This is a genomic window from Porphyromonas catoniae ATCC 51270 (assembly GCF_000565015.1).
Lineage (GTDB): Bacteria > Bacteroidota > Bacteroidia > Bacteroidales > Porphyromonadaceae > Porphyromonas > Porphyromonas catoniae.
Window position 1 is genome coordinate 1 of sequence record NZ_JDFF01000004.1, and the last position, 57,671, is coordinate 57,671.

At 52.9% G+C, this 57,671-nt stretch carries 44 protein-coding genes and 2 tRNA genes (1 of these 46 running past the window's edge); 32 read left to right on the top strand and 14 right to left on the bottom strand.

Annotated features, from left to right (window positions below; all coding sequences use genetic code 11):
* Together HMPREF0636_RS00495 and HMPREF0636_RS00500 are read right to left on the bottom strand one after the other, a co-directional pair.
* On the bottom strand, positions 1-389 hold a 389-nt coding region (locus tag HMPREF0636_RS00495), incomplete at its 3' end, for an Arm DNA-binding domain-containing protein (RefSeq protein ID WP_044167542.1).
* Between the two features lie 311 nt (positions 390-700).
* A tRNA-Ser gene (locus HMPREF0636_RS00500) sits at positions 701-788 on the bottom strand.
* Between the two features lie 480 nt (positions 789-1,268).
* Here HMPREF0636_RS00500 and nspC point away from each other — a divergent pair.
* The 22 genes from nspC to HMPREF0636_RS00610 all read left to right on the top strand — a co-directional run bounded on the left by nspC (position 1,269) and on the right by HMPREF0636_RS00610 (position 27,502).
* The gene (nspC, locus tag HMPREF0636_RS00505; RefSeq protein ID WP_081748360.1) at positions 1,269-2,414 is read left to right on the top strand and encodes a carboxynorspermidine decarboxylase; all 1,146 of its coding nucleotides are present in this window, start codon (positions 1,269-1,271) and stop codon (positions 2,412-2,414) included.
* A gap of 36 nt (positions 2,415-2,450) precedes the next feature.
* Complete coding sequence (locus HMPREF0636_RS00510; RefSeq protein WP_044167702.1) at positions 2,451-3,401, top strand: ribonucleotide-diphosphate reductase subunit beta; 951 nt, start codon at positions 2,451-2,453, stop codon at positions 3,399-3,401.
* A complete protein-coding gene (locus HMPREF0636_RS00515) occupies positions 3,388-5,070 on the top strand; it encodes a ribonucleoside-diphosphate reductase subunit alpha (protein WP_005469495.1) in 1,683 nt (560 codons plus the stop codon). Before HMPREF0636_RS00510 ends, HMPREF0636_RS00515 begins: the two co-directional genes overlap by 14 nt.
* An 85-nt stretch (positions 5,071-5,155) precedes the next feature.
* A complete protein-coding gene (gene ftsY, locus HMPREF0636_RS00520) occupies positions 5,156-6,109 on the top strand; it encodes a signal recognition particle-docking protein FtsY (RefSeq protein WP_044167704.1) in 954 nt (317 codons plus the stop codon).
* Positions 6,106-7,410 (top strand): 30S ribosomal protein S12 methylthiotransferase RimO, encoded by a 1,305-nt coding sequence (rimO, locus tag HMPREF0636_RS00525; RefSeq protein ID WP_044167705.1) that lies wholly within the window; start codon positions 6,106-6,108, stop codon positions 7,408-7,410. The genes ftsY and rimO overlap by 4 nt, the downstream gene beginning before the upstream one ends.
* A gap of 11 nt (positions 7,411-7,421) precedes the next feature.
* Positions 7,422-8,957, top strand: coding sequence for a LysM peptidoglycan-binding domain-containing protein (locus HMPREF0636_RS00530; RefSeq protein ID WP_044167707.1), 1,536 nt, complete (start codon positions 7,422-7,424; stop codon positions 8,955-8,957).
* Between the two features lie 54 nt (positions 8,958-9,011).
* Positions 9,012-10,007, top strand: a complete 996-nt coding sequence (locus HMPREF0636_RS00535; protein WP_044167709.1) for an AAA family ATPase — start codon at positions 9,012-9,014, stop codon at positions 10,005-10,007.
* Between the two features lie 25 nt (positions 10,008-10,032).
* Positions 10,033-10,917, top strand: coding sequence for a DUF58 domain-containing protein (locus tag HMPREF0636_RS00540; protein ID WP_005469505.1), 885 nt, complete (start codon positions 10,033-10,035; stop codon positions 10,915-10,917).
* A 393-nt stretch (positions 10,918-11,310) separates the two neighbouring features.
* Positions 11,311-12,291 carry a hypothetical protein gene (locus HMPREF0636_RS00545; protein WP_044167710.1) on the top strand — a complete coding sequence of 327 codons (981 nt, stop codon included), beginning with the start codon at positions 11,311-11,313 and terminating at the stop codon, positions 12,289-12,291.
* Complete coding sequence (locus HMPREF0636_RS00550; protein WP_044167711.1) at positions 12,288-13,274, top strand: vWA domain-containing protein; 987 nt, start codon at positions 12,288-12,290, stop codon at positions 13,272-13,274. The genes HMPREF0636_RS00545 and HMPREF0636_RS00550 overlap by 4 nt, the downstream gene beginning before the upstream one ends.
* Positions 13,275-13,278: 4 nt before the next feature.
* Positions 13,279-14,313, top strand: coding sequence for a VWA domain-containing protein (locus HMPREF0636_RS00555; RefSeq protein WP_044167712.1), 1,035 nt, complete (start codon positions 13,279-13,281; stop codon positions 14,311-14,313).
* Positions 14,303-15,046 carry a tetratricopeptide repeat protein gene (locus HMPREF0636_RS00560; protein ID WP_044167714.1) on the top strand — a complete coding sequence of 248 codons (744 nt, stop codon included), beginning with the start codon at positions 14,303-14,305 and terminating at the stop codon, positions 15,044-15,046. The genes HMPREF0636_RS00555 and HMPREF0636_RS00560 overlap by 11 nt, the downstream gene beginning before the upstream one ends.
* On the top strand, positions 15,040-16,821 hold the full coding sequence (locus tag HMPREF0636_RS00565; protein WP_044167716.1) for a BatD family protein: 1,782 nt from the start codon (positions 15,040-15,042) through the stop codon (positions 16,819-16,821). Before HMPREF0636_RS00560 ends, HMPREF0636_RS00565 begins: the two co-directional genes overlap by 7 nt.
* Positions 16,822-16,834: 13 nt before the next feature.
* Entirely contained in the window at positions 16,835-17,662 is an 828-nt protein-coding gene (locus HMPREF0636_RS00570) for a tetratricopeptide repeat protein (protein WP_044167718.1), read from the top strand.
* 24 nt (positions 17,663-17,686) lie between these two features.
* Positions 17,687-18,382 (top strand): phosphatase PAP2 family protein, encoded by a 696-nt coding sequence (locus HMPREF0636_RS00575; RefSeq protein WP_044167719.1) that lies wholly within the window; start codon positions 17,687-17,689, stop codon positions 18,380-18,382.
* 411 nt (positions 18,383-18,793) lie between these two features.
* Entirely contained in the window at positions 18,794-19,789 is a 996-nt protein-coding gene (locus HMPREF0636_RS00580) for a class II fructose-bisphosphate aldolase (protein ID WP_044167721.1), read from the top strand.
* 132 nt (positions 19,790-19,921) lie between these two features.
* Positions 19,922-21,964, top strand: a complete 2,043-nt coding sequence (locus tag HMPREF0636_RS00585) for a M3 family metallopeptidase (protein ID WP_044167722.1) — start codon at positions 19,922-19,924, stop codon at positions 21,962-21,964.
* Between the two features lie 252 nt (positions 21,965-22,216).
* Positions 22,217-22,290, top strand: a tRNA-Thr gene (locus HMPREF0636_RS00590).
* A 530-nt stretch (positions 22,291-22,820) separates the two neighbouring features.
* The gene (locus HMPREF0636_RS00595) at positions 22,821-23,312 is read left to right on the top strand and encodes an HU family DNA-binding protein (RefSeq protein ID WP_044167723.1); all 492 of its coding nucleotides are present in this window, start codon (positions 22,821-22,823) and stop codon (positions 23,310-23,312) included.
* 235 nt (positions 23,313-23,547) lie between these two features.
* Positions 23,548-24,576 (top strand): cation diffusion facilitator family transporter, encoded by a 1,029-nt coding sequence (locus HMPREF0636_RS00600; protein ID WP_081748362.1) that lies wholly within the window; start codon positions 23,548-23,550, stop codon positions 24,574-24,576.
* Between the two features lie 37 nt (positions 24,577-24,613).
* Positions 24,614-26,695, top strand: coding sequence for a putative porin (locus tag HMPREF0636_RS00605; protein ID WP_044167724.1), 2,082 nt, complete (start codon positions 24,614-24,616; stop codon positions 26,693-26,695).
* 12 nt (positions 26,696-26,707) lie between these two features.
* Positions 26,708-27,502 carry a transporter substrate-binding domain-containing protein gene (locus tag HMPREF0636_RS00610; RefSeq protein WP_044167726.1) on the top strand — a complete coding sequence of 265 codons (795 nt, stop codon included), beginning with the start codon at positions 26,708-26,710 and terminating at the stop codon, positions 27,500-27,502.
* A gap of 70 nt (positions 27,503-27,572) precedes the next feature.
* Here HMPREF0636_RS00610 and HMPREF0636_RS00615 read toward each other — a convergent pair whose 3' ends face one another.
* The 6 genes from HMPREF0636_RS00615 to HMPREF0636_RS08140 form a co-directional block, all read right to left on the bottom strand.
* Positions 27,573-28,478: a hypothetical protein gene (locus tag HMPREF0636_RS00615; RefSeq protein WP_044167728.1), complete on the bottom strand. Its 906-nt coding sequence runs from the start codon at positions 28,476-28,478 to the stop codon at positions 27,573-27,575.
* Positions 28,479-28,965: 487 nt separating this feature from the next.
* Positions 28,966-29,256, bottom strand: coding sequence for a DciA family protein (locus tag HMPREF0636_RS00620; RefSeq protein WP_044167730.1), 291 nt, complete (start codon positions 29,254-29,256; stop codon positions 28,966-28,968).
* A 2-nt stretch (positions 29,257-29,258) separates the two neighbouring features.
* Positions 29,259-30,365, bottom strand: a complete 1,107-nt coding sequence (recF, locus tag HMPREF0636_RS00625; RefSeq protein WP_044167732.1) for a DNA replication/repair protein RecF — start codon at positions 30,363-30,365, stop codon at positions 29,259-29,261.
* A 13-nt stretch (positions 30,366-30,378) separates the two neighbouring features.
* On the bottom strand, positions 30,379-31,437 hold the full coding sequence (gene rlmN / locus HMPREF0636_RS00630) for a dual-specificity RNA methyltransferase RlmN (protein WP_044167733.1): 1,059 nt from the start codon (positions 31,435-31,437) through the stop codon (positions 30,379-30,381).
* 125 nt (positions 31,438-31,562) lie between these two features.
* A complete protein-coding gene (locus HMPREF0636_RS00635) occupies positions 31,563-33,722 on the bottom strand; it encodes a peptidylprolyl isomerase (RefSeq protein WP_044167736.1) in 2,160 nt (719 codons plus the stop codon).
* A gap of 490 nt (positions 33,723-34,212) precedes the next feature.
* Complete coding sequence (locus HMPREF0636_RS08140; protein ID WP_052328669.1) at positions 34,213-35,145, bottom strand: hypothetical protein; 933 nt, start codon at positions 35,143-35,145, stop codon at positions 34,213-34,215.
* A gap of 600 nt (positions 35,146-35,745) precedes the next feature.
* On the opposite strand from HMPREF0636_RS08140, the gene HMPREF0636_RS00645 reads away from it, so the two are divergent.
* Together HMPREF0636_RS00645 and HMPREF0636_RS08145 are read left to right on the top strand one after the other, a co-directional pair.
* A complete protein-coding gene (locus tag HMPREF0636_RS00645; protein WP_248616843.1) occupies positions 35,746-38,184 on the top strand; it encodes a putative outer membrane beta-barrel protein in 2,439 nt (812 codons plus the stop codon).
* 29 nt (positions 38,185-38,213) lie between these two features.
* Positions 38,214-39,401 (top strand): OmpA family protein, encoded by a 1,188-nt coding sequence (locus HMPREF0636_RS08145; protein ID WP_162147882.1) that lies wholly within the window; start codon positions 38,214-38,216, stop codon positions 39,399-39,401.
* Between the two features lie 329 nt (positions 39,402-39,730).
* Here HMPREF0636_RS08145 and rpoN read toward each other — a convergent pair whose 3' ends face one another.
* Genes rpoN through HMPREF0636_RS00670 form a run of 4 tightly spaced genes read right to left on the bottom strand, consistent with a single transcriptional unit; the run spans position 39,731 to position 43,739 of the window.
* Positions 39,731-41,194: an RNA polymerase factor sigma-54 gene (gene rpoN, locus HMPREF0636_RS00655; protein ID WP_044167740.1), complete on the bottom strand. Its 1,464-nt coding sequence runs from the start codon at positions 41,192-41,194 to the stop codon at positions 39,731-39,733.
* Positions 41,195-41,209: 15 nt separating this feature from the next.
* Positions 41,210-41,785, bottom strand: a complete 576-nt coding sequence (locus HMPREF0636_RS00660) for a cob(I)yrinic acid a,c-diamide adenosyltransferase (RefSeq protein ID WP_044167742.1) — start codon at positions 41,783-41,785, stop codon at positions 41,210-41,212.
* Between the two features lie 30 nt (positions 41,786-41,815).
* Positions 41,816-42,613 (bottom strand): MBL fold metallo-hydrolase, encoded by a 798-nt coding sequence (locus HMPREF0636_RS00665; RefSeq protein ID WP_044167744.1) that lies wholly within the window; start codon positions 42,611-42,613, stop codon positions 41,816-41,818.
* Between the two features lie 40 nt (positions 42,614-42,653).
* On the bottom strand, positions 42,654-43,739 hold the full coding sequence (locus tag HMPREF0636_RS00670) for an asparaginase (protein WP_044167839.1): 1,086 nt from the start codon (positions 43,737-43,739) through the stop codon (positions 42,654-42,656).
* 653 nt (positions 43,740-44,392) lie between these two features.
* Here HMPREF0636_RS00670 and HMPREF0636_RS00680 point away from each other — a divergent pair.
* Together HMPREF0636_RS00680 and HMPREF0636_RS00685 are read left to right on the top strand one after the other, a co-directional pair.
* Complete coding sequence (locus HMPREF0636_RS00680; RefSeq protein WP_044167747.1) at positions 44,393-46,192, top strand: DNA polymerase III subunit gamma/tau; 1,800 nt, start codon at positions 44,393-44,395, stop codon at positions 46,190-46,192.
* A gap of 35 nt (positions 46,193-46,227) precedes the next feature.
* Positions 46,228-48,270: a dipeptidyl-peptidase Dpp5 gene (locus HMPREF0636_RS00685; RefSeq protein ID WP_211235755.1), complete on the top strand. Its 2,043-nt coding sequence runs from the start codon at positions 46,228-46,230 to the stop codon at positions 48,268-48,270.
* Between the two features lie 75 nt (positions 48,271-48,345).
* Here HMPREF0636_RS00685 and HMPREF0636_RS00690 read toward each other — a convergent pair whose 3' ends face one another.
* Positions 48,346-49,272, bottom strand: coding sequence for a hydrogen peroxide-inducible genes activator (locus HMPREF0636_RS00690; RefSeq protein ID WP_044167752.1), 927 nt, complete (start codon positions 49,270-49,272; stop codon positions 48,346-48,348).
* Between the two features lie 233 nt (positions 49,273-49,505).
* Between HMPREF0636_RS00690 and HMPREF0636_RS00695 the strand changes: the two genes are divergently transcribed.
* The 6 genes from HMPREF0636_RS00695 (at position 49,506) to HMPREF0636_RS00720 (ending at position 57,278) form a co-directional block, all read left to right on the top strand.
* Positions 49,506-49,874, top strand: a complete 369-nt coding sequence (locus HMPREF0636_RS00695; protein ID WP_248616844.1) for a DUF3276 family protein — start codon at positions 49,506-49,508, stop codon at positions 49,872-49,874.
* Positions 49,875-50,026: 152 nt separating this feature from the next.
* Complete coding sequence (gene mtaB, locus HMPREF0636_RS00700) at positions 50,027-51,334, top strand: tRNA (N(6)-L-threonylcarbamoyladenosine(37)-C(2))-methylthiotransferase MtaB (RefSeq protein WP_044167756.1); 1,308 nt, start codon at positions 50,027-50,029, stop codon at positions 51,332-51,334.
* 10 nt (positions 51,335-51,344) lie between these two features.
* Positions 51,345-52,277, top strand: a complete 933-nt coding sequence (locus HMPREF0636_RS00705) for a lysophospholipid acyltransferase family protein (RefSeq protein ID WP_044167757.1) — start codon at positions 51,345-51,347, stop codon at positions 52,275-52,277.
* A gap of 23 nt (positions 52,278-52,300) precedes the next feature.
* Positions 52,301-53,338: a glycosyltransferase family 2 protein gene (locus tag HMPREF0636_RS00710; RefSeq protein ID WP_044167759.1), complete on the top strand. Its 1,038-nt coding sequence runs from the start codon at positions 52,301-52,303 to the stop codon at positions 53,336-53,338.
* 314 nt (positions 53,339-53,652) lie between these two features.
* On the top strand, positions 53,653-54,948 hold the full coding sequence (locus tag HMPREF0636_RS00715) for a replication-associated recombination protein A (protein ID WP_044167761.1): 1,296 nt from the start codon (positions 53,653-53,655) through the stop codon (positions 54,946-54,948).
* A 122-nt stretch (positions 54,949-55,070) separates the two neighbouring features.
* The gene (locus tag HMPREF0636_RS00720) at positions 55,071-57,278 is read left to right on the top strand and encodes a heavy metal translocating P-type ATPase (protein WP_044167763.1); all 2,208 of its coding nucleotides are present in this window, start codon (positions 55,071-55,073) and stop codon (positions 57,276-57,278) included.
* 225 nt (positions 57,279-57,503) lie between these two features.
* Here the strand turns inward: HMPREF0636_RS00720 and HMPREF0636_RS00725 are convergent, their stop codons facing one another.
* A protein-coding gene (locus HMPREF0636_RS00725; RefSeq protein WP_044167767.1) for a glycoside hydrolase family 20 protein crosses the window boundary here: on the bottom strand, positions 57,504-57,671 show its 3' portion. Its footprint extends 2,082 nt past the window's final position; 168 of the gene's 2,250 nt are visible here — the last part of the coding sequence; its start codon lies off the right edge, out of view — the gene reads right to left on this strand; its stop codon occupies positions 57,504-57,506.

The following is a 57,671-nucleotide window of genomic DNA, read 5'->3' on the forward strand; positions in this document are numbered from 1 at the left end:
TTGCTGATGGTGTGCCCCACGCGCTGACGGATGCCATCGATGAACTTGTCAAAGACAGGGAGAAAGGTGCTGAACTCCTGGATTTGCCCGAGGTAGGCGGAGCGGAGCTTGTCCAGCGAGATCGTTTGGTCGTCTTGGTACTTGTGGTAGAGGGAGTGGAGGCTGGTGGAGATGGCATCTAGGCTAGCATTGACAGCGAGGGCTTCTGAGGAGCGTCCCTTCTGTCGGCTGGTTCTGCTATTCCACTGTGCCTTGTCTACGAAGATCTTCGTGGAGCCAAGATTGCTCATAGCTCCTCCGAGGAAGATCCGTAGCATGACGGGCGACTTGCCTTCTTTGTTCTCGTAGTTGGAGCGTAGGTAGAAGGACACCTTGAACGATTGTCTCATAATGCATCATTCCTTAGTGTAGCAGGTGCTACAAAGTTACTTACTTATACATTGAATGAGAGTATGTTGCGGCCTTCAATTAGCCCTTCATTTAGCCGTCACTGCTACACTAATTGCTACGCCTTGATTTGTGTAGCAGTTTCTGTAGCAGAATTTGACCGGTTGATGACGATTAGACCCTAGGGGTAAGCCGTCAGGTCTATGGACTGCATACAAAGAAAAATCGTTGTAAGACCATGTCCTACAACGATTTCCTCTTGTTTTGAAGGCTTCTGTGACGACCATTTCGCAGTCACTTTGAAGCCTTTTTGCGGAGAGGGCGGGATTCGAACCCGCGAAACGCTTTTGGCGTTTACACACTTTCCAGGCGTGCCTCTTCAACCACTCGAGCACCTCTCCTCTCCGTTTTTCCTTTGGGGCTACCCCGAAAAGACCCCGCAAAGATAGAAATATATATCCATTTAGCCAAAAGCCCTCGCTCTATCACCTATTGCTCCTCCGCTCCCCAATGGCATTAGAGTTATCGGTGCGAAACACCTGCTCAAAGAGGGCTGGATGCACTGCCTACGGAGGGCATTTCCCCGTCCAAACAAAACCCTTGCAAGGGTTCCCCCGAGAGTCCTTGCAAGGGTTTGCGAGGAAAGGCTTGCAAGGGTTTCAAGCCAAGCCCTTGCAAGGATTATGGGAGAGCTCCAAAATAGGAAAAGCAGGGAGGGCAAAGGACAACTAAGAGGAGAGCCATAGTCAATCACCTGGCTAGATGATGGGACATTACGAGGAGAATGAGAGCATCCCCAGGTTGGAAAACTACGTAAAGAAAAGAGGGGCAGATTTACTATCTTTGTAACTTAAACGAGCGTAGAGTATAGACGATAAGCTTTGGCAACAACAATACAAGCAGTACCCTCCCCCTGTTACATCCTCGAGGAAGACCTCCTGAGGAGGAACCTTACCCTCATACAGAGCGTGGCTAAGCGGGCAGGCGTGGAGATCATCCTAGCCTTCAAGGCCTATGCCTTGTGGAAGACCTTCCCCATTATCCGGGAGTACATCACCCATAGCACAGCTAGCTCCATCTGGGAGGCACAGCTTGCCTTCGAGGAGATGGGCGCACGTGCCCATACCTTCTCCCCAGCCTATACCCTGGAGGAATTCCCTAGCTTCCTACGCTACAGCTCGCATATTACCTTCAACTCCCTAAGCCAAATAGAGCGTCTTCGCCCACTCATGCCACGGGATGGGAGCGTATCCTTCGGGCTTCGGATTAACCCCGAGTATTCGGCTGTCGAGACCGACCTCTATAACCCTTGCGCTCCAGGCTCTCGCTTCGGTGTGCCAGCAAGTGAGCTACGGACTCTGCCCGAGGGCATTGAAGGGCTGCACTTCCACTCCTTGTGCGAGGGGACAGCCGAAGACCTAGAGCAAACGCTCGCTATCATTGAGCAGAGTTTCGCCCATATCCTTCCTAAGATCAAGTGGCTAAACATGGGTGGGGGGCACCTGATGACCAGGAAGGACTACGACGTCGAGCGACTTATCCGAGTACTTCGGGACTTTAAGGCTCGTCATCCACACCTCTCACTCATCCTCGAGCCAGGCAGTGCCTTCGCATGGCAGACGGGCTACCTTACCTCCTCCGTAGTAGACATCGTTGAGCATCATGGCATACGCACGGCCATCGTGGACGTATCATTCACATGCCACATGCCCGATTGTCTTGAGATGCCCTACCAGCCAGCCATCCGAGGAGCGAAAAGCACTACGGAATACAACCGTGAGGCACATAGCTATCGCATCGGGGGAAATAGTTGTCTCAGTGGAGACTTCATCGGCTACTGGGAGTTTGATCGCCCCCTACAGATCGGCGACGAAGTAATCTTTGAGGACATGCTCCACTATACCACGGTGAAGACAACAATGTTCAATGGTATCACACACCCATCGATTGCCCTCAAGCACAGCGATGGTAGTATTGAATGCCTTCGCTCCTTTAGCTACGAAGACTACAAAGGACGCATGGACTAAAACCAAACCGACTATCAGTAATAACCAAATACAAATATGATCTTCGATAAACGGACGGAATACAAGCCCTTTGAATATCCAGAGGTACAGCGGTTCATCGACAACATGAATCGTACCTTCTGGGTACACTCTGAGGTGGACTTCAGTGACGACATCCAGGACTTCAAGACCCTACTCACCGATGAGGAGCGTGAAGTCATCAAGCGTAGCCTACTAGCGATAGCACAGGTAGAGGTAACGGTGAAGACCTTCTGGGGGAAGCTCTACGAGTTCTTACCCAAGCCAGAGTTCAACGACCTAGGGGCAACCTTTAGTGAGTCTGAATGCCGTCACTCATCAGCCTATGCTAGGTTACTCGAGGTAGTGGGCCTAGAGGAGGAGTTCAAGAAGCTCTTGGATATCCCCGTCTTCCGTCGCAAGCTCGAGCTGACAGAGGAGCATTTGAGTTCGCAGCAGGACTTTATACACAAGCTCTTCTTCTTCACTATCGTCATCGAGAACTCCTCACTCTTCTCTCAGTTCGCCAACATGGTAGCCTTCTCGCACTTCAAGGGCATACTGAAGAATACAGCCAATATGGTCTCATGGAGCAGTGTGGATGAGCAGTGTCACGCCGATGCCGGTGTATATATCATCAACAAGATCTTCACAGAGTACCCAGAGATGCGACTTAGCACCGAGGAGGTAGAGCGTATGGTACGCCACTACCTGGCCTACGAAGAGGAGCTCTTGACATGGATCTATGAGCCTGGAGAGCTAGAGTTTTACTCTGCGAAGGACATGCTCTCATTCATGAAGTACCGTGTAGATAATGCTCTGACGCAAATGGGCTACGACAAGGTATATAACATCTCTACCGAGGAGTACCTGCCCATGCAGTGGTTCGATGAATACGTCTATGCTAATGACCTAGACGACTTCTTTGCCAAGCGACCCACCGCCTATACTAAGCACGATAGACCCATTACCGCAAATGACTTATTCTAGACAAGAGCCTTGGTGGTACAACGAGGAGTCCAAGGCCGTCCTCGATAGAGGCTATCTCCTCAACGGAGAGACCATACACGATGCCATAGATCGTATCACCTCATCTGTCTGCTCGTACCTTGGGCAGAGCGTAGGCACAGATAGCCTCAAGGAGGAGTTTAAGGATGCCATCTACAAGGGCTGGCTCTCCCTCTCCTCTCCTATCTGGACCAATGCTGGCACCTCCCGTGGGCTCCCTATCTCCTGTCAGGGATGTTACATCGGGGATAGCATCGCCGACATCACTACGAAGCTAGGTGAGGTGATGATGCACACCAAGCTAGGTGCTGGTACATCTGCCTACTTCGGTAACCTCAGAGGTCGCGGGGCATCCATCGCAAACAACGGGAAGTCCTCTGGTGCAGTCTCCTTCATGAAGCTCTTTGACACGGTGATGACCGTCGTCACACAGGGCTCCCGCAGAGGGTCATTCGCTGCCTACCTAGACATCGACCATCCCGACATCGAGGAGTTCCTACGCATTAAGGATATAGGTAGTGATCTGCAGAACATCTTCTACGCTGTCTGCGTACCCGACTACTGGATGGTCGAGATGATTGAGGGTGATGAGGAGAAGCGCAGGATCTGGGCGAAGGTCTTGGAGTCTCGTGTGCAGAAGGGACTACCTTATATATGGTTTAGTGACACCAATAATATTAATAAGCCTGAGATCTATCAGTATCTAGGTTGCAACATCACCCATAGTAACCTCTGTAGCGAGATCGCTCTACCAGATGCGGACAAAGAGACCTTCATCTGCTGTCTCTGCTCTCTGAACCTCGCCCTCTACGATGAGTGGAAGGACACCAACCTACCCGAGCTAGCAGTGATGTTCCTCGATGGTATCCTCTCGGAGTACATCGCCAAGACGGATGGGAAGAAATTCCTAAAGTATGCTGCCAACTTCGCTAAGCGACATCGGGCAATAGGTATCGGTGTACTCGGGTGGCACTCCTACCTACAGAGCAAGATGATCCCCTTTGGCTCATTGAAGGCTAATGCCCTCACCACGGAGATCTTCGGCCTTATAGAGCGAAAGACCACTGCTGAGAGCCTTCGCCTAGCAGAGCTCCTAGGCCCTGCGCCCATCTTCGAGGAGAATGGCTACCCTGGCGTCAAGTATCGTAACACGACACGCCTTGCTATTGCTCCGACGACATCCTCTTCTTCTATCCTCGGACAGGTAAGCCCAGGTATCGAGCCTTACTCCAGTAACTATTATAAGGTAGGTCTTGCAAAGGGGAACTTTATCCGCAAGAATGTCTACCTACGCCAGCTCCTCGAGGCTAAGGGCAAAGACACCTATGAGGTATGGCGTGAGATCATGATGAACGCTGGCTCGGTACAGCACTTGGACTTCCTCTCGAATGAAGAGAAGGAGGTCTTCAAGACCTTCCGTGAGATCTCGCAGAAGGACATCATCATCCAGGCATCAATTCGTCAGAAGTTCATCGACCAATCTCAGAGCCTCAATCTCAACATCCCACCAGAGATGCCAATCAAGGAGGTGAACCGTCTCATCATCGAGGCTTGGAAGCTCGGCATCAAGGGTCTGTACTACCAGCGCAGTAACAGTGTCTCAAAGGACATGATCACAAACCTTGTCACCTGTACCAGCTGCGAGGCTTAGCATTTCCCCTAGGTCTCTGCTTCCCTCTCCCAAGAGGAGCAGAGACCTCCTCCCTACCCCAATGATAAGGAACGAGTTTTAAAATATGGGACTATTCGGACTTTTCTCTAAAAAGAAAAAGGAGACGCTTGACGAAGGACTCGCCAAGAGCAAGGAGAATGTCTTCACTAAGATCGCACGTGCCGTAGCGGGTCGTACGACAATAGATGACTCAGTGCTTGATGAGCTAGAGGATGTACTAGTCACTAGTGACGTCGGCGTGGAGACTACCCTAAAGATCATCCGCCGCATCGAGGAGCGTGTCCAGCGAGACAAGTATGTCTCTACCTCGGAGCTGACAGGCATCCTACGAGGCGAGATCGCTGAGCTCCTCACCGAGAACGGAGCTACGGATGGTGAGGACTTCTCTCTACCTGCCGATAAGAAGCCCTACGTAATCATGGTCGTAGGGGTAAATGGTGTCGGGAAGACCACAACCATAGGCAAGCTCGCACATCAGTTTAAGCAGAACGGATACAAGGTGATGCTTGGTGCTGGAGACACCTTTAGGGCTGCAGCAATCGAGCAATTAGATATTTGGGCAAAGCGTGTGGACGTCCCACTCATCAAGCAGCATCAGTCTGCCGACCCAGCCTCCGTAGCCTTCGACACGCTAAGTGCCGCGATGAAGGCGGGCTCCGATGTCGTAATCATCGACACAGCGGGTAGACTACATAACAAGGTAGGCTTGATGAACGAGCTAACGAAGATCCGCAGGGTCATGCAGAAGGTCGTCCCTGATGCTCCCCATGAAGTCCTCTTAGTCTTAGACGGAAGCACAGGGCAGAATGCCTTCGAGCAGGCCAAGCAGTTCACTGCAGCTACCGAGGTCAATGCTCTGGCCATCACTAAGCTCGATGGTACGGCCAAGGGTGGTGTAGTCATCGGTATATCAGATCAGTTTAAGATCCCAGTCAAGTATATAGGATTAGGTGAAGGCATTGAAGACCTTCAGCTTTTCAGAAAGAAAGAGTTTGTGGACTCCCTATTCGGAGAATGAGAAAGAATCAAGTAGACGTCATCACACTCGGGTGCTCTAAGAACCTAGTAGATTCCGAGCAGCTCATCCGCCAGTTCCTAGCTAATGGATACAAGGTAAGCCATAATTCATCAGCGGTGAATGGTGAGATCGTTGTCCTCAACACCTGTGGCTTCATTGGCGACGCACAGGAGGAGTCGATCAACATGATACTCAAGATGGTCGAGGCCAAGAAGTCTGGGCGCATCGGGCAGGTCTATGTCATGGGCTGTCTGACGGAGCGTTTCATGGATGAGCTGAAGAAAGAGATACCCGAGGTTGACGGATACTATGGGAAGTTTAACTGGAAGAACCTCCTCACCGACCTAGGCAAAGCCTACCATCATGACCCGCTAGGTGGCAATAGGAGCATCACGACCCCTACCCACTACGCCTACATGAAGATCTCGGAGGGCTGTAACCGCAGCTGCTCCTACTGTGCCATCCCTATCATCACAGGCAAGCACAAGTCTCGTCCTATGGAGAGCCTCCTCGAGGAAGCTAAGGCCCTAGTTGCCTCTGGAGTCAAGGAGATCCAGCTCATCGCTCAGGACCTCACCTTCTATGGTCTAGACATTTACAAGAAGAACTGTCTCGCCGAACTGATGCAGCGTCTCTCTGACGTCCAAGGCCTCGAGTGGCTACGTCTACACTATGCCTATCCAGCAGATTTCCCCAGAGAGATCCTCGATGTGATGAGGGAGCGTGATAACATCTGTAACTACCTCGATATAGCCCTACAACATATAAGTGACCGAATGCTTCGGGCTATGCGTCGGCGAGTGACCAAGGCTGAGACCTATGACCTCCTATGCTATATGCGCCAGAGCGTCCCAGGCATCCATCTAAGGACCACCCTGATGACTGGGCATCCTCATGAGACGGATCAAGACTTCGAGGAGCTGTTACAGTTCGTTCGGGATATTCGCTTTGATCGCATGGGGGCCTTCGTCTACTCACATGAGAGTGGTACCTATGCCTACGAGCAATATGAGGACCACATCCCCCTCTCTGTCAAGCAGGAGCGTATGGATCGTCTGATGCAGACTCAGGAGCAGATTGCAGGAGAGCTGAATGCTGCCAAGGTCGGTCAGACCCTACGCACTCTGATTGATCGTGCCGAGGAGGAATACTTCATCGGTCGCACAGAGTACGACTCTCCTGAGGTCGATGGGGAAGTGCTTCTTGCCCGAGGCGAGCATCCAGATCTTCAGGTAGGTCACTTCTATCCCGTAGAGATTATTTCGGCGGATACCTTTGACCTTTACGGACGCATCCACTAGCACATCGCCCCATGCTACAAGAGGAACTATGGACAGTGCGCCTTGCCAAGGCCTCCTCACTACACCCCAGTAGCTCTCAGCAGCTCTGGCAGGCACTCGCAGCACAGATCGAGCAGCGTTTGCTCCTCGGGGCAGAGATTGCCTTCCCCTGCATTGGCGTTTTCACACTGAGGCAAGAGGGCGAATTCCTTGCCCAGCTCCCTGATGGCACTCGCTACCTCGTCCCTCCTAGGCTTTCTCTAGATCTGCGCTGGGAGAGGGCAGGAAGAGAGGAATCTGCTATTCCCCTCACCTTCCTCATCGAAGCCCTGGTAAACTCCACGAAGCTACGGGCTGAAGTCATTCAGGTTTGGCTTAAAGCTATCCCCATCCTTTGGGAAGAGCTGATGCGAGAAGCAGGCTCAGTAGCTTGGCCCCGCCTCGGCCTCTTCCATACAGTTTCAGGGGATGCTTCCTCTACCTCTTCGGGCTATACCTTCACACCTCTATCAGTCTTTGCCGAGGCACTCAACAAGCCCTTCAGCATGTTTGTCCCCGTAGAGGTTGCACACGGGGAGCAGAGCAATGACCTCGAGATACGTGAGGTTACAAGTCTCGAGGTCTTAGGAGAAATCCACCCCATTACACTCCTCATGCCTACGCCATTCCCTGAAACAGAGGGTGAAACAGCGGTGGAGGATACGAAAGGAGTGGAACAAGAGAAGATGGAAGCCGTTGTTGTGCAATCCTCGTCTGACCCTGTCTCGCAGATAGAACCAGAGGAAGAGGAAAAGGTAGAAGCCCCCACTATACAGGCCTCATCTGACCCTACACCACAGGCAGAACTAGAGGAGGAGAAGGAGGTAGAAGCCCCTGCCGTGCAGACCTCACCTGACCCTATCTCGCTGACAGAATCAGAGGAAGAGGAGAAGGTAGAAGCTCCTGCCGAGGCGACAACACCCGTCATACCCCCAGTACCCTCGGTATCCGTCACGACGCCCACAGCCACCTCTTCACCCCGTAAGTCTCGCTCTGGCTGCTACATCTGGCTCATTGTGGCCATGCTCCTACTCATCGGAGCTATACTCGTTATCTTCTTGCTCAACAACCAGCAGAAGAACAAGAACGAAGCTAAGCCTCTCCCTCCGAAGCCCGCTCAGCAGACAACCCCAACCACAGTCATTCCGACCGCCGAGCCTAGAGAGAAAGATAGCCTCATGATCCAGGCGGACAGCTCCAGCGGGACAGCTAGCGACGCCCTCGCCTCTACACCTGCCCCTGCCCCTCCCTCTGCCTCTAAAGCCCAGCCTGCCTCCAGCGAAGAGACCGAAGTTGTGCGCATACAGGCTGGAGACCGCCTCACACGCTTCTCTTTGAGGAAGTATGGGCATAAGGCCTTCTGGGTGTACATCTATGAGGAGAATCGAAGTCGAATCAAAGACCCCGACAATATCCCCATTGGCACCACCATCACACTACCACAAGCCTCGAAGTATAAGATAGATGCACGTGATACGAATTCCGTTAATAAGGCGTTGATACTACAGCGCTCTATTAAGAATAAGTAGCACAGCGAAATAGATAGTAAGAATACTCCAAACTAAGATAAGGATAGACTAACAATGGAATCAACAGACATCCGTATCCTCACTGAGGAGATTGAGCGTAAAGGGCACCTCGTAGAGCAGCTACGTACAGGGATGCACCAGTCAATCGTCGGCCAAGCGCACCTCGTAGACTCCTTGCTCATCGGGTTACTTTCAGGTGGACACATCCTCTTGGAGGGGCTCCCGGGGCTAGCGAAGACCCTAGCCATCAAGACCCTGGCGCAGCTCATACAAGCCGACTACAAGCGCATTCAGTTTACCCCTGACCTCCTACCTGCTGACGTGGTAGGGACACTGATGTATAGCCAGCGAGAGGAGGACTTCCAAGTGAAGAAAGGTCCTATCTTCTCTAACTTCATCCTTGCCGATGAAATCAACCGTGCCCCAGCGAAGGTACAGAGTGCCCTGCTAGAGGCCATGCAGGAGCATCAGGTGACCATCGGCGAAGAGACCTTCCGTCTGCCGAACCCATTCCTTGTCATGGCTACACAGAACCCCATCGAGCAAGAGGGTACCTATCCTCTGCCCGAGGCTCAGGTAGACCGCTTCATGCTGAAGGTCCTCATCTCCTACCCCAAGAAGGAGGAAGAGACACTCATCATCCGCCAGCAGATCCGCCCAGGACACGAGGATAAGGTCAGCCCCATCCTCTCCATCTCTGACATCCTAGAGCTACGTAATCTAGCTGCACGAGTCTACGTGGATGAGAAGATCGAACGCTACATCGTCGATATTGTCTTTGCCACACGACGTCCAGAGGAGTACGGGCTAGAGTCACTACGCCCCTTCATCGCCTTCGGTGCGTCACCTCGTGCTTCTATTAACTTGGCTTTGGCAGCACGCTCCTACGCCCTCATCAAGCGACGTGGCTACGTCATCCCAGAGGATATCCGAGCTGTGTGCTATGACGTCCTACGTCATCGTATCGGGCTCTCCTACGAGGCAGAGGCGAATGACCTCACTGCTGACGAAGTCATCAAGGAGATCCTCAACAAGGTAGAGGTACCCTAGCCTCTACCTCAGACCCTCTGTATAGATGAAGTCAAGACTGCAAACCTCTGACCTCCTCAAGAAGGTACGGCGTATCGAGATCAAGGCACGGGGACTCTCCGAGCAGGTCTTCGCTGGGCAGTATCACTCGGCCTTCCGTGGTCGAGGGATGGCCTTCAGTGAGGTACGAGGCTATCAGGTAGGGGATGACGTACGAGACATTGACTGGAATGTTACCGCACGCTACGCCAACCCCTTTATTAAGGTCTTCGAGGAGGAGCGAGAACTCACCGTCATGCTCCTAGTAGATATGACGGGTAGCACAGCCTTCGGAACTCGTAGCGAGAGCAAGCGGGAGCTGAATGCCGAGATCGCTGCTACCCTCGCCTTCTCCGCCATTCAGAATAATGATAAGGTAGGGGCCATCCTCTTCACGGATGAAGTCGAACTCTTCATCCCAGCACGCAGTGGGAAGAAGCACATCCTCTACCTCATCCGTGAGCTACTGAGCTTCGAGCCTCGGAGCAGGGAGACCAATCTAAATGTCCCCCTTTCCTACCTCAACCGCTTGATCAAGAGGCGGTGTACTGCCTTCCTTATCTCGGACTTCTTCCAGTGGGGTGAGCCGTATAGCCAGACGCTGATGCTCGCAGCACGTAAGCATGACCTCGTGGCTATCCGCACCTACGACGAAGGGGCAGTCGAGCTCCCACAGATGGGGATCGTCCGCCTCTTGGATGCCGAGAGTGGAGAGGAGCGTTACATCGACACCTCTTCCCCACGCCTAAGGAAGGCCTACCGCAAGAGCATCGAGGAGCAACTCGAGACCTTCCGCTCTAACTGCCTCAGAGGGGGCGTAGATCACATTGAGGTCTCTACGGGTAAGGACTACGTACCCGAGCTCATCAAACTGTTTGGGGTACGACGCTAGCCAGCTTGACCCTCTTCCAGCCCTCTATCTACAGGCTGTCTCTGGAGGCCTAAACGGGTATCGGGGAAACCTCTCTGGAGGTACTGAGGGAAACGCTCCCGAGGTATCGGGGGTACCTCAAGAGGGGTATCCTCAGTACCTCTAGAATGGAGCTGGAGGAAACAGCCCTCCTCTTAGTAATACGAGGGTGAGGAAGCTGGACCTTCTGAGAAGTAAGGACTAGCTCTACTAGAGGCGCAGAGCTATCAGACCTATCCCTACACTGCAGTCCCCGCTGTTTAGTAACAGCTTGACAAACAAAACGAAGCCCACCCCCACAGCTCCACAATGAAGTTAGCTGTAGGATTAGCCCACCGAAAGCCCTATATTTGTTTAGGTATAGGCATTGATTAGATGAAGTATTTAGCATATTGTCTCCTCCTTAGCCTTGCTTGGTGCCTTCCGTCCGTTGGGCAGAATGTCTCCATTCAGGCTCGCTTGGATCGACCAGAAATCAAGATTGGGGAACGTGCGGCCATTGACCTCACGATCCGCACGGACGATCTATCGCGTACACGCTTCTACCTACTCCAGGACTCCACAGGCGCTCCTGAGCGGTATCGTGTCCTCTCCTTTGGGGCAACCGATACCATTGACATCGGCAAGGGTGTACAGGAGATTAAGGCACAGATGATCGTCACCTCCTTCGACTCCACGCTCATCACACTCCCTCCCATTGTTGTGGAGACCCCCTCAGGACAGGCGATGACCAAGCCTCTTGCCCTGAATGTGATTTCCCCAGAGGTAGACCTCTCCCAGCCCGAGAACATTCGCCCCATTGTCTCGCCTTGGGACGAGCCCTATACCTTGATGGATATACTCATCTTGATCTTTACGTCTTGGATCTTCTACGCCGTAGCTGGGCTACTGCTCATCGCTCTACTCATCTATGAGTATCGGAATAGAGCTCGGTATCTCCAGGTCGTTAAGCCCGAGATCCTTCGCCCCGTGTCTGCATTGGAGCAGCTCAAGAGGAAGCTGGAGGCGCTAGGGGATGCTCGACTGGAGACACAGGAGGACTTCAAGCGTTATTACTCAACGGTAACGGATGGGCTAAGGGCTTACCTCGGAGCACGCTATGGGTTCGAGGCCATGGAGCGCACGACAGATGAAGTCATAGAGAAGCTCCATAGCCTCGGGCTGGGAAGTGAGCAGACGAGGCACGTAGAGCAAGTTTTGATGGAGGCTAGTTTGGTAAAGTTCGCCAAGAGTCTCCCCGAGCGTGGTGATGCACTCCTGCTCCGCACACAGACACTGGCTCTAGCCGAAGGCATAGAGAGACTCTTCATACCTAGCGAGGGAGAGTCACTAGCAGGAAAGGAGGTGACCCAATGACCTTCCTTCATCCACATCTACTCTGGGGCTTACTGCTTATTCCCCTCTTAATCGCCATCTATATCTTCTGGCGAAGGAAACAGGAGGCAACGGTACTGCTCCCCTCCCTCCGTGGGCTAAGTGGCAAGGGTGGAGGCTTGCGTGTCTACCTCAGGCACTCCGTCTTTGTCCTCCGACTTTTAGCCCTGAGTGCCGTCATTGTTGCGCTGGCACGTCCACAGAGTACCTCCAGCTGGCGTGAGAACCAAGTAGAGGGGATCGACATCATGCTCACGATGGATATCTCTACCAGCATGCTGGCGATGGACTTCCAGCCCAACCGTGTAGAGGCTGCCAAGGAAGTGGCAATGCGTTTCATCGCAAGTCGCCCAAACGACAACATCGGTCTCGTCGTCTTCGCAGGGGAGAGCTTCACTGCATGTCCGCTGACACAAGACCATGCGACGCTCATCAATCGCCTCCGAGACATGACCCCAGGGATCATCGAGGACCAAACGGCCATTGGCTCAGGGATTGCTACGGCGATTAACCGCCTCAAGGACAGCAAGACCAAGAGCAAAGTCCTCATCCTGCTGACGGATGGTGTGAACAACACGGGGAATATCTCCCCAAAGATGGCAGCGGATCTTGCTAAGACGTTTGGCATATCCATCTACACGATTGGCGTCGGATCCTCCTCGGGGGAAGCCCCATATCCTTTCCAGACTGAATTCGGCACCATCGTGCGCAACGTACCTGTAGACCTCGATGAGCCTACGATGAAACAAATAGCCGAGATCTCTGGGGGAGCTTACTTCCGTGCTACGGATAACAACTCGCTCTCTACAATCTATCAGAAGATCGATCAGCTCGAGAAGACCAAACTCTCGACGAAGAATCATCGTACGATTTACGAGGAGTACTCGTTGTTTGCCTTCATCGCTGTTATCTTCCTCTTGCTGGAGTTCCTCCTGCGCTCGACCCTCTTGAAAACCAACCCGTAAGGCGATGAATATCCTATTCTATTCTCCAGAGTACCTTTATTTACTCTTCGGGCTCATCCCCCTTACCCTACTCTCTCTCTTCGTCTACTACAGACGAAGGAAGCTCATCGCACGCTTCACCAGCAGGGAAATGAAGGACGAACTGATGCCTCTTGCCTCGGGCAAGCGTCAGCTCGTGCGAGATGCCCTCGTACTCTCAGCCTTGGCACTGCTCATCGTGGCTCTGGCACGTCCACAGGTACCTGGACGTACCTCCTCGGGTAAAGAGGACGACAGCAAGGGTATAGAGGCGATGATCTGTCTGGATATATCGAACTCCATGCTCTGCCAGGACGTCGCCCCTAGTCGCCTCGACTTCGCCAAGCGCACAATAACGAAGCTCCTAGAGGAGATGCGCTCGGACAAGGTGGGACTTATCGTCTTCGCTGGTAGCTCGTTTGTGCAGCTCCCCATCACCACCGACCTCTCTACCGCACAGGAGTTTCTCTCGGATGTATCACCGAGCATGCTCTCTGACCAAGGTACAGCCATTGGGAGTGCCATCACCCTAGCGCGCCAGTCATTCTCGGATAGGAAGGACTTAGGCAAGGCGATTGTTATCCTGACAGATGGAGAGGACTTCGAGGACAACGCCCTCGAGGCTGCTACCGATGCCTCCAAGGCAGGTGTGCACATCAATGTAGTAGGTATTGGGACAAGCGAAGGTGGCCCGATCCCAACACCTCAGGGACAGCTCACCGATGAGTCCGGGAACATGGTCGTCACAAAGCTCAACCTGGATATGTGCAAACAGCTTGCAGATACTGGGAAAGGCATCTTCGTGTCTTCGCAGACACAAGCCACCATCATCAAGGCTCTCAAGAAGCAACTTGACGAGCTACCCCGAGCCTCTGTCTCCTCTATGGCTGACAATGGCAACATCGAGAACTTCGAGCCATGGCTTCGTGTAGCTCTACTCCTTCTCATCGTAGAATTCTTCATCATGGGACGTAAAAACAAGTTCCTCATTCGCCATAACATCTTTGGACATGAGCAGTAAGATCATTGCCCTCTTGCTCCTCTTATCTTCCTCAAGCCTTGCCTATAGCCAAGGGATAAAGACGAAGATACGTCAGGGCAACAGGCTCTATAAAGAGAGGAACTTCTCCGAGGCTGAGACAGCCTACCGTAAGGCTCTTCTGCTAGATAGTCTCTCGGGCAAGGCAAACTTTGGTGTCTCCGCTGCCGCCTATGAGCTTGGTCGGTATAAGGAGGCTGCGAGCTACCTAGAGCGTGCCCTCAGAGACCCTCGCATCTCCACCAAAGAAGCTGCTGCCACCCTGCATAACTTGGGCAATGTAGCTATGAAGGACAAGAAGTACGAAGAGGCCATACGTCTCTACGAAGAGTCCCTCATCACGCACCCAGAGAGTGACGATACACGCTATAACCTTGCCTTGGCACAACGCCTCCTAAAGCAACAGCAACAAAACCAGCAAGGAGGCGGAGGCAACAATCAGAATCAAGACAAGGACAAGCAGGATAAGCAGAAACAGAACCCCAAGCAGGATCAACAGCAGAACAAGGATAAAGACAAGCAAGATCCTAAGCAAAACAACAATCAGGAAGGCACGCCCAAGGAGCAACAGAACGGGCAAATGTCTCAGGAACAAGCCAAGCAAATCCTCGATGCCTTCCGCTCCGATGATGAGCAGACTCGCCGACGTGTCGAGCAGCGACAGCGTGAGCAAAAGCAACAACAGAATAGCACTAAGAATAAAAAGCGATGGTAGCCCAACTTGCCCTACGTCATAGGGCGCTCTGGTATTGCCTCCTCTCCCTCACCTGCGTCCTCTCGCTACACAGCCAGAGCGTACAGATCGAGGTACCCGCCACCGTAATCCAGGGCAAGCCTTTCCAGCTCTCCTACTCCATCCAGGGTGAGGCTGAGCTCACACGCTTCGACAACCCTCGCCTGCAGGGTCTAGCCCTACTCTACGGGCCAGCCCAGGAGCACTCCAGTCGCTTCCAGAGCATCAATGGTCGCACGACCTCCTCGGTCTCTACGAGTGTGACCTACACGCTCCTAGCCGAGAACGTCGGGACGGCTACCATCGGAGCAACAACAGCGGTCATCGGGGGGCGTCAAGTGCAGGTTCGAGGAGCCAGCATCCGAGTCCTCCCCAGCAAGGGTGGATCGGCAGAGGCATCAACCTCCAGCACTGGGCGTTACCTCTATCGAGCCATCCCTGGGACAACTACCGTCTACGAGCAACAAGCCATACCCATACACTACAAGCTCTACTCCTCCACAGAGTTTGAGCTATCCAGCATCAAGGCTCCCGAGTACGACGGCTTCATCTCGGAGAGTGAACCTCCAGGGGATGGGCGGAAGCAACTCGTCCTCGAGAACTACCAAGGGACCAACTACCGTACCGTGGTACTCCGTGAGGACGTCCTCTTCCCTCAGCGCTCAGGCACCCTCACCATCCCCTCCAGCGAAGTGGGTATCCGCATCCCCGTTGCAATCGACACAGATGATCCCTTCTTCGGCTCAACGACCATCGTAGACCGTCTGCTCCGCTCCACCCCCATCACCGTGCAGGTTCGTCCCCTTCCCACAGAGGGTCGCCCGAGTGACTTCTCTGGAGCAGTCGGGGCTTTCCGCATGAAGGCCGAGCTCCTAACGAAAGCACCGAAGACCAACGAGTCCGTGACCCTCCGCCTCACACTCGAGGGGACGGGGAATCTGAAGCTAGCAAAAGCTCCTTTGATTAAGTTCCCAGAGAGCTTCGAGATTTACGACCCCAAAGAGACCTATGAGCAGAAGGTACTCCCAAGCAATGTCGAGGGAAAGAAGGTCATTGAATACTTCGCCATCCCTAGACGGATAGGCAAGGTAACGATCCCCTCGGTTTCCTTCTCGTTCTTTAACCCTCAGACCCACCGCTACGAGACACTCCACTCGCCTAACTTCACGCTAGATGTAGCACAAGGGAAGGCAAGCTCTGACCTCACCTCTGGTGAAGGGGGCGAAGGCATCGTCCACCAGCAAGGCCTCCGCCCTCAGCACAGCGAAGAGGGGCAAACAGCCATCCCTCTACTTGGCTTTGTTTCGGGGCTGGGCTATGGACTTATCTACTTCCTCCTCATCATCCTCAGTTTCGTCATCTACACTTATCTTGACCGCTCACGCCGTCTACGTGCCGACAGCCTCACCTACAACGCTACACGAGCCAGTAGTGTCGCCACGAAACGCCTACGCCTATCAGCTCAATACCTAAGAGAGGGGAAGCGTGAAGCCTTCTACGAGGAAGTCATGCGTGCCCTCTGGGGCTATCTTGGCGATAAGCTCCGCCTGCCTGTCTCCGAGCTAAGCCGTGCCTCTGTGAGCGAGATACTCACACAGCGTGGTCTGGAGGGAAACCTCATCCATGAGCTAACCTCTGTCATTGACGAGGCCGAGTTTGCCCGCTTCGCCCCTGTCAGAGAGGGGGATATGCAGCAGCTCTATGACAGGGCAGCCCAGATCATAGGGCAGATAGATAGCCACAAGCTCCGTAAGTAAATCCGACCACACGATGCGCTCATTCCTTATATTCCTCTTCACCGCCTGCTCCTTTGCCCTCTATGGAGAGGCTAGAGCAGCAGAGAGCTTGGTAGCTTTCGACGAGACCCAAGTCACCCCCCAAACAGTTTCCCCGGATACCTCCGAAAGGGTTACGGGGAAACCTCAATCGAGTTATGCCCGTAACCCCTCGGGAGTTTCCCCCGATACCTCCAAAGCCGATACGGAGACACCCCACTCCGAGTACTACTACAACCTCGGGAATATCTCCTACAACTCGGGGGATCTGGGGCGTGCTATACTCTGCTATGAGCGTAGCTTACACCTTGACCCTCGCAACAGAGATGCTCGGCACAATAGAGACCTAGCTATTCGTAAGACGGTAGATAAGATCTCCGATGGCAAGAGCTGGTTCGCCTCCGCTGGGGAAACTCTAGCCTATGCTCTACCGCTCACAGCGCTTGCCCCTCTTGCCCTTATACTCTTCGTTGGAGCATTAGCCTCAGGGATATTCTTTTTCCTCACCGAGAGCCGAGGCAGACGTAGGCTGTACTTCTACCTTGGCCTATCGCTCTTCGGTCTCTGTATTTTCACCAATGCCCTCATCCTGCATTGGGTGTATACAGACCGAGCCTATCGGAGCATCGCAGTCGTACTTAGCCCCGAGGTGAATGTACACATCTCTCCAGAGGCAACCTCTGGGGTAGCCTTCACCCTACACGAGGGCGCACGAGTGCAGCTCACAGACGAGCCACTGGATGGATGGCAAACGATCACCCTCCCCGATGGGCGAAAGGGTTGGATCACCTCCTCTTCGATTGAAGCCGTACTCCCTCATTGATACACGCTTAAAGCAAGGATATTCATGATAGCTATTTCACCCCCTTTTATTTCGGGAGAGCTAGACCTCCTTCGAGCTATCAATGGTTGCCATAGCCCCTACTGGGACGCAGCGATGTGGGCAATCTCGCACTTCGCTGCTTGGGTCTTCCCAGCTATTGCTTTGCTTTTCTTCCTCTTCTGGAGACGCCCAAAGAGTGAGGCGGTCTTGCTCCTGCTGTGCATCGGGCTATGTGTGGCGATTGGGGATGTGCTGAGCTCGCATATAGCCAAGCCCTTCTTCGAGCGTCTACGCCCAACTCATACGCCAGAGCTACAGGACTCATTGCACTATGTCTATGGCTATCACGGGAAGCTCTATGGCTTCTTCTCGGGGCATACGGCAAACTACACAGCCGTAGCAACACTGCTCTGTCTGACCTTCCGCAACAGAGCTTTCACCGGTGCCGTCTCCCTCCTTGTAGGCTGGGTCATTTACAGCAGGATATATATCGGGGCACACTTCCCCTCCGACTGTCTCATGGGACTTGCCGTAGGGCTCACCATCGGATGGCTGGTCTATAAGCTCTACAGCTCCCTCAGGCAACAGTTCCTCGCCACACGCTACAAAACCACGCCAGAGCTATACCGCGAGGGCATTGGCTACTTAGCCCTAGCCCTCATCCTCTCCATCCCCATCACGCTGGCTTTCGCACTAGAAATTACCCGCCTGATGCGGTAAGTCTTCTCCGGTCTACACAACGAAGTACAATCCTCCAATAAGCCCGTAGATCGCTAGTCGCTCCATACGCAGCACCGCCCCTATTTCTAGGCTTCTACCTCACCTTGTACACAGGCACAAAGCCTCCCCCTCATACGCTCAAACACAAACTCTCCCTCCTCGACCTCTCTTGTTGATGAGGGCAATAAGAGCTGAAAAGGATACGCATCACTCACGGAAGAGGAAATGGAGGTGCAGACACGTAATGAGGCCTAACATTTTCGCAATCGAGAAAAGCTATTCTCCTTGCGGTTTGTACCATCACCTTTGCTTCTTGAAGAATTTTAATAAGAAGCAAACCATTCGGTTAATTTATTCTATCTTTGCGGTAGAGAACTAAGTACAAAAACGTTTTTAATAAGTCAATAACAAATGGTTAGTTACAAGGAACTAGGCTTGGTCAATACTCGCGAGATGTTTGCCAAGGCCATCAAGGGTGGCTATGCTATCCCTGCGTTCAACTTCAATAACATGGAGCAGCTCCAAGCCATCATCGGTGCTGTAGTTGAAACGAAGTCTCCCGTCATCCTCCAAGTCTCTAGTGGCGCACGTAAGTACGCTAACCAAACCCTCCTCCGCTACATGGCTCAGGGTGCAGTTGAGTATGCAAAGGAACTCGGTTGTCCCAATCCTCAGATTGCCCTTCACCTAGACCACGGTGATAGCCTCGAGCTCTGCAAGAGCTGTATCGAGATGGGCTTCTCCTCTGTCATGATTGACGGCTCACACCTTCCCTATGACGAGAATGTCGCACTCACACGCTCTGTCGTAGAGTATGCCCACCAGTACGACGTAACCGTAGAGGGTGAACTCGGTGTACTCGCTGGTATCGAAGACGATGTCGTAGCTGAACACCACACTTATACTGAGCCTGCTGAAGTCATCGACTTCGTGAGCAAGACCGGGGTAGACTCACTGGCTATCTCCATCGGTACGTCACATGGGGCGAACAAGTTCACACCCGAGCAGTGCAAGCGTGATGCTAACGGCATCCTCGTTCCTCCCCCACTGCGCTTTGACATCCTTGCTGAGATTGAGAAGCAGATCCCAGGCTTCCCTATCGTACTGCACGGCTCATCCTCTGTCCCTCAGGACGAGGTAGCTACAATCAACCAGTATGGTGGTGCACTCAAGGACGCTGTCGGTATCCCCGAAGAACAGCTTCGTCAGGCCGCTAAGAGCGCCGTATGTAAGATCAACATCGACTCCGATGGACGTCTTGCGATGACGGCTGCTATCCGTAAGGTCTTCGCAACGAACCCTGCAGAGTTCGACCCACGTAAGTACCTCGGTCCAGCTCGTGAGTCGCTCAAGAAGCTCTACATGCACAAGATCATCAACGTCCTTGGCTCTAACGATCGCCTCTAGTTCGCTAGTAGCGTCACATACCAAACTTTAGGAGGGCTTGTCCTCCTCTCTAAGCTACCTGCCTTTCGCTTGCCCCTGAGGCAAGGGGTAAAGGCAGGTAGCTTATTTTCTCTCATATCCTAGTACAGCCCGATGAACAGCCTATTACAACCCACAACGACAGCGCATGGTGCTTATCCCTTCGATAAGATACAAGTGGAAGACTTCCGTGAAGCCTTCAGTCTCGCCATTGAAGAGAAGGAGCAAGAGATCAAAGCCCTAATTGCCTCTGAGGAGCAGCCTACCTTCACCAATACCATCGTTGCCCTAGAGCGTAGCGGTGCCAAGCTCGAGTGGGTATCAGGCATCTTCTTTAACCTCCTACACGCAGCAGCTACGGATGAGCTGATGGCGATTAGTCAGGAGATTACCCCTCGTCTCTCTGCTCTCTCCTCGTTCATCACCCTTTCTGATCCCCTCTTTGAGCGTATTCGCTCTGTCTGGGAGAAGCGTGAGATGCTTGGGCTAGATGCTGAGGACCTTCGTCTGCTGGAGCGTACTTATGAAGGCTTCACAGAGCGAGGAGCTCTGCTCCCAGCTGACAAGAAGGAGCGACTCAAGGCTATCCAAGCTCGCATGAGTGAGCTAAGCCTGACCTTCAGCCAAAACAACCTCAAGGATCAGCAACGCTTCCGCCTACACATCACCGATCAGCACTACCTCACAGGGATGCCCGAGACATCTTTACGCTCGGCAGAGGCTCTTGCACGTGAGGAGGGTAAGAGTGGCTGGGTCTTCACGCTTGCAGCACCAAGTTTCTTCCCCTTCATGCAGCACTGCCCCGAGGGGAAGCTCCGTGAGGAAATGTACCGTGCTAAGATGATGGTCGGCGCAGCTAGTGATGAGTACGACAACCGAGAGCTCATCCGAGAGCTCGTGAACCTACGCTTGGAATATGCTCAGCTCCTCGGTGCCAAGACCTATGCCGAGAAGGCTCTACGCCTTCGTATGGCACGCACACCAGAGGCTGTCTACCAGCTCCTGGATGAGCTACTCACAGCCTATCGTCCTATCGCCGAGGAGGAACTAAGGCGGGTAGAGACCTTCGCTAAAGAGCATGGCCATACCAAGCCTTTACAGCCATGGGACTGGAGCTACTGGGCACAGCAGTACCAGAAGGCTTACTACGAGCTGGACGAAGAGATGCTCCGCCCCTACTTCGAGCTAACGAAGGTATCGGAGGCTGTGCTTGGGCTAGCGACGACCCTCTATGGCATACACTTCACCCCTCGTCCAGAGCTTCCCGTCTACCATCCCGATGTACGAGCCTACGAGGTGACCGATGCAGATGGTAGCTACCTAGGGCTACTCTATACGGACTTCTTTCCTCGGGAGGGGAAGCAGAGTGGGGCTTGGATGAATAACCTCCAGGAGCAGTATCACACTGCGAGTGGAGAGGATCATCGCCCACACATCGTACTCGTCATGAACTTCACCCCTCCGACCGAAGGACACCCTGCCTTGCTGGCTCCGGGGGAGGTACGGACGTTCCTACATGAGTTCGGGCATGCCTTGCATGGTATGTTTGCCTCAGCACGCTATAGCTCACTCAGTGGCACGAATGTCGTGCGTGACTTCGTCGAGCTACCTAGCCAGCTGATGGAGAACTGGCTAGATGAACGGTCGTGGCTCCTGACCTTCGCCCGCCACTATGAGACAGGGGAAACGCTCCCAGAAGACCTCATACAGCGGATGGAGCGAGCTAAGCACTTCCTCGTCGGCTATGCCGCATGTCGTCAGCTCAGCTTTGGCTACCTTGACATGGCGTGGCATACGATCACCGAGCCACTCAGCGAAGGGCTGGACACGAAGGCCTTCGAGGAGCATGCCTGGCAGAGGGCTACACTCCTTGCGCCAAGCCCTGCACCCTGTCAGATGAGTACATCCTTTGGTCATATCTTCTCGGGTGGCTATGCTGCGGGCTATTATGGCTATAAGTGGGCGGAGGTACTGGATGCAGATGCCTTTGCAGCCTTCCAGGAGGAAGGGATCTTCAGCCGTGCTACTGCCGAACGTTTCCGCAGGGAAGTTCTTTCCCAAGGAGATAAACGGGATGCCGAGCAGCTCTACGAAGCCTTCCGAGGCAAGGCACCTACGGTCGATGCCCTACTCCGTAGAGACGGAGTGAAGGCCTAAGCCTTCGCCTCTTATGCTCCCCAGCAAGCCTCGATAGCATCGAAGAGTAAGGTGGTTTAGCTCCCTTCCCTGCGATGCAAAACCACAGCTACGCATGTAGAGTTATAGTAACTCGCTTGCATATTCGCAGAATTATACTACTTTTGCACTCGGGTAAGTCCTATACGACCAGCTCCCTTTGACTCCCCCAGGGCTTGATCGCAGCAAGGGTATTAGGTTGTAGCGGTGCGATATAGATCGCTTACCCACCTTGCCTCTTTAGCTCAGTTGGCCAGAGCACGTGATTTGTAATCTCGGGGTCGTTGGTTCGAATCCGACAAGAGGCTCAAGACGAGTGCTATCCATCTATGATGGGTGGCACTCGTCATTTATAAAGCCCCTAAGGACAAACAAACCTAACCCAACCAGCTCTAGCCATGGAGCAGACCCACCGAAACCCTAGCAAGGGTCCCCCGTTCAACCCATCCTAGCCTTTGACTCCAAACCCATGCAAGCCTCCTCGTGCAATCCTTGCATGGGTTCCCTCCTGCTCTCTAGACTCCACTAACTGCCCAGGGATTAACCAATCGCACCCTCCTCCTTTCTCGCCACAAGAGGCAAGAAATATACCCCTCCTCGGTCATGTATTTTATCTCCAAGGGGAAGGAGCGGAGCTGAGTGAGGACAAAAATAGAAGGGCTGGAGCGTTAAACGATGTAAAACTTTTGGGGTAAAAGGTGAGGGTTACTGAGGGTACCTACTTGAGGTGGATAACTTTTTCTCCCAGAGGGTTTGCTTGGGTAGATTTTCTTCCTACCTTTGCAATGACAAGGGGGTAGCGACCTCCATTATGTATCATTTTTTATTTATCTACATTATGTCTTTGAAATTCAAAGTTGCCAAGCGGAAGCAACCCGTTGGCAAGCGCAAGGGACAGACTGTCTACTACGCCATCCAGGACGAACACCCACACACCACATGGGCAGAAGTCGAAGAACGCATCTCACAGGCCACCACGATCAGCCGTGCTGATCTCAGAGCCGTGACCATCGCACTACATGACATCATCACTCAGGAGATCCGCGCAGGTCGCTCGGTCGATCTAGCAGACCTCGGGAGCTTTAAGGCGGTTGCCTCGGGGAAGATGATGGACACCTTCCAAGCCGTCACCGTAGATACGCTTCGCCGTGTCGGGGTACGCTTCTATCCCAAGCACTCCATCCGTGACGCCTCGAAAAAGATTGAGCTAGAGCTCATCCGAGAGGCCTACACCCCTCGCCCGAAGAAGGCAAAGACCCCAGGAGGGAAAAAGCCTGAAGGTAGCGAAGGTGACACCCACCAGCCTGGGGGCGGAGGAGTAGGCATCTAACCTCCCACTATACTCTAGAGAGGAGACCTCATCCCAAGGTGACTTTGGGTGGGGTCTCCTCTCCCTTTTTAGCCCTAATCCATCCAGCGTCACACCATGAGGGGGAAGACCACCCCAGCAGAGCTAGGATAACGATGGTCTCAAGAGCCTACACACTCGCAGCCTAGAAGGGTGACACACTGAAATAGTTGTACTTTTGTAATACATTATTTGGACAGACTTTACCACTACAGCTATGGTACATCAGGACGAACACGAAGGGCATTGTCTCTGCGAGGGGCATGAGCATCACCACGAGGCTCATGAGGCGCAACATGAGCATCAGCACGATCATGAGCACAGTCACCACGGACACGGACACCACCATAGCCATGGGGGACATCACCACCATCATCACCATCATGCCGAGGGGAACATCCTCATTGCCTTCCTGCTCAACCTCTTCTTCGCTATTGTAGAGCTGGTCGGGGGGCTATACACAGGGAGTGTGGCGATCCTATCCGACTCACTCCATGACCTGGGGGACTCCTGCTCACTCGGGGTAGCGTGGTATCTCGAGCGACTCTCTAAGAAGGGAAGAGATCGGTACTTTAGCTACGGCTATAAACGCTTTTCACTACTTGGTTCGTTACTTATATCGGTTATCCTACTCGTAGGCTCAGTGTTTGTCATCAAGGAGTCCATAGAGCGGATTATTACCCCAAGTACGCCAAGAGCTGAAGGGATGTTCCTACTGGCTATCTTTGGCCTCATCATCAACGGCTATGCGGCATGGAGGATGAGTGGCGGACATTCACTCAATGAGCGGGCCATGCGCCTGCACCTCATGGAGGACGTACTGGGGTGGATCGCTGTGCTGATCGTCAGTGTGGTTATGTACTTTGTCGATCTACCCATCCTTGACCCACTCCTCTCGCTGGGGATCACCGCTTGGATACTGTATAACGTCTACTTCAATCTAAGGGATAACTTCCGCATCCTCCTACAGGGTGTCCCCGAGGAGGTAGACCAAGAGGGCTTCGTGCAGGCCATAGAGCATCTCGACGGAGTATTATCGGTACACGACGTACATATCTGGACGCTGAATGGCGAGCAGCATATAGCCTCTCTCCACCTCGTCTTCAATGCACAGCAGTACCCCACCCCCGAGGCTTGGGCTGGACTCAAGCAACAGGTACGCGAGATTGCCCTAGGCTACGAGCTACAGCACATCACCATCGAGCTAGATCCTCGGGGATGTAGCTGTGGGATGGAGAACTGCTAGCACCCTGCTCCCCACGTGAGACGTATAAAGACATTAGATGACTATAAGACCCTTCCTTCTCTCCGTGCTGCTACTCGTGAGTGCCGCAGCATGGGCACAACGCCCAGAGCGTAACAACTACAACCCCTACGAGGTACGTGACATCGAGGAGATCCCTGATGAGATCAAGATGGTACGTGGTGATAAGCTACGTGCCTACCGCATCACACCCAGCGTTGCCCGAGCTACACGAGTAGAGATGCCCGATACGCTCACACACTATACCTTCGAGTACATCTCCCCAGAGTTTCGCTCCCTAGGGGTATCGTACCAAGGGAACATGAATCACGCTTGGCAGTCTAAGCTCTTCTTCGATCGAGCCCGCCGTGTAGGAGACTTCTTCTACACAGACGGGTATTACCGCATGCTTTATACCCCCGATGAGGTACGCTTCTACGACACGAAGACCCCTTTCACCTTCGTTCGCTACCAACGTAACTTTAAGACCAATGAGAGTGAAGACGTAGTGGCAGGCGACTTCGGTGTGAACATGGGGAAGGCTCTTAACCTAGGGGCAAACTTCGATTACCGAAATGCCCAAGGCTTCTACACCAATAGTCGAAGCAAGGACGCACGCTATCGGCTCTTCGGCAGCTACCGTGCCGATCGCTACGAACTCTATGCCTATATCGCCAACGACTACTACAAGCAGGAGGAGAATGGTGGTATCACCAATGCTGACTATATCCTCAACCCCGACCGATACACTAATGGGCGCACTAAAGTCAGTGCCAAGGATGTACCCGTCCAGATCACCGAGAGGCTAACGAACCGTATCCGCTCAGGTCATGCCTATCTAGCACAGACCTTCCGCCTCGGGCACTATACTACCGTACAGCGTAAACCCACAGGAAAAGAACATCAAGATACTGAGCTATTAGGTGACACACTAAGCCTAGACTCCACCTACTTCGTCCCCGTGGGAGGGCTTTCACTGACTACATACTACAACGTCCAGAGCCGCCGCCTACAGACTCAAGGAGAGAATGACCTCTGGAAGAACGTCTTTGGTGAGCCTGTCGTGACACAGACCCGAGTACCCGATGGTGGAGGTACACCTGTGGCGTATGCCTTCCCTAATGACACAGCACAGCTTACCACCCTGCATAATACGTTGGCCCTCTCACTGATGGAGGGCTTCCGTCCTTGGGTAAAGTTCGGTCTCTCTGCCTACCTTCGCCAAGAGCAGAACTGGGCCAAGCTCCCGAATGCTACTACACATCTCTATGGAGCGACAGAGCGTTTCTCGTCAACCTTTATAGGCGGACTCATCGAGCGTCGTGAAGGTACGGGGCTGAACTTCTCGGGACGTGGAGAGCTAGGCATACTAGGCTCTGATCTGGGAGCCTTCAAGATCGAGGGCAACCTACTCACAACCTTCCGACTCTTCAACCGCCAGTTCGCACTCGAGGCTGATACCTACATCGACAACGCACGACCTTCATACTTCGCAGCCCATCACCATGGCACCTATGGTTGGTGGGATAAGGACTTAAAGTTCACACGCCGTATAGAGCTCGGGGGGAAGGTACACCTCACCTCATGGGGCACACAGCTAGAGGCTCGCACAGCCAGCCTACAGAACTATATCTACTATGGAGCCAAAGGGGAGCCAAGCCAACTAACCGACCTCATGCAAGTCCTCTCGCTAAGGGCAAAGCAAGTAGGCTCTGTAGGAGTGCTGAACTGGGAGCTAGAGGCTGCTTACCAGACCTCCACCAATGAGTCCGTCCTCCCGCTACCACGCCTCGCTGTCGCTGCTGACATCTACGTACGCTTCCTCGTTGCCAAGGTCATGCGTATCGACCTTGGGGTCAAGGGCTACTGGCACAGTGCGTACTATGCCCCTTACTACCTACCCACGACTCAGCAGTTCATCCTGCAAAGCGAAGGTAAGGTTGGTGGCGAAGCCCCACTACTGAATGCATACGCTAACTTCCGTCTCAAGCGTGCTCGCTTCTTCCTTCAGATGTACAACGTTACCGAGGCCTTCACCACAGGTAGTCGCCTCTCCATGCACAAGTACCCCTACAATCCCATGTACCTAGCTGGTGGCGTTGTCGTGGACCTCAATAACTAACCCTCCTAGACTATGCGCTCACGACTCTTCACTCTTCGCTCTCTTACCTATCTGGCTGGGCTGGTGGCCATCATTGCACTGATGCTCTACCTGCATCACCAGGCACGCAAGCGAGCTGATAGCACGGACTCCACCCCTATCATCCGGGACTATCCCGAAATCCGACGTGAAGGGACACTCCGCCTCTGTACCTCATACAACGAAGGCGGAATTAAAGCACAAGGAGGTGAGCTCTCTGGTCTTGTCTATGATCTAGCCAAGGTGCTGCAGCAGCGAAGTGGACTACGCGTCGAAGTCGTGCTAGAGAACAACTGGGAGAAAGCACTTACCTACCTGAGCTCTGGACAAGTAGACCTCGTCACTCGTCCCACAGCCTCAACGTCCGACATCGACACCACACGCTTCCGCCTCTTCGGTCAAGAGCACTCTGGCCCCATCTTCCTTATTCAGCGGCGCGCAGACAGCACGACCTTCGTCACTAGTCAGATACAGCTCTCTGGACGAACGATCACGCTCCCTCTTGCTTCACCCTACCGCCTCTTCCTAGAGCACCTCAGCGAAGAGATTGGTGAAGCTATCCACCTTGAGGAAGATTCGCTCTACCAAGCCGAGCAACTAGCTATGCAGGTAGCATCAGGGAAGATTGACTACACGATCTGCACCGACAAAGAGGCACAACGGTTTAAGACACTCTTCCCAGAGCTGGACTGCACACTCCCGCTGAGCTATTCGTTCCGTACTGCCTGGCTTTTACGTCGTGCCGCACCAGCACTCAGTGATAGCCTCTCACTCTGGCTGAAGAAATAAACCCACACAATGCAGAAAGGGGATACACGTTAGACGTGTATCCCCTTTCTATATGTATCAAGCTCTTTTCTTACTTGAAGAACTTATACTCGATGGTAAACTTATTTTGCTCTTCTCTACCACTCTCTATACCCTCGATTGGCAAACCTTGGGCATTATACTTGGTATAAGTAATCTGATTTAGTTCACTTCTCGTGACAGCACCCTTTTCATCATAGCTCTTATTAAGCTCAAAAAGCGACTCTCCGAAGATACCATACTTTTTCTCCGAATACTCGTGGTACTTACGAGAGCCTCCATACCCGAATATCTCTGTTCCTTGAGCCTCTCGCTGTACGACACGCCCAAGGTCATCATAGATAGTCTCAACCATCCCAATCTTTTGTGTTCGAGCCTTGTCTGAGAATATCGTCTCAATCTCTTTTCCTTCTTTATACGTAAATAAAGAATATGTTTCCGTTTTCTCGGTTGATCCCTCTATTTGCTCTGTTGTAGAAGAAGAGACTCTTTTTCCCTTATCATTGGTGTATAAAACGGTCTTCGTATTACGCCCTGCTTTCTCTGAATATTCTTCGTAGCTCACAAGGAGACCATCACTGTAGGTGTATCTTTCCTCAAGTCCTGGGAAACCGACCTCACCATATTTATAAAGGACGAGACGTCCCTCTAAGTCATAGGTGTAGTAGCCATCTACAGATGGGACAAACTTACCATTCTTAAAGGTTGAATAAATATCTGTCAGTGGGCGAAATTGTCTATCATAGGTGGCAGAACTTGAGGAAACCACCTGTCCTTTTTCATTGTATCTATAGACAGTGATTTGCTCTAGCTTCCCGACGATGTCTTTCCTTTCAGCATGCTTGACATTGGGGACATCAGGGTTGGGGCTAGGGGTGTCATTCTTCCCCTTACATGAAGTGAATACTACTGTAGCTGTGAGAGCTAGCAGGGTAAAACGTAAAGTCTTTGTTATCATTCGTCTATTGGTTTATAAATACTTTGTTGGCCGTAGTTAGGTCATAAAGCCTATATGGCGCGATATCCAGCCTTGTAGCAAGCCGAGAGACCAAATCATACACGGCGCACAAAGATACTAATTAATCCTCATGTTCCACAGATTGAAATCCCATACACAGCTACACATTCTCCAAAGAGATAGCCTCTTTCAAACGTCCTAAATTGGGCGTTTATACAGGCATTGCAACGAGTTACCATAAGTCGTTACAACGAGTTACCATAACTCTCCGTAGCGACTTACCACAACTCATTTAAACGAGTTACCACAACTCTATGGAAAGAGTTGTGGTAACTCGTAGACATACCTTCTTAAAACACCGTAAACAGGCTATTTCTAAGAGATAAAATAGGAATGTAGAAGAATACAGATTGTGACTGAGGGTATTTTCTCCCCTTATATGACCTTTTCATCCAGCTCCTGCTAGACACTGCTCTTCACTCGGCTCTTAGTACACCTGCACGAGGCGTATAAGTTCGGCGTGGAGATAGGTGTTGAGTTGCTGGCGGAGGGTATTGAGTTGAAGGTTAAGCTCCTGACGTGCGATGGGCGAAGAGGTACGAATACGTAGTACGCCCTCGTCAATGCGTGCCTCCCGCACCCATTGGTGAAGCTTACCTAGTAGCACAGGCAAGTGCTCTAGCGCACGATGCACGAGGAGCTGCTCGTACATATCAGGATCTTCATCCCAGAGGTTGGAGAGGGCTTGGCGGAAGTCCAGCGTTTCACTACGCTTCATGCTCACTGAGGTATTTGTCGGATCTCCCCATCAGAGACTTCAAAGAGCTGGTAGTCTGTACCCCAGCCATGCACGAGTTCATCGAGGTGCTCTCTATTGGTATCCGTGATGAAGATCTGTCCAAAATCACGCCCCCCGACAAGCCGAATGATACGCCCGACACGCTCGGCATCAAGCTTGTCAAAAATATCATCCAGTAGCAGAATCGGACGCTCAGGGTTGGTCTCGGAGAGTAGGGTGTACTGGGCGAACTTCAATGAGATGAGGAAGGTCTTGTTTTGCCCTTCAGAGCCAACGCGACGGATTAATTCATCGTCCAGCAGCATCTGCAAGTCATCCTTATGTAACCCTACACTCGTATGTCCAAGTATGCGGTCACGCTCACGTACCTCCCTAAGAAGCTCTGCAATATGTCCCTCGGTAGCCTCAAGCGTAGAGGCATAGGCAAGGCTGACAGACTCCCTACCACCGCTGATCTCGGTGTAGTACTGCTGAAAAAGGGGAATGAAAAGCTCAACGAACTGGCAACGCTTCTCGTACAAGATTGGCGAGACTTGCTCGAGTTGAAGGTCGAGAATATCGAGGACGCTGGATGAGGCTTGTTGGTTTTTCAGCAAGGTATTTCGTTGCTCCAGCACCTTATGATACTGAGTAAGGGCAGCCATGTACACGCTGTCCTGCTGAGAGAGTTGTCTGTCGAGGAAGCGACGACGCTCATCGCTTCCACCGAGGATGAGCTGATAGTCTTGTGGCGAAACAATCACAAGGGGGAAAGCCCCGATATGCTCACTCAGCTTGCCATACTCCTTGCGATTACGCTTCAAGATCTTGCGTGCTCCAGGTCGTATCTGCAGCAGTAGATGCCGCTCATCACCATGGTCACTGAGGTATGAAGCATCCAGCACAGCGGATTCTTCTCCCCTACGTACAGCCAGTGTATCAGTGATCGAGAGGTGACTCTTCGTGAATGAGAGGTAGTGCAGCGCATCCAGCATATTCGTCTTGCCCATCCCATTGAGACCAATGAAGCAATTTACCTTGGGCGAGAACGTGCATGTTGCCGTGGCAATGCTCTTGAAGTTAATGAGGTGCAGGCGATTCAGTACCACGGGAGACGTTGGATTAGCGTGAAAGGGAGGTAGAGGCTCCTGCCATCTGCTCCTTGGTCGAGAGCATACCACATGCAGCCGAGATGTCTTCACCTCGAGAGGTACGGATTGTGGTCACGTAGCCTCGAGACTCTAAGTAGGACTTAAAGAGCTCCATCCCTTGGGCAGAAAGTGGACGTAGGGGGACATCTGGGATTTGGTGAAAAGGAATTAGGTTAATACGGCACGGAATGCCTCGCAACAGACGTGCAAGCTCCTCTGCATGCTCTCTACTATCATTAACGCCATCGAAGACAATGTACTCAAAGGAAACCCTTCTCTGGCCTGTAAAATCTGCTTCACGGATCATCCTCAGCGTCTCCTCTAGGGGCATTCCACCCTCGGCTGGCATGAGAGCAAGGCGGCCCTCATGGAAGGGATTATGTAGACTTACAGCGAGGTGGCACGTCGTCTCCGAGAGGAAACGCTCCAGCCCCTTGCGGACACCTACTGTAGAGAGTGTGATACGCTTGGGAGACCATCCCAAGCCCCATGGTGCCGTCATCACAGAGATGCTACTCAGGACATGAGCTGCATTATCCAGAGGCTCACCCATACCCATGTAGACGATGTTTGTAAGCGAAGCTGATTCCTCTACGGAGAGTACCTGATTTAAGATCTCACCCGAGGAGAGGTTTCCCTTGAAGCCCTGCTTACCCGTCATACAGAAGAGACAATCCATCTTACACCCTACTTGCGAAGAAATACAGAGGGTAGCTCTGTCCTTCTCGGGTATATAGACTGCCTCCACAAGTCCCCCAGAGCGTACTCGGAAGAGGTACTTGCGTGTCCCATCCTTGGATAGCTCACTCTTGACAGGTAGTGACCGCCCCACTTCGTAGTGAGCCATGAGTAGCTCTCGATTAGACTTTGAGATATTCGTCATCTCATCTATCGAAGTCACTCGCTTGTCATATAGCCACTGGGCGATTTGCTTCCCAGTGAAGCGTGGCATACCAAGTGCCATAACTTCGTGAGTCAATTCATCGAGGGTAAGCCCTAGGAGGATACGCTTCTCTGCTGGAGGGGTCATTAAAGAGGGTGATAAATCGTTTGTAGGAAAGGCTGTCCGCAGGTGTTGCACCCATCGGACAGCCTTTTATATAACTCGTGGAGGCTCAAAAGGGTTGTCTTCAGCTACTCCACTAAGATTGGTCTCTAATAGAAGCGAGCTCTGTTATCCTCGACCTTCATGCGTTGGATGAAGTCAGCAAACGCACGATAGCTGTACTGGCGTGCGAGACCTGCCTCCTGTTGCTTGATCTGAGATGCCGCCACAGCCTTATCTTGTGGGGTCTTAGCGATTGGTTGCAGTACCATCACCTCTGTGTTGCTTGCTGCGAAAGGCTTTGAGAGCTGTCCGATAGGAGTCGTCATAGCGATACCATTGAAGGTCGCAGGCTCACTACCACGCACGACATAGCTCACATCAACGAGCGTATCCACCTTAGTCTGCAGATCTGCTGCGTAGGCATCAAGGCTCGTGAGCTTCTTAGCCTCGAGGCTCTTGACTAGGTGCTCAGCCTTCTTCTGCCCAGAGAGGTAGGCAACGATCTCCTCCTTGACTGCCGAGAGAGGAGCATAGCCAGCTGGGGTATGTGTCCCTACTGCGGGGATGACGAGATAGTCTGTACCACAGGTATAGAGCTTGGGGCTGACCTCTCCATCCTTAGCATTAAGCGCCCAACTAACGATCTGTCGTGAGCTAGGGATCTGACCGAGCATAGGGCTCTGGGTAGTGATTACAACATCACGTGAGACATTGAAGCCTTCCTTCTCAGCCTTCTTCGCCATAGCCTCGAAGCCTCCGCCTTCACCCAAGATCTTGTTCAGTGCGCTATACTTCCCATTGTATGTATCAGGGGAGAAAGTAGCAGGGATTGTAAGGAAGGCAACCTGATACTTCTCTACTGCGGGCTGAGGGTTCTCTGCCTTCGCTAGGATTGTGATAGGAGCCTGTCCAAGGCGAACCACTGTACCTACGGGGACTTGGTAGAGGGTATCGAGCTTCAGACCTGAGTTAGCACTCAGCTGCTGGAGCATGAACTCCGAGAAGGTGCTATCCTCCATGCCGTAGCGATTAGGTATGGTGACAAGTCCACCCTTCCCTGCGGTCTGTGGGTCGATACTGTTCTTCTGTGCTAGCTCGGCGAAGCTTGCTCCTCCCTGCAGGAGGGAGAGAAGGCTGTCTGCTTGCCCCTTAACGCTATCGTTCAGCACAATCATACGCACAGAGAGCGATGCTGTAGAAGACGTCTTGCCAAGGAGCTTAGCGATGTCATAGCGATCACTTACGAGCTGTGGATCATTCACCGCCCCAACCTCTGCGCTCTTGATGAAGGCTACTTGGTCTGCGCCCAGCCCTAGCTCATCAAGTTCGGCACCTGTAAGGTAGGCCTTGCTGAAGTACTTGTTGGAGGTAGAGAAGCTACGCATAGCGTTCTCTATCGTAGAGACTGTAGCACCACGTAGCTCAGAGAGAGCCTTGTCCTTCTCTGCTTCGGCAGCCTTGTAGTCAGCCTGTGAAGGGACGACCTGTAGGCTGATATAGCTCACCTGAGTCAGAGGATATTGCATGCGGTAGAAGTCCTTGTGCGTATCGTAGTAGCTCTTCACCTCAGCATCCGTAGGACGTGCTGTGGAGTCTGCGATCATCGCCGATGATGTACGTACGAGGGCAACTGTGCGAGCATCTGCCCCGAGGGCTAGCTCACGGTCGATGTCATTAATCTTATAGGTGCGAGAGAGGAGGGTACCGAGCTTCTGCTGGAGACGCTGGGTGCGTATCTGCTCCTGCAATAGAGTGAACTGCGTCTGCATAGCACGCAACTGCTGGCGTTGCTCTGCTGGGGCAGCCTGGATCTGCTTGTCAGATAGCTGACGGATGAACTCATTGACTTGCTTCTCATCCGTTGTCCCAAAGAACTGTGATGCTAGGGGCGAAGGAGCGATTCCCTTACCTACAAGCAGGGCATAGAGCTCATCATCTGTCACGCTAAGACCTATATGGCTAGCGATCTTCTGGAGGGCATACTCCGAGATATACTGCTGAGCCAGTTGGTTGTTGAGCTGCATACGCTGTTCGTCTCCGAGCTTTTGTCCCTGAGCCTCGGCTTGGTTCTGTAGTTGCTCCAGACGTGCACTGTAGTCTTGGATGGAAATGTCCTTACCATCGATTGACAAGGCTACCTGCTCGCTTTTGCTCCAGAAGGTACGCCCGCTAGTAAAGAGGTCACCAATAACAAAGCCCGCGAGAGCAATACCAATGATGACAACGAGCATGACCGAGTGGCTACGGATCTTCTCTAATACTGCCATTGTATGTACTTACCTATAATTATATAATGGTGTTTTATTTCAAATATTTGAAGCACAAAGATACAAACACTCTAACGAATACTCAAATACCGCCTCTGCTCCCAGCCTCTGCGCCGAAATACCTCGATGGATCTCCCCTCTGATGAGTTACTCTCACCCCTCGGCTCCACTAGAGGAACATCCGCCAAAGCCCTATCCATCCACTCCTTCCCCCTCCACGCCGTAGAGCAAACGCCCCAGACAACATCCCTTCACACGCCATGGCGGATAATCGGGAGTAATCATGCAGGAGAGGCGAAACAAGGGATAACAAGGGTGTGACAAAAAGCACCACTCCCCATTATGGAGGAGTGGTTAGCTGAAAGGGAGAGACCCTTCTGCCTCAAAAAAGAAAAGGGTATTACCGAACCACGAGGACGAGAGGAGGCTATACACGAGTGAGGGTATAGCGTCTCGGGGAGGGGGTGATTACAGATTAGGCTGGGCGTCGCTAATGGTCGCCGTACTGATGTTGCATACGACGAGCATCCTCCTCGGTGATGCGTGGCTTAGGCGTTGGTACGGGAGCTGCCCCATCCTGCTTATGCACCTCGAGGCGGTAGCCCCCCACGAAGTCGTTCTTTACGGCACTGACGAGGATTGAGTGTGCGATCGGTTGCCCCCCCGTCGTCTGCATGTAGGAGATCAGGTAGCGACCACCCTGTGTGGCAGGCTGAATCTTTAAGGAAGAGACCCACGTAGGATCAAAGTCCACGTTGTCAATGAGTACATCGTAGTAACCATCGTCCATGTCCCCAGACTCACTACGCTCGTGGTGCAGGCCAATGGTGGTGAGCGTACAATACCTCTCCCGAAGCCCCGAGAGGATTGCCCCAAGGTCTTTGCTCATCGAGAGGTAAGCCGATAGATAGAGCCGATAGAAGGAGAGGATGAATGCCTGCTCCGAGCTATTATCAACACTCGTGGCTTGGGCAAGTGGGTTCTCTCTCAGATGCTCCCCATACGCATCACCATGCCAAGCTGGGGTGATGAAGTCAATCAGATACCGCCCTCCGACAGTCGTCACATGTAGGGGGATGCGCACCTGCTCTGCGGGTTCGCCCAGAGAGACTTCGTACCAGCCATCCTTGAGCTGTCTAGCACGGAAGGTCTTCTCCAAGCCTGCGCGTGCATCCTGCATCCTAAGGAGTGGATCGGCATCCGTTGCAGCGACGAGGCGGTAGACCTTCTCGTGTGCCTCCTGGGTTAGAGCAGTGGCGACAAGCGAATCCCTCTGATCTTGCTCAAACATCCGGTCTATGGAACGGATATACTGCGTATAGAAGCGTTGCAGGAAGGGGATGGGGCTGTTCTTCTGCGCATACATCTTAGTCGTCTGCCCAAGGGCAAGGGCTACGATAAACAAGAGGATATACTTTTTCATCTTCACAGCTAAGCATTAAAGGGTGAAACAAACCATAGACAAATGTACTAAAACCTGATGGACACACTCTTACCATCCCTTTACACATCTCCCCAAGGTATGCAGGCTCCTCCATGCTCAAACCTTTTTACCTCCTCTTATGAAGGCCTAAACAGGTGACGTATCTAGCCCTTGCATGGGTCATTCAGTTACCCTTGCAAGGGTTGGAAACCCAACTCATGCTAGGGTCAGCACGAAACCCTTGCATGGGTTCTCCAGCACCCCATCAGAGGGGTTATCAACAGCCCAACTACGGTCACGCCTCTCTGACCACCATAGGCTACACATCAATGGCATGATGCTTAGGTAATTATATGCAATAGATTTTGTATCTTTGTGAATATAAAGATTGCCCACTCCCCTTCACATACACTAAGCAGGGAAATCTGTGAGAAGCTCCTCGGATATACTCAAAGGCAATCCAAGGAAGCGAACAAAACCCATTCCCTGTTTTTTATACAAGGAGAATTAGGTACAAACAAAATATCGTATAGCTCGCTAGAGACACTGATTTCTCCCTAGAGGAGCCATGGTAAATAGACTACAATTAACTCAATGATTATGAAGAAATTATCTCTCATCTTAGGTACAGCCCTTGTGGTGGGTCTAGGCAACATCGCACATGCACAGGTGCAAGATGTTAGCTTCACAGCCTCTCCAGTTGTAGGGTACACACATTGGGACAGCAAGCTCAAGCTCGGCGATGCCCCCTTCTGGGGTGTACGTGCAGGCTTTGGCTTCGGTCCACTCTTCGAAGTACGAGGGCTCTATGAGCGTAGCTTTGACCTCAAGGGTAAAGGCACTGCTGGCCCTGACTGGCTAGCCAAGTGGCTCGATAAGCTCGAGGATGCTAACGCTGAGATCGAACGCTATGGTGGTGAGCTGAAGCTCAACCTTTGGTCAAACGCTATCGTTACCCCTTACCTCACCGCAGGCGGGGGTATTATGAAGTTCACCTACACAGGTACACCACAACCAGGGCTTCCCAGTGACTACAAGGAGGAGCAGATCTATGGGGCTGGTGGTCTAGGTGTGAAGTTCAACCTCGGACAGCGTGTTGCACTCTCACTTGAAGGACGAGACTTGATGTTTAACGTCAATCCTAATAACCGCTTCCTCGCCTCTGCAACAGATGGCAACAAGCTCCTTCATAACTGGACAGGGCAAGCCTCTCTGGATCTTTACTTCGGAGGCTCGGCCTCTCGCCCCGCAGATGCCGTATCCCGTGCCTACAAGAATATGTACACTGGGGGCTTCCGTGGTCTAAAGTTCGCCATCGAGCCAGGCGTAGCCTATGTGGACTTTGCTAATAGCACAGGCTTCAGTGACCAGTGGTTCTACGGAGGATCAGCTGGGGTGGATCTCTCCTCAGTCTTTGGTATCCGCGGCTTCTACTACATCGCAACAGAGAAGCCCAACAAACTTAGCTTCGATACCAATCGTGAGCTATCCATGTATGGGGGGAACTTCATCGCTCGCCTCAACATGCCTCTTGGCCTCACCCCTTACCTCAACCTAGGGGCTGGGTACCTCGATGCTAGTAAGCGCTACGTAGGTTCAGGGAATGGTGTCGATCCAAAGAGCGGTCTCTTCCTCTTCGGAGGTGCAGGCCTCGAGATCCCACTCCACCGTTATGTAGCTCTACACGGTAACGTGAATGCTATGCTGACCCAGCGTGGGAACCCCGACATTACCAATGTCACCAACCCAGAGCAAGTGAAGGTAAGCACCTTCTATCAGGCAGGGCTCCGCTTCAACATTGGTCACAGTGCCCACAACGGACGAGAGCTATACGAAAACTACAGTTCCAACAATGCTGCCACTGCCGTAGCTATAGCCAACGAAGCTAACCTACGTGAGCTAAACGAGCTTCGTGCCTCTTATGACGCTCGCATCAAGAAGCTCAATCAGGAGCTTGCCGATGCTGTCTCTCGTCGGGATACCATCACCATTACTCGTGTCCTCAGAGAGAAGGAGGATGTGAATACCCGCATCAGTACGGTAGACCACCAGACCACTCAGCTCGCAGTCGAGGCTCCTAAGCAAGTAGCCGTTGCTACCCCTATCCAAGCCCCTGCGACGACCTCTGGTGCCAAGACGGTGACACTTACCACTAGCCAGTTCGAGCAACTCGTACGCCGTGTCATCGCTGATGTCAACAAGGAGAACGCCTCTCCCCTCGGTGTAGCAGACGTTACCTCCAGCAGCCTCTCAGACCTAGATAAGATCCTTCTCTTGAACGCTCTCTATCAGGGTCAGCAAAGATTCGGTGGCTATCCTATCCAGCCCCTTCAGGCACAGCCCATCCAACAGGTTGCACAACCTCAGCAGCCTGCTCAAGTATCCACCCAGACCGCAGCACCAGAGGATGCAACGAAGGTAGATGCTAACATTGCGCTCATCAAGCGACTAGATCAAGTCATCGACCGACTAGATGCTATCAGCACAGGCCAAGCAAAGGCTACTAGCGCCTCCAATGCAGCTGCTAACCAAGTTGCACAAGCCCTCGTGACGAACAGCAACCGCGATCGTCAGACCATCATCGTAGCAGACCGCAACGACGAAGGAACGGTATATGCTAAGGAAGTACCTGTACGCAAGTCTTCTCACCTCGAGTTGAATCGTGCGGCTGTCTTTGTAGCACCAAACTTCGGTGATCAGTTTGCTCTGAACCTAGGTCTACGTGGCTACATCCAAATCGCAAACACGCAGTTTGACATCGTCCCTGACGTGTACTTCGGTCTAGGTAGCGGTACGAACTTCGGCATCAATGCCAATGTCCACTACAACCTCCCCACCCTATTGGAGGGAGCTATCAACCCCTACCTCGGTATTGGTCTTGGCTATAACAAGGTCGGCGATCTTGGTCGCTTCGTGCCTAACTATGTCCTAGGGACGATGCTTAACAAGGTACTGGGCGGTCACCTCTTCGTTGATTATACGATCCGTGGGGCGTTCCGCAACAACCAGATTGCCGTTGGCTATCGCTTTAACTTCTAGTTCATCCTTAGTCTCTAGCCAAGATGAATATGAAGTCCCTCCTGCTTTGCTTAGGACTTTGCTCCACACTCAGCGTAGGTAGTGCCTCTGGCACTACCCTCGCTCGTGAGAGCAATCAACTAGCAAAGCCCGACACGCTGATTACGCTGACGGAGGACGAACTCGTGGCAGGGCTACGTGCCATCGCTGAGGCTTATCGTGCTAAAGCTGCCCCAAGGAAGCAGAGCGAACTGACAGCAGAGCATCTTCGCATCCTGAAGTTTCAGATGCTGCTGAATGCCCTTGGCTTAGGCGCAGTCCCTCCTCAGGCTCAGCCTCTACAGCTACAGCAGGCTCCACAGCCCCATGTCTATAATCCTTCGTTACAGCCGACTCATAGTCTGCCACAGCAGATCTATAGCCTGCCAGAGCGTCATATCTATAGTCAGCCACAGCCCTACCCCGTCTATCCTCAGGGCTACTTACAGCAGCCCCAGGTAAGGGAGAGCCAAGACACCCGACTGGATCGTCTGGAGCAAATGCTCCTGCTCCTACTACAGCAACGCTCGAACGAGCCTCGTATCGCTACGGTGCTCCCTGCTCGCAACTCAGGGACAAAGACGGTGATACGTGAGACGGTTGCCCCCAAGCATGAGACTCAGGTCGTACATAATCGAGCAACAGACTCCCTCCTTCTAGCCCTACAGCAAGAGCTCGTAGCAATTCGCACAGAGCAGGAGAAGCTCAATGCAGAGGCAAACCAAGAGGCGAAGGCACAGCCCACGACGGCACCCCAGATCTCTCTACAGCAGCCTGTGGGACAGCTCCCCCAGACGATGCCCCTACAGCCTCTGACACCAGCGCAACCTATTGTACGGGTGGACACTGTTGTCGAGGTACGAGAGGTTACGCCCGAGCCAGCCCACTTCAAGCGTCAGGTTTTCTTTGCTGTTGGGACGAGCAAGCTCTCACCCAAGGCTCGCCTTACGCTCAATGAAGTCTACCGAGCTATGGAGCAAGATCCAGAGATGAAGCTTTACCTCACAGGTTATGCTTCTGCTGAAGGTAATCCAGAGCGTAATGCACTCCTCTCACTACGCCGTAGCCGTGCCGTCCTGAACTACCTCATCGAATGTGGCATCGCAGAGTCTAGGCTCTTCAGTGTCGCAGGTGGCGTAGATCACCACACCGAAGAGCGAAACAATGCTCGTCGGGTAGATATAGAGCTACGCCGATAGTCTTCTACAAGGGGTAAACAGCCCTTTACAACATCGCCCCCACCTTCCATTTTAGGAAAGGTGGGGGCGATCTTTTTCATCCCTATATAATCTCCTATAAGTCAAAGAATTACAGAGTCACAAAAATTACCCTCAACGAGTTGCCATAAGTCGCCATCACGAGTTACCATAACTCGTTTCAGAGACTTACCATAACTCACTAAAACGAGTTACCACAACTATTTTTAATGAGTTATGGTAACTCGTCACACACGCCTCACCAAGGCACGAAATACGCGTATTGTAGAGGGTGAAAGAAGACTGATTGGGAAAGTTTGTAGGTATTAGGGCTACTTAGCTGGGCGAAGAGCCTTACGCAATCGAGCTACAGGTAGGCGAAGTTGCTCTCGATATTTGGCAACCGTACGGCGAGCAATGGGGTAACCACGCTCAGCAAGAAGCTCTGTCAGGCGTTCGTCTGAATAGGGAGCTCGTTTATCTTCACCTTCGATGAGTTCGGATAAGGCCTTCTTAATCTCTCGGGTTGAGATGCTTTCACCCTCATCATTGAGCATACCCTCACCAAAGAAGAACTTGAGCATATACACACCAAAGTCCGTCTGCACAGACTTGCTATTACTCACACGGGAAATCGTGCTAATATCTAGCCCCGTAGCCTCTGCAATATCCCGAAGAATCATCGGGCGAAGATCCGTGACCTCACCCGAGAGGAAGAACGCACGCTGATGAGCCACGATCGCCGTCATCGTAGCACGAAGGGTATGCTGACGTTGCGCCAAGGCATCTATGAACCAGCGAGCCTGCTCAACCTTATGCTTGAGGAACGTCATCGCCTCACGGCTCTGTCGATTTTCCTTAGCCTTGGCCTTATTCTCCTCCAGCATCAATAGGTACGTGGGGCTCAGACGTAGGGCTGGCAGGTCACGCTCCTCGGCGAGCGAGATCAAGAGCTCTCCCGAGCGCTCAGTGACAATGAAGTCCGGAGTGAAGTGTGCAAAGCGTGCATCACTATCGTCCCCAAAGCCATTGCCTGGCTTAGGGTTCAGTCGACCGACATAATCATAGAGCTCCGCCAAGCGTTCCTCAGAGACCGAGAGTGCCACGCATAGCTTATCGAATCGTTTGTTTACGAAGTCGTCATAATGCGCACGCACCATGCGCTCGACCAAAGGCTTTAGCTCGTCTGATGGTAGACGCTCAATCTGTAAGAGGAGGGCTTCCTGTAAATCATGGGCAGCAATGCCTGCGGGATCCAAGGTTTTGATGAGGCGGATAAGCTCGGTGAGTTCATCAGCAGAGACATCAAGCCCCGCCTTGAAGAGCAAGTCATCTTGTAGCTCCTCGACAGAGCGAGTGAGGTAACCATCTTCGTTGATATTCCCGATGATGTAGCGTGCCACCTCACGGCGACGATCCGTAAGCGGAGTGACCAGAGAGAGCTGACTCATCAGCTGCTCGTCCAGCGAAGGAGCACCAGAGGCAAAGGGGATTTCTTCCCGCACCGACTGACGCTCCTGTAGCTCACGGAGCTTGTATTCGGGTATATCATCTTCGCTAGCATACTCCCCCAGCTCCCAGTCTTGGTCGTTGGTATCATTCTCCCCCTCCTCAGAGGACGTCTCCAGAGTAGGTTGCTCATAGTCCTCCTCCAGTGCTGGGTTCTCCTCCAGCTCATGCTCTATACGACTCGCAAGCTCAAGCCCTGTGAGCTCGAGGATCTTGATTGCCTGGATCTGTGCCGGCGTGAGCGAAAGCGTCTGCTCTGTCTTCTGCTGCTGGGTGAGCTTGCTCATTGAGGTTGGGGAGCGTTAGTCGTCGTTGTGGTCGTACGTCCAGACTATTTCTTGCCCGTGGATGCGAAGTACCTCCTTTCGTGCCAGAGCGAAGAAATAATCGCTCAGACGATTCATGAAACGAAGGACGTTGGGCTCTAGGGCAACTTCACTATTCAGCCTATAGATAATCCGCTCTGCTCGTCTACACACCGTGCGACAGACATGCGCAGCAGCGGTGATTGCACCACCTGAAGGGAGGATGAAGGCCTTTAGAGGAGGTACCATCCCATCTAGACGGTCAATCTCTCGCTCGATCTTTGCTACTGCTCGCTCCGTAACCGCTGTGACCTCATGGATCGCGTCTTGGGTTGTGTCTGTAGCGAGATAACCACCGACAGAGAAGAGCTTGTGCTGAAGCCAGAGTAGGAACTGCTGATCTGGCACCTCCAAGTCATGAGAGAGCAGGACGCCGACAAACGCATTCAGTTCGTCCACGGTACCGTAGCACTCTAGTCGAAGGTCATACTTCGGTACGCGCTGACCTCCCACAAGGGATGTGCGACCCTTATCGCCACCCTTAGTATAAAGTTTAGACTTCTCTGTATCCATAAGTGTACTGTTTTAGGAAAGAGGGTAATGTCAAGGCTCCAATAGATACATCGGTGAGGCGGTAGTACGTCTCAGGGCTGTAAGCGAAAGGTCCTTACCGACACGGATACCCTCGGAGAATAGTCGTTGCTCAACGCTTTTCCAGCACAAGTCTGGATGATTGTTGTCCTTACTCAGGTGACAGAGCCACACATTCTTCATCCGAGGATGATAGGTACGAGCCAATAGCTCGGCAGCCTCTTCATTTGAGAGATGTCCTTGTGGGCTGGCGACACGCTCCTTTAGGAACTCTGGATAGTTCCCACCACGGAGCATCTCCCGATCATAGTTAGCCTCGAGCACCACATGACTAGCACGAGCGATATAGTCCTCTATTATGGCTGTAGGATGCCCTATGTCGGTGGCTAGGGTGAAGCTGAAGTCTCCCTTAGTGATATGGTACCCGACATTCTCCACGCTGTCGTGGGGCACAGGGAAGGCCTCAATGGTGAAGCCTGCAACCTCAAATGGGGTACGAAGCGAAATATCTCTACGAGAGGCTCCAATCGGGTCTTGCACAAAGCGGCTCTGAGTAATGCTATTATGCACCAGTGTCGTGGCATATACGGGGAGGTGATAGACACCACCAATCACTCCGACCGTACGTATATGATCTGCGTGGTCATGTGTCACGATAGTCCCTCGTATATGTCCGTCATCGAGTGCAATGCCCTCTGCACGTAGTACCTTGGTGATTGTACGAATGGGGATACCTGCATCAATCAATAATCCCCCCTCGTCATCGCCTAGATAGTAGCAATTCCCACTGCTACCACTAGCCAAGCTCATGAACCGTATCACGCCTTACCTCCTACTTGTTGTTTGTCTCTTATCGTCTATATATGAAGGTCTCCCTATTCAGGTCTTCGTCTGTACGCTCCAGCGTCATCTCTCCTCGGAGCGGGATAGCCATCTGTCGCTTGACCTCTGCCTCAGTGTAGCCCCGAGCGAAGAGGTACATCATCTTCGTCAGTGCGGACTCCGTGGTGCAATCCCTTCCGCTAATAAGTCCAATCTCCTGCAATAGAAGCCCCGTCTCATAGCGTAGCATATCTACATAGCCCGTCACGCACTGAGTGACATTGACGATTACTAAGCCTCGTGCCACAGCCTGGCGTAGAGCATCAAGGAACCATGGGGTCATGGGCGCATTCCCACTGCCGAAGGTCTCCAGCACGACGCCACGCAGGGAGGGGATGCCGAGTACCGTCTCCACCACCTCACGAGTGATGCCAGGGAAGAGCTTCAGTATGGCTACATGCGAATCGAAGGTTTTGTTCACTGCAAACGGGATTTCCCCACAATTCCGATTAATCGAAGCATCGTGGTAGCGAATCTCTATCCCTGCATAGGCCAGATGAGGATAGTTGTAAGACTCAAAAGCACTGAACTGATCTGCACTAATCTTACTCGTGCGATTACCTCGCATCAGATAGTTCTCAAAGAAGAGTGACACCTCGGGTACTCGTGGGCGTCCCTCGCTGTCTCGTGCAGCGGCAATCTCTATGGCTGTGATGAGATTTTCCTTCCCATCGGTGCGTAGTCTCCCTACGGGGAGCTGTGAACCCGTGAAGACAATCGGCTTATCCAGCCCCTCGAAGACAAAGCTCAGCGCAGAGGCTGTGTAGGCCATCGTGTCTGTACCATGTAGGATCACAAAGCCATCGTAGCGGTGATAATTCTCCTCTATAATCGTGGCTAATCGAGTCCAATCATCGGGTGTAATAGCAGACGAATCTAGGGGGGGATTAAACTCTACAATCGATATATCGCACCCTAGGCGACGAAGCTCTGGGACATTATCTTTAAGATAGTTAAAGTCAAAGGGCTCGAGCACCCCCGTTGAAGGGTTCTCCACCATCCCGATTGTCCCTCCCGTGTAGACGAGAAGGATGGAAACACGATTTTCAGCCATACAGATCGTATTGTTAGTGTCGTTGGGTAGGTATGCTCTAGGTAGGGACATACCTCATGTCATTCTGTTACTAGGACAAAGATAAGAATAATAGGGAGCCTAGTGGCTTTCACGCTTAGTAAAGGGCTATGACGCCCTCCAGCACATCGTCCCCTAATCGTATTGCGTAAACCAAGGCATTGTCTTGGTCTCGTAACCACATGAAAGCGAGTAGCTCCATCCTCCCCGATGATAAGGCATGGCGACAGATACAAACGTGGGGCTTCCCCTCACACTCAAAGACGCACAACCCCTCTTTCCTTAACCAGAGAAACACATCATCACCACCCCTGACGCAACCCACTATAAACAAAGAATATACGAAGGCACAGGAATGCAGATCTACGAGTTACCATAACCCGCTTAAACGACTTACCACAACTCGTCATGACGACTTACCATAACTCTCCCAAACGAGTTACCATAACTCGTCTGAGCGACTTATGGTAACTCGTAGAGCACCCCTCACAACAGCCCTAAATAGGCACTTTGAGAAGGAGTATTTTCGACAACCCCTATCTCTCCCCTCAGCGCCTTCCCGAGAGACCTATGACCATTCCCAGACAACTCAGGCAAGATCGCTATCTTTGTACACACGTAATATATGGAGTACTATGGCTGAAAACTATATCGTCTCAGCACGCAAATATCGCCCAGATAGCTTCCAGAGCATCGTAGGGCAAGGCGCAATGGCCTCTACACTTCGTACGGCTGTACTGCAGGGACGTCTAGCACATGCTTACCTCTTCTGTGGACCTCGTGGTGTGGGTAAGACTACGGCTGCACGTGTGCTAGCCAAGACGATCAACTGCATGCATCTAAGCCCAGAGGGTGAGGCATGCAATGAGTGCGAGAGTTGTCGAGCCTTTAATGAGGGACGCTCGTTCAACATCTTTGAGTTGGACGCTGCCTCCAACAATTCCGTTGAGGACATCCGTCAGCTCACCGAGCAGGTAGGTATGCCTCCAGCTCTAGGCAAGTACAAGGTCTACATCATTGATGAGGTGCACATGCTCTCAGTCACAGCCTTCAATGCCTTCCTCAAGACCCTTGAGGAGCCTCCTTCCTATGCCATCTTCATCCTCGCTACCACAGAGAAGCATAAGATCCTCCCGACAATCCTCTCTCGCTGTCAGATCTACGATTTCAAGCGTATTACCGTACAGGATATCACACGCCACCTACAGTACGTGGCTACAAGCGAAGGGATCGAGGCAGACGAGGCTGCCCTAGGCTTGATTGCAGAGAAGGCAGATGGAGGGATGCGAGATGCCCTATCGATGTTTGACCGCATCTCGAGCTTTGCTGGAGGGAAGATCACGTATGAGCATGCCTTAGAGAGCCTAAACGTACTAGACTACGCCTACTTCATCCGTGCCTTTGACCTCCTGCTCGCTGGCGATTACCGTTCCCTACTGCTTCTGCTGGATGAGCTATTGGGTAAGGGCTTCGAGGGACAGACAATCCTCTCTGGGCTCGCAACCTTTGCTCGTGACCTACTTGTGGTACAGCACCCTGGCACAAGCTCACTCCTAGAGAAACCCGATCGTGTAACCGCCGAGTACGTTGCTCTAGCGAGTCGCTGTACAGCACCACAGCTCTTCGCTGCCATTCGAGCCCTCGTACAAGCAGATCAGCAGTACAGAGGAGCGACGAATAAGCGTTTGCTCATCGAGCTAACACTCCTTGGGCTTGTACCAGTCTTTCACAGCGAGGGGGAGCTTACCCCAACACCTAGCTCTTCCCCCAAGCCTGCTGTGACTTCTGCTCCTACAGCACCCAAGGCCACTACACAAGCCAGCCCTACCCCCTCCCCTCAGCCTACCCCAACCCCCTCGGCACAGCCTGTACCACAGCCTCAACCGACTCCCCCTACACCCCCACCACCAGCTCCTGCATCCACGCCTCAGCCCCCCATCACTCCTCCATCAGCAAATCCCAGCACCGGGCAGACACGACAGCTCTTTGGACGTAGACGCTCAGTACAAGAGGGTGCAAGTGAGACACAGCAGAGGGAGGTAAGTGAAGCCAAGGAGGAATCGGAGCCGTTCACTGAGCAAGACTTACAGCGAGCCTATGTGCGCTTCGTCGAGCAGGAGCTAAGCAGTGAGCAGGTTATATGTCGCAACATCCTTCATGCCGAGCTACCAGCTCTCACGGGTGAGCGTGAGGCAGAGCTAGCCCTACCCCCAGGCAACGCCATCCGTGATGCTGTAGAGGCTGTCCAACCACAACTCCTTACCTTCCTTAGGCGGACCCTGCGCAACTCACATCTGACCCTTACACTAAGGGAGAAGAACAAGCAGGAGCAGGCGCTCATAGCCCTCACCCCAGAGGATCGAATGAAGAAGCTCATCGAGATTAACCCCGAGGTACAGCGTCTCAAGGACGAACTTCAACTGCGACTCTCTTAGCATAGACTATACCCTTCTCTACATTCCCATACACAATGAAGATCAAACAACACATGGCAGCACTCCTGACTGCTACGGCACTTGCCTCATCGCTGCCTACACAGGCAGAGGAACGTCCGCACCTTACCCCCGAGACGATGCTCACCCTCGCTCGTGTAGGCTCATCCGCACTCTCCCCCGATGGGAAGCTCGTCGTCTACAGCGTAGGCTTCCCAAACATCAAGGACAATAAGATCCGTACCGAGTTCTTCACCGTTACCTCATCAGGCACCGCACGTACCCAGATCACACGAGACATCCCTGGCCTATCGTCTCCTCGGTGGATACAAGGCGGACGACGCATCAGCTACCTCTCTAGTGAGAGTGGGGCTACACAAGTCTGGACGATGCGCCCCGATGGCTCAGACCGCAAGCAAGTAACGAATATCGAGGGTGGGATATCGGACTACCTCTTCTCTCCAGACGAGACGAAGCTAGCCTACATCAAGGAGATTAAGTTCGGCAAGGCAACAAAAGACATTTACCCCGATCTCCCCAAGGCTACGGGACGTATCGTCACCGACCTCATGTACAAGCACTGGGATGAATGGGTAGAGACCATACCTCACATCTTCATCGCCAGCGTCGGAGACACTCCCATCACCTCGGGTAAAGACATCCTAGAGGGTGAGCCTTACGAAGCTCCCACCAAGCCCTTCGGTGGCTCGGAGGAACTGTCATGGAGTCCTGATGGAAATACCCTCGCCTACTCCTCTCGCAAGAAGGTAGGTCTCGACTACGCCCTCTCCACCGACACCGACATCTACCTCTACAATGTGATCTCAGGCTCTACAACAAATGCCACCGAGGGCAACAAGGGCTATGACACACATCCTCGCTTCTCTCCAGATAGCCGTAAGCTCAGCTGGATCAGTATGGAGCGTGACGGCTACGAAGCAGACCTCAAGCGTCTCTTCGTCATGGAGCTTGGGAAGAAGACCTACCTCACCGAGGGCTTCGAGTGTGATGTCGATGAAACCGTGTGGTCACCCGACAGCAAAAGCATTTACTTCCTTTCTACCAAAGAAGCAGAGACCCAACTCTGGCAAGTAACACTCAAGACAAAGAAGATCCGTCAGATCACCACAGGGCAACACGACTATACCTCCATTGACTTCGTCGCTGGGAAACTCCTAGCTGGTCGCCAGAGCATGATTGTGCCTAAGGATCTCTACCTTGTGGATCCTAAGACGGGAAGTAGTAGAGCAATCACGGCGGAGAATAAGGCTACGCTGGATGGACTCACACCCATCACCGTAGAGAAACGCTGGATACGCACGACCGATGGTGGTAACATGCTCACCTGGGTAGCCCTACCTCCAAACTTCGATAAGACGAAGAAGTATCCTGCTCTACTCTATTGCCAAGGTGGCCCTCAGAGTACCGTTAGTCAGTTCTTCTCCTTCCGCTGGAATATCCGTCTGATGGCTGAGCAAGGCTATATTGTCATTGCCCCCAACCGACATGGTGTACCTAGCTTTGGGAAGGCTTGGAACGAGCAAATAAGTGGTGACTACTCAGGACAAAACATCCGTGACTACCTCTCTGCTGTAGATGAGCTAAAGAAAGAGCCCTACGTCGATGCCGACCGCCTCGGCTGTGTCGGAGCAAGCTATGGGGGATACTCCGTATTCTATCTAGCAGGGGTACATCAGAAGCGTTTCAAGGCCTTCATCGCACATGCTGGTATCTTCAACCTCGAGATGCAGTACATGACCACCGAGGAGATGTGGTTCGCCAACTGGGATATGGGTGGTGCTCCCTGGGACAAGGAGAACAAGGTCGCTCAACGCACCTTCGCTAACTCTCCTCACCATCTAGTAGCTAACTGGGATACTCCGATCCTTGTGATCCATGGCGAACGAGACTACCGAATACTCGCTGGTCAAGGTATGGCAGCCTTCAACGCTGCGAAGCTAAGGGGAATACCTGCGGAGCTACTCATCTATCCAGATGAAAACCACTGGATCCTACGCCCACAGAACGCACTACTCTGGCAGCGCACCTTCTTCGGCTGGCTCGATAAGTACCTCAAGTAATCGAGCTGCCACCATACGATGACGCCCCGCTACTCCTCGATGGAGTGGCGGGGCGTCATGCTTATCTCACCTATATTAGACTAGGTCTTGCCCTGGTTGCAGGTGGAGCATACGTTTGGGTACGGATGCGGTGATCACTCGTGCCACAGCTTCGATTAGAGCGTGGCGGACGTACTCATGGTGCGTCACAAGGTTAATCCCTCTCGTTGGGCGGGGGAGAGCAAAGGGGCGGACTAGTGAACGATGACGCTCATCCAATTGCTCTACAGCTAGCTCAGGAAGGAAGGTCACACCATTGCCCCCCTCGACAAAGTGCATGAAGGTCTCCAAGCTACCTCTACTATAATTATGTCGTTGCGTTGGGTCGTAGCGCAGGTGACAGAACCTAACCAGCTGATCCCTGAAGCAATGCCCTTCATCCAAGAGCCACAGATGGTATTTCCCCACCTCTGCCGAGCGAATGACCTCCTCTGCATAGAGCTCTGAGTCTCGTGGCACATAGCCCATGAATTCCTCATAATAGAGCGGATGATCAACGAGGTAAGTCTCCTTTGCCTCGGAGGCTATGATTGCCATCTGCACCGTCCCTAGCCGCAATGCCTCCAAGCACTCACTAGTCTTCAACTCAACGAACATAATGCGAAGATTGGGAAGCTCTCGCTCCAGAAGAGGCAAAACACGAGGTAGGAGGTACGGCGCAATCGTAGGCAGGATACCGAGGGTAATCGTCCCTGCTAGTGCATCCTTCTCCTCTCGGACGATCTCGCGTACTTGTTCTGCCTGTATAAGGATGACAGCAGCTTGATCCAAAATACGTCGCCCGACCTCGGTGGGGATAATCGGTTGGTGGCTACGATCAAAGATCTTCACTCCTAGCTCCTCCTCTAGCTTTTGGATCATTGTGCTTAGGGTTGGCTGGGTAACATCGCAGTATTCGGCAGCCTTACCGAAGTGTCGGTAGCGGTCAAGCGCTTGGATGTATTCGAGTTGCTGTAGGTTCATTGTGTTCTGTTTTGCTTCTCTACAAATATAGTGTAGATGATACAATCATGGCTATCGATCTAGCCACCCCTAAGCCACAGCGACTCTTAACCCATTATCCTACGGACAGGGTGATGCCATAGAAGCCTTGAGCGTACCTAAAGCACTACTCCCACGGTATTGTCTTAGGGAGACTTATATACAACTAGTGAAGTTTGTGTAACTTCGTGCTAGAATACTTTTAGCGAATGATTATGGAGAAAGAATGGAACGGCTCAGTGACCCTCGTCTCACAGAAGATAAAGGCTGGCACCCGACACTATTATATCGATGCTAAGCTCGACACAAAAGGGAATAAGTACATCGTACTCTCTGAGACGAAGATGAGAGAGAGCGAGGGTAAGCCCGAGAGACATCGTATCTTCATCTACGAAGAAGACTTTGCCAAGGTCTCCCAAGCCTTGCTAGAGACCATCATGCAAATATCGGATGGTGTCTTGCAGGAGATGCCTGACCTAGGGAGAAATGTACCTAGTCAGCCCCAAGAAGAGGCCCACCATGCTCCTCAGCCTGAGGATGTGCAAATCGGCTCCTTCGACCTTGACTGGACGGACGAGGCTTAGCCCCTCATCCGACGAAGCAGCCTCCCCTTAGGTTCCTTTTTTCCCTATACCATAGGTTTCACATCTATGGTCACGGAGGTGTTTACCTCACCTCTTCACCCCTATTTCCCTTTACTTTTTTACCCCTCAGGACATCACCCCAGCACGCCTCGATGACGGATAGCACGGTATTCCTAGACAAGATAGCTGCCTACTACACCCTCGGGTGCAAGCTCAACTTTGCCGAGACCTCTACCATCGGTCGCTCGCTCCTCGCCCAAGGTATCCGTACTGCCAGACAAGGGGAGGAAGCCCATATCTGTGTCATCAACACTTGCTCTGTGACGGAGCAGGCCGACCGTAAGTGTAGGAGCGTCATCCGCAAAGCTCATAGAGAGCACCCTGGGGCATTCATCGTGGTCACGGGCTGCTATGCTCAGCTGGACCCCGAGGAAGTCGCAGCCATAGAGGGGGTCAACCTCGTACTCGGGGCGGATGAGAAGCTCGATGTGGCTCGCTACCTCGACCTATTGGAGCATCAGGGGCAGACGCCCCATGTCATCCGAGGCAAGACCAAGGACATCCACACCTTTCGCCTAAGCTCATCTTCCGACGAACGGACAAGGCACTTCCTGAAGGTACAAGATGGGTGTGACTACCACTGTACCTATTGCACCATCCCGAAGGCTCGAGGAAGAAGCCGAAGCGGGAGCATCAAGGAGATCGTGAAGGAAACAGAACGCATCGCCAGCGAAGGTGGACTAGAGATTGTCCTGACGGGTGTGAATATCGGGGACTTCGGGCGTAATACGGGTGAGACGTTCCTTGACCTAGTGAAGGCGCTTGATGGCGTAGAGGGGATTGAGCGGTTTCGTATTGGCTCTATTGAGCCCAACCTACTTACCGAGGAAATCATCGACTACTGTGCCTCATCCCGCAGGATTGCCCCACACTTCCACATCCCTCTACAGAGCGGTAGCGATGACGTGCTACGTCTGATGCGTCGCAGATATGATCGTGCGCTCTTCCGAAGCCGTGTGGAGCATATCCGTAGCGTACTCCCAGAGGCATTCATCGGAGTGGATGTCATCGTGGGGACACGAGGTGAAAGACCAGAATATTTCGATGATTGCTATCACTTCCTAGAAGACCTTCCATTCTCCCAACTCCACGTCTTTAGCTATTCGGAGCGAGAGGGTACAGCTGCCCTCCAGATCCAATATACGGTAGCCCCAGCAGAGAAGCATAAACGCAGTCAGCGGCTTATGCGTCTCAGTGAGGAGCATCTTCGTGCTTTCTATTCCTCACAGATCGGTAGGGAGCATACCGTCATTTGGGAACATGGGCAGTACAACGGACTCATGATGGGGCACAGCGAGAACTATACACGCATCGCCCAGCCGTATGATGCGGGGGCTGTCGGGACGATCTCTCGTATCACCCCGACGAAGATGGATGTATCGGGGGGCTTCCTCCTCTAATTGGTTTCTGATGGAACGGCTCGAATATCTCCTACTCAGACTCCTGCTTGGTCTCCTAGCTCGCCTACCATGGTGGGTCATCCATTGCCTATGTCGACTCTCCGCCTTCCTCCTAGAGCACGTCCTGCACTACCGCCGTAAGGTCATTCGGGAGAACCTTGCAAACAGCTTCCCAGAGAAGAGCGAAGCAGAGCGCAGGAAGATCGAGCGAGACTTTTACCTCCAGTTTGCCTACAACTTCCTCTCTACCCCTAAGCTCCTTCGCCTCCCATCCCATGAGATCATGGAGCGGCACTTCCTCATACCCGACCTTACGCCCCTACGGCAGGTCTTCGAGGAGCATCCATGTGCCTTTGCCGCCCTAGGCCACTTAGGCAACTGGGAGCTATTCAGCACGGGTCAGCTCTACTTCGATCAGCTGGGAGTGACGATGGATCAAGTGTATCGCCCACTCAAGAGCAAGCTGATGGATGAGTTCTTTGCTCGCCAGCGTCAAGCCTTCGGTGCTACACTCACGCCCAAGGCACAGGTCGCACGACGTTTGGTTGAGCATCTTAATGCGGCTGAGGGGAAGACCTTGATGGCAATGATTACCGACCAAGCACCGGGTATGGGGCATGTCCATTACTTCACCCTCTTCCTCAATCAAGCTACGGCTATCCTCGATGGGGTCGAGAGACTTGCTCGCAAATATAATTTGCCCGTACTCTACTTCGATATAGAGCGTGTGAGTCCCGTGCGTTTCGTCGGACGCTTCCGTCTCATCACAGATAGCCCTCGTGAGCTACCTCCCTTGGCGATCACAGAGCAATACACACGCCTCCTAGAGGAGACGATACGCCGTGATCCAGCCTCTTGGCTCTGGAGCCACCGACGCTGGAAGCGTCCTCTCTCCGATTACCCCGAGGCGACGCTTAGTGAGGCTTTACGGGATCAGGAATAAGACACACATACATCCACATCACTATGCATCACGAGCCACAACAGCAGGTCGCTGTCCTCGTCCTCAACTGGAATGGTAGAGCCCTCCTAGAGCAGTTCCTACCCTCCTGGGTCGAACATACCCGAGGGATTGCCGAACTGATTATCGTGGATAACGGCTCGACAGACGACAGCCTTCCCTTCCTCCACCAGTACTACCCCGAGGTACGGGTATTGAGCTTCGACACCAACTATGGTTTTGCCGAAGGGTACAATCGTGCCATCCGTGAGCTGGACTACCCAATCGTTGTCCTGCTTAATAGCGATGCAGGCCTCTCCTCAGGTTGGCTAGATGAACCGCTACGACTCCTCACGGAGCATCCCGACGTAGCAGCTATTCAGCCTACGATACGTGCCTATCATGAGCCTCAGCGGTACGAATATGCAGGTGCAGCAGGTGGCTATATTGATGCTCTGGGCTATCCCTTCTGTCGAGGGCGAATGCTCGATACGGTGGAGCTGGACGAAGGGCAGTACAACACTCCAGTGGAGATCTTCTGGGCATCGGGGGCATGCCTCATTGTGCGTCGGAGCGTATATCTAGAGGTCGGAGGGTTAGACCCCCATTTCTTCGCTCACCAAGAGGAGATAGACCTCTGCTGGCGCATGAATGCAAGGGGGCATAAGGTAATGCACGCACCGTCCTCTCTCGTCTACCACGTGGGCGGCGGTAGCCTCTCGATGGAGAGCCCAAGGAAGGTCTATCTGAACTTCCGCAACAACCTCTTGATGCTCTACAAAAACCTGCCCTCGAGGAAGCTCTACCTTGTGCTTCTCATGCGTATCTTCCTCGATTCCCTTGCCTCGCTCCTCTACCTCGTGAAGCTCCGCCCCCGACATGCGCTATCGGTCATCGAGGCTTGGCGTTCGTTCCTGATCGTCCGTGGGCAGTACGAGGCTGTACGTAGGGAGAACATACGTCTCACCTCCACCCCTCCATCACCTGACATCCTCAAGCCGTACAGCCTCCTCTGGCACTACTATGTACGCCGTGAGCGCACCTATAATGCTCTGCCGAGGTAGTGCAGGGTGCGGTTAGATTCACTCCCCTTGATCACGTAGCTAGAGACCCTTGCAAGGATTTATAAACAAGTCCTTGCAAGGGTCTCGCTTATACCCCATGCAAGGGTCTCGAGCGAAGCCTAGCATGGGTTTGTGAGACGACACAACAAGGAAGGAGGCTCTGCAAATTCATGTACTGAAGACTTACTCCTCGTAGGAGGAGCAAGGACACCACCCGAGACATCCTCCGTGAGCCTTTCCGCTAGTTGTGTTGTTTCCTTTTTGTAGCTTTGAAGGTTGCCCCTGAAGGGCTCCCAAACTAGTGCTGAGTAGATATGATGACGACCCTAAAACCCCTAGCCGAGCGCATGCGTCCTGAGACGCTGGAGCATTACTACGGACAATCGCACCTCGTAGGCCCCGATGGCATCCTAAGGAAGATGATTGAGGCTCGGCGTCTGCCCTCATTAATCCTCTGGGGGCCTCCGGGTGTAGGGAAGACCACCCTATCTGAAATCATCGCTCGGAGCTTGGGTGCGAACTTCTATTCGCTAAGTGCCGTACACTCCGGCGTCAAAGACGTACGAGAGGCTCTGGAGCAAATCGCCAAGGATGGGGGCGGGATATTTAGCTCAGACATTCGCCCGATCCTATTCATAGATGAAATTCATAGGTTTAGCAAGAGTCAGCAGGACTCTCTCCTAGGGGCTGTCGAGCAAGGGGTTGTAACGCTTATCGGGGCAACCACTGAGAACCCTAGCTTCGAGGTCATTCGTCCTCTGCTCTCCCGATGCCAGGTGTACACGCTGAGTCCCCTAAGCAAGGAGGAGATGCTCGCCCTATTACACCACGCCCTGACGAGCGATGAGATGCTGAGTAAGCGACACATAGAGCTGACCGAAACCGATGCCCTCATGCAGCTCTCGGGAGGGGATGCACGCCGTGCGCTCAACATCCTAGAGCTCGTCACGCTCTCCACCACCGCAGATCCCCTCTCCATCACCAATAGCCTCGTCTCCGAGCATGTACAGGCTAATCCGATTGCCTTCGACAAGGGTGGCGAACTACACTACGATATTGCCTCCGCCCTCATCAAAAGCATACGTGGGAGCGACCCTGACGCAGCTATCTACTGGTTAGCACGTCTCATCGAAGGGGGAGAGGATCCCTCATTCATCGCACGCAGGTTGATGATTTCTGCTGCCGAGGATATAGGCCTTGCTAACCCCAACGCCCTACTGCTGGCGAACGCATGTGCCATGACCCTCGACCGAATAGGTTGGCCCGAAGGAAGGATACCCCTTGCAGAGACTGTAATCTACTTGGCATGTAGTGAGAAGAGCAACTCTGCCTACAACGCCATCAACAACGCTCTCACACGTGTCCGTGCCACAGGTAATCTCCCCGTCCCGCTACACCTACGTAACGCTCCGACCGAACTCATGAGCGATCTGGGTTACGGAGCAGGATACCTCTATGCGCATGACTACCCTGGGCATTTCGTCCAGCAGCAATACCTCCCCGACGCAATCGTAGGGGAGCGTTTCTGGCAAAGTGATGAAGCCAATGCCTCCGAAGTTCAGATGATGAACCGCTGGCGTCTTCGCTGGGGTCAGAAGTCCGAGGAGTAGTCCCCTCCTCTCCGATGCCCCATATCTCCTCCTCTCCGATGCTTCATACGCTCGCATCATAATGCTTTATACCCTGCCATTATAGTGTATTATCCCATTTCCCCTTTAGTATAAGCTCAATCATGACGAAGCAAACCTATCCGCTCCTTGGACTACATTGTGCAGCCTGTGCCTCACATGCTACTAAGGCTCTGGAGGACGTCCCAGGGGTGGTCTCCGCAAGTGTTAATCTCTCCTCTGCTACAGCCTTTGTAGTATATGACGAGACAGTGTGTCACCCCGAGGCTCTTCGATCAGCCGTGGCTAGCATGGGCTATGAGCTACGCATCGACGAGGTAAGCCCTGAGACCATCGAGGCCATACGCCTTAGAGAGGAGCGACGACAGCTGTACAAGGCCATCGTCGCTACCGTCCTTTCCCTTGTCGTCATGGTGCTTATGATGGCTCACCCCATTACCCTAGCCAAGGCGGTCATCTCTGCCCTACTCACCCTCGTTGTCCTCGTCTGGGCAGGTTCGGGCTTCTATGCACGAGGGTGGAAGCAACTAAAGAGTAAAGCTGCCGGGATGGACCTCCTCGTAGCTCTCAGCACGGGGACTGCCATACTCTACAGCCTGACCCACCTCATGGAGTACCTCCTCTCGGGTAGCATGCATCACCTGCACCACCTATATTTCGAAGCAGCAGCGATGACTATTGCCTTTGTCCTCCTAGGCAAGGTCATCGAAGCACGAGCCCAGCGTAGGACAACCACGGCACTGCGCCATCTGATGGGTAGCCAACCTAAGCAGGTCATCCAGGTACTCCCTACAGGCGAAGTAACACTACCCATAGAGGAGGTGGAGCCAGGGATGATCTTGCGTGCCCAGCCCGGAGCGTTATTCGCCGTCGACGGAGAGGTCGTATCAGGCGAATCCTATGCCAATGAGCAACTCATCAGCGGTGAGCCTATCCCCGTCCCCAAGACCCAAGGCACTCCTATCTATGCAGGCACGATGAACGGCAACGGGAGCCTGACATACCGAGCCACCGAAGTGGGTCGAGCCACGGTCATGGCACGCATCATACGTCTCGTGCAAGAGGCACAGTCTAGCCGTGCACCTATCCAAAAGCTCGTTGATCGCATTGCCCGCATCTTCGTCCCCGTCATTGTCTTCATCGCTCTCATCACTTGGGTATTATGGCTCGTCCTCCTTCCCCATGGAGGGCTGGAGCAAGGGCTCATAGCGGCTGTCACGGTACTGATTATTGCCTGTCCGTGCGCTCTGGGTCTCGCTACGCCGACAGCGATCATGGTGGGCATCGGGCGAGGAGCAAGTGAGGGTATCCTCATACGCAACGCAGAGAGTCTCGAGGCTGCACGGCACATCGACACCATAGTCCTTGATAAGACGGGGACGATTACCGAAGGTAGACCCGAGGTAAAGACCATTCACTGGCTATCGGGCAGCAGCAAAGCAGACCACCTACGCCTCTCTCGCGTGGAGCAGCTCTCAGGACATCCTCTGGCTTCGGCCATTGTCCAAGCACTCAACATTCCCTTTAACCCCCTTCAGGTCATGGAGTTCAGTGAGGTGGCAGGCAAGGGCTTACAAGGGAAGATTGGGGAGAAAGTCTATCGTGTCGGAAGCACAAAGTTCATCATGGACTCGGGCGTTACCCTCGGCGAGGAAGCAAGGAAGGCCTTAGAGGAAGGTGAAGCCAAGGGTGCTACATGTAGCCTCTACGCCAGTGAAGAGGAGGTCCTTGCCGTCATCATGATCTCCGACACCATTCGTCCTAGCGCACGAGAGGCCATCAATCATCTACGCCAGCGAGGGATCAACATCATCATGCTCACGGGGGATGGGGAGCGAGCTGCCCAAGCCATCGCCCAAGAAGTCGGAGGTATCCAATACATCGCAGGTGTACTGCCCGAGGGAAAGGCGGAGCATATCCGTAGCCTCCAGGCACAAGGGGCTAGGGTGGCCATGGTCGGTGACGGTATTAACGATGCCGCAGCACTTGCCCTTGCAGACGTCAGCATCGCCATGGGGCAAGGCAGTGACCTCGCTATGGAGACTGCGATGGTGACAATCCGCACCTCGAACCTCCTCGCCATAGACCGCCTGCTTAGCCTATCCCATAGGACGCTAAGGGTCATCCATCAAAATCTCTTCTGGGCGTGTATTTACAACCTCATTGCCATCCCCATAGCTGCTGGCATCCTCTATCCTATCTCGGGCTACCTGATGAACCCTATGCTCGCTGGCGGACTGATGATGCTCAGTAGCCTAAGTGTCGTAACAAATAGCGTCGTAAGCTGGGGTAGAAGGGAGGACAAGTCCTAGGTCATCTGTACCAACTAGGTCTCATAGGTTCATTACCAGACCTGTGAAACCCAGCAAAAGAAACCCTAGCAAGGGTCTATAAAGACACCCTTGCTAGGGTTTAATAGTTACCCCATGCTAGGATCTCGGCGAGACCCTAGCATGGGGTAACTTCTTAGGGCATGAGACCTAGTAGCCCAAGCAAACCTAGCCGCTAGGTCTCAGACGTCCTAGCACTTTCCTTCTCTACCAGACTACGATTTCGTCCGTGAAGATAAAGTGCCCCGCCGAGCGAGCATTAGCAGCCTTCAGGCGAATGTACCGTGCACGCTCCTTCATCGGGAAGGAGAACGTCTCAAAGACGGGCTTGTACTCCTCCTCACTGGTGCGTGTCACTTGTTTACCGACACTGCG

What these genes read in the sequence shown, in the direction of transcription:
- HMPREF0636_RS00510 (WP_044167702.1), top strand. Translation starts at nt 2,451, where the DNA reads ATGATCTTCGATAAACGGACGGAATACAAGCCCTTTGAATATCCAGAG.
- HMPREF0636_RS00515 (WP_005469495.1), top strand. Translation starts at nt 3,388, where the DNA reads ATGACTTATTCTAGACAAGAGCCTTGGTGGTACAACGAGGAGTCCAAG.
- ftsY (WP_044167704.1), top strand. Translation starts at nt 5,156, where the DNA reads ATGGGACTATTCGGACTTTTCTCTAAAAAGAAAAAGGAGACGCTTGAC.
- rimO (WP_044167705.1), top strand. Translation starts at nt 6,106, where the DNA reads ATGAGAAAGAATCAAGTAGACGTCATCACACTCGGGTGCTCTAAGAAC.
- HMPREF0636_RS00530 (WP_044167707.1), top strand. Translation starts at nt 7,422, where the DNA reads ATGCTACAAGAGGAACTATGGACAGTGCGCCTTGCCAAGGCCTCCTCA.
- HMPREF0636_RS00535 (WP_044167709.1), top strand. Translation starts at nt 9,012, where the DNA reads ATGGAATCAACAGACATCCGTATCCTCACTGAGGAGATTGAGCGTAAA.
- HMPREF0636_RS00540 (WP_005469505.1), top strand. Translation starts at nt 10,033, where the DNA reads ATGAAGTCAAGACTGCAAACCTCTGACCTCCTCAAGAAGGTACGGCGT.
- HMPREF0636_RS00545 (WP_044167710.1), top strand. Translation starts at nt 11,311, where the DNA reads ATGAAGTATTTAGCATATTGTCTCCTCCTTAGCCTTGCTTGGTGCCTT.
- HMPREF0636_RS00550 (WP_044167711.1), top strand. Translation starts at nt 12,288, where the DNA reads ATGACCTTCCTTCATCCACATCTACTCTGGGGCTTACTGCTTATTCCC.
- HMPREF0636_RS00555 (WP_044167712.1), top strand. Translation starts at nt 13,279, where the DNA reads ATGAATATCCTATTCTATTCTCCAGAGTACCTTTATTTACTCTTCGGG.
- HMPREF0636_RS00560 (WP_044167714.1), top strand. Translation starts at nt 14,303, where the DNA reads ATGAGCAGTAAGATCATTGCCCTCTTGCTCCTCTTATCTTCCTCAAGC.
- HMPREF0636_RS00565 (WP_044167716.1), top strand. Translation starts at nt 15,040, where the DNA reads ATGGTAGCCCAACTTGCCCTACGTCATAGGGCGCTCTGGTATTGCCTC.
- HMPREF0636_RS00570 (WP_044167718.1), top strand. Translation starts at nt 16,835, where the DNA reads ATGCGCTCATTCCTTATATTCCTCTTCACCGCCTGCTCCTTTGCCCTC.
- HMPREF0636_RS00575 (WP_044167719.1), top strand. Translation starts at nt 17,687, where the DNA reads ATGATAGCTATTTCACCCCCTTTTATTTCGGGAGAGCTAGACCTCCTT.
- HMPREF0636_RS00580 (WP_044167721.1), top strand. Translation starts at nt 18,794, where the DNA reads ATGGTTAGTTACAAGGAACTAGGCTTGGTCAATACTCGCGAGATGTTT.
- HMPREF0636_RS00585 (WP_044167722.1), top strand. Translation starts at nt 19,922, where the DNA reads ATGAACAGCCTATTACAACCCACAACGACAGCGCATGGTGCTTATCCC.
- HMPREF0636_RS00595 (WP_044167723.1), top strand. Translation starts at nt 22,821, where the DNA reads ATGTCTTTGAAATTCAAAGTTGCCAAGCGGAAGCAACCCGTTGGCAAG.
- HMPREF0636_RS00600 (WP_081748362.1), top strand. Translation starts at nt 23,548, where the DNA reads ATGGTACATCAGGACGAACACGAAGGGCATTGTCTCTGCGAGGGGCAT.
- HMPREF0636_RS00605 (WP_044167724.1), top strand. Translation starts at nt 24,614, where the DNA reads ATGACTATAAGACCCTTCCTTCTCTCCGTGCTGCTACTCGTGAGTGCC.
- HMPREF0636_RS00610 (WP_044167726.1), top strand. Translation starts at nt 26,708, where the DNA reads ATGCGCTCACGACTCTTCACTCTTCGCTCTCTTACCTATCTGGCTGGG.
- HMPREF0636_RS00615 (WP_044167728.1), bottom strand. Translation starts at nt 28,478, where the DNA reads ATGATAACAAAGACTTTACGTTTTACCCTGCTAGCTCTCACAGCTACA.
- HMPREF0636_RS00620 (WP_044167730.1), bottom strand. Translation starts at nt 29,256, where the DNA reads ATGAAGCGTAGTGAAACGCTGGACTTCCGCCAAGCCCTCTCCAACCTC.
- rlmN (WP_044167733.1), bottom strand. Translation starts at nt 31,437, where the DNA reads ATGACCCCTCCAGCAGAGAAGCGTATCCTCCTAGGGCTTACCCTCGAT.
- HMPREF0636_RS00635 (WP_044167736.1), bottom strand. Translation starts at nt 33,722, where the DNA reads ATGGCAGTATTAGAGAAGATCCGTAGCCACTCGGTCATGCTCGTTGTC.
- HMPREF0636_RS08140 (WP_052328669.1), bottom strand. Translation starts at nt 35,145, where the DNA reads ATGAAAAAGTATATCCTCTTGTTTATCGTAGCCCTTGCCCTTGGGCAG.
- HMPREF0636_RS00645 (WP_248616843.1), top strand. Translation starts at nt 35,746, where the DNA reads ATGAAGAAATTATCTCTCATCTTAGGTACAGCCCTTGTGGTGGGTCTA.
- HMPREF0636_RS08145 (WP_162147882.1), top strand. Translation starts at nt 38,214, where the DNA reads ATGAAGTCCCTCCTGCTTTGCTTAGGACTTTGCTCCACACTCAGCGTA.
- rpoN (WP_044167740.1), bottom strand. Translation starts at nt 41,194, where the DNA reads ATGAGCAAGCTCACCCAGCAGCAGAAGACAGAGCAGACGCTTTCGCTC.
- HMPREF0636_RS00660 (WP_044167742.1), bottom strand. Translation starts at nt 41,785, where the DNA reads ATGGATACAGAGAAGTCTAAACTTTATACTAAGGGTGGCGATAAGGGT.
- HMPREF0636_RS00665 (WP_044167744.1), bottom strand. Translation starts at nt 42,613, where the DNA reads ATGAGCTTGGCTAGTGGTAGCAGTGGGAATTGCTACTATCTAGGCGAT.
- HMPREF0636_RS00670 (WP_044167839.1), bottom strand. Translation starts at nt 43,739, where the DNA reads ATGGCTGAAAATCGTGTTTCCATCCTTCTCGTCTACACGGGAGGGACA.
- HMPREF0636_RS00680 (WP_044167747.1), top strand. Translation starts at nt 44,393, where the DNA reads ATGGCTGAAAACTATATCGTCTCAGCACGCAAATATCGCCCAGATAGC.
- HMPREF0636_RS00685 (WP_211235755.1), top strand. Translation starts at nt 46,228, where the DNA reads ATGAAGATCAAACAACACATGGCAGCACTCCTGACTGCTACGGCACTT.
- HMPREF0636_RS00690 (WP_044167752.1), bottom strand. Translation starts at nt 49,272, where the DNA reads ATGAACCTACAGCAACTCGAATACATCCAAGCGCTTGACCGCTACCGA.
- HMPREF0636_RS00695 (WP_248616844.1), top strand. Translation starts at nt 49,506, where the DNA reads ATGGAGAAAGAATGGAACGGCTCAGTGACCCTCGTCTCACAGAAGATA.
- mtaB (WP_044167756.1), top strand. Translation starts at nt 50,027, where the DNA reads ATGACGGATAGCACGGTATTCCTAGACAAGATAGCTGCCTACTACACC.
- HMPREF0636_RS00705 (WP_044167757.1), top strand. Translation starts at nt 51,345, where the DNA reads ATGGAACGGCTCGAATATCTCCTACTCAGACTCCTGCTTGGTCTCCTA.
- HMPREF0636_RS00710 (WP_044167759.1), top strand. Translation starts at nt 52,301, where the DNA reads ATGCATCACGAGCCACAACAGCAGGTCGCTGTCCTCGTCCTCAACTGG.
- HMPREF0636_RS00715 (WP_044167761.1), top strand. Translation starts at nt 53,653, where the DNA reads ATGATGACGACCCTAAAACCCCTAGCCGAGCGCATGCGTCCTGAGACG.
- HMPREF0636_RS00720 (WP_044167763.1), top strand. Translation starts at nt 55,071, where the DNA reads ATGACGAAGCAAACCTATCCGCTCCTTGGACTACATTGTGCAGCCTGT.